Below are 55023 nucleotides of genomic sequence, written 5' to 3' on the forward strand. Positions count from 1 at the left end.
TTTCCCGCCTTGACAAGCACCCACCGCCCGTCAGCACAATCAAGCTTCGGGGTGCCCCACGCCACCCCTCAAAAGCAATGTCGCCCGCCAGGGCGACGAGCCGCCCCCGACACGGACCCCCTACCGACCCTCAGCGAACCACCGAACCCACCACCGCTGCCAAGGCGTCTCCACCGCCCGCGGATGATGCTCCTTCCGCACCCACCCCACGGCCTCCCGGACCCCCACCCCGCCCAACGTCACCAAACAAGCCAGCACAGTCCCAGTCCGCCCCACCCCGCCGAGACAAGCCACCTCCACGGCCTCCCCGGCAACGGCCCGCTCATGCAACCCCACGATCTCCCGCCGAGCCCCCTCCCAATCCCGCGGCAGGAGAAAGTCCGGCCACACCACCCACCGCCGCTCCCATCCCAGCGAACCGTCGTACTTCGCCCGCATCCGCCGCGACCCCAGATACAACCCGAACTCCGGCTCCGGCCCTTCCGGCTTCGGCTTCCCCAGCCCGCGCCCCCGCACCACCGCACCGTCCGGAAGCACGAGCGTCCCCGCCAACGCAGAATCCATCACCCCATGATCCCCCTATCCACCGTTCGATGGACCCGAGGCGGACCCGACAGGGCTAGGCTGCCCCAGGTGAGTGAAGACCCAGCCACGCCGGGCCCGGACCAGATGCGCGTGTCGGACGCTGACCGGGAGCAGGTCGCGCAGGTCCTGCACCAGGCCCTGTCCGAAGGCCGCATCACGATCAACGAGCTGGAGGAACGGCTCTCCAGCGTCTACTCCGCGAAAACGTTCGCCGACCTGAAGCCGGTGACCGCCGACCTTCCCGGTAGCGCCGCGGTCGCCACCACCGCGTCGGCCCCGGTGCAGCCCGCTCCCTCGCGCGCGCTCGGGCTGCCGGACAGCCGCATCGGCGGGCATCCCGGTTCCGCCGTTTCGATCGGCGTGATGTCCGGGGCGGTGCGCAAGGGCAGCTGGGTCCTGCCGCAGCAGCACACGACTTTCGCGTTCTGGGGCGGTGCCGAGATCGACCTGCGCAGCGCCCGGTTCGCGGAGAAGTCGTGCACGATCACCGCCGTCGCGATCATGGGCGGGATCGAGATCACCGTCCCCGACGACATCAACGTGAACGTCACCGGCATCGGCTTCATGGGTGCGTTCCTGCTGGAGGACAAGTCCGGTGCGCCGCCCGCGCCGCCGACCGCTCCGACCGTGACGATCAACGGTCTCGGCTTCTGGGGCGGCGTCGTGGTCTACCGCAAGCCGGCCAAGGACCCCAACGCTCCGCAGATCGAGTCCTGAACCCGACTGCACACCCCACCGACAAAAACCGCCGCCAGCGCCGCGCGGCTGTGGACAACCGCGCGGCCGTGACCAGCAGTCCACAGATTCGAGTGAGCGCTCCGGCGCCTGCTGTCGCGCACCTACACTCAGCGGTATGACAGCTACCACCAGCCCGGCAGCGGCGCCGGAAACCCCGTCGCCGCTGACGGACGTCACTCGCGACGAAGCGAGCCTGCGGCGGTTCCTGCACGGGCTGCCCGGTGTCGACCAGGTCGGCGTCGAGCAGCGCGCGGCGGGACTCGCGACCCGGAGCATCAAAAAGGAAGCCAAGCGGTGGGCGATCGACACCGCGGTGTCGATGGTCGACCTGACCACGCTCGAAGGAGCCGACACGCGCGGCAAGGTCCGCGGCCTCGCCGCCAAGGCGATGCGGCCGGACCCCGAACGGCAGGACTGCCCGCGCGTCGCGGCCGTGTGCGTGTACCCGGACTTGGTGGCAACAGCCGTCGAAGCGCTCGCGGGCAGCGGAGTGCGGGTGGCGAGCGTCGCCACCGGTTTCCCGGCGGGCCGCACGAGCCGCGAGGTGAAACTGGCCGACACGCGACTCGCCGTCGAGGCCGGCGCGGACGAGGTCGACATGGTGATCGACCGAGGGGCCTTCCTCGAAGGCCGCTACCTCGAGGTGTTCGAGGAGATCCGCGCCGTGAAGGAGGCCTGCGGGTCCGCGCACCTGAAGGTGATCCTCGAAACGGGCGAACTGGCGACGTACGACAACGTGCGGCGCGCGTCCTGGCTCGCCCTGCTGGCGGGCGGCGACTTCATCAAGACGTCCACTGGCAAGGTGTCGCCCGCCGCGACGCTGCCGGTCACGCACGTGATGCTGCAGGCGGTGCACGACTGGCACGAGCGCACCGGCGAACTGCGCGGAGTCAAGCCCGCGGGCGGGATCCGGACGACGAAGGACGCGATCAAGTACCTCGTCGCCGTGCACGAGGTCGCGGGCGAGCAGTGGCTCACGCCGGAGCTGTTCCGGTTCGGCGCGTCGAGCCTGCTCAACGACCTGCTGCTGCAGCGGCGCACCCAGGTGGACGGCCACTACAGCGGCCCCGACTACGTGACGGTGGACTGACATGGGCATCTTCGAATACGCGCCCGCGCCGGAATCGCGCGCCCTGGCCAACCTGAAAGAGCAGTACAAGCCGTTCGTCAACGGCGAATTCGTCGACGGTTCGGGCGAGCCGCTGAAGACGGTCAACCCGGCCACCGAGGAGGTCCTCGCCGAGGTCGGCACCGCGTCGGAGTCCGATGTGGACACCGCGGTGAAGGCCGCGCGCAAGGCGTACACGTCGGTCTGGGCGAAAATGCCGGGCACCGAGCGGGCGAAGTACCTCTTCCGCATCGCGCGGCTGATCCAGGAACGCTCGCGCGAACTGGCGGTGCTGGAGACGCTGGACAACGGGAAGCCGATCAAGGAGTCGCGCGATTCCGACGTGCCCACCGCGGCCGCGCATTTCTTCTACCACGCGGGCTGGGCGGACAAGCTCGGTTACGCCGGATACGGCCCGGACCCGAAGCCGCTCGGCGTCGCGGGCCAGGTGATCCCGTGGAACTTCCCGCTGCTGATGCTGGCGTGGAAGATCGCCCCGGCGCTGGCCACCGGCAACACCGTGGTGCTCAAGCCCGCCGAAACCACGCCGCTGACCGCGCTGGTCTTCGCCGAGATCTGCCAGCAGGCGGAACTGCCGCCGGGCGTGGTGAACATCCTGCCCGGCGCGGGCGACATCGGAGCGTCCATTGTGGAGCATCCGGACGTCGACAAGATCGCGTTCACCGGCTCCACCGAGGTCGGCAAGCTGATCCAGCGCACCGTCGCGGGCACCCGCAAGAAGCTGACCCTGGAACTCGGCGGCAAGGCGGCGAACGTGGTGTTCGACGACGCCCCGCTGGACCAGGCGGTGGAGGGGATCGTCAACGGGATCTTCTTCAACCAGGGCCACGTCTGCTGTGCGGGCTCGCGGCTGCTGGTGCAGGAATCGGTGGCCGAGGAGGTGTTGGAGAAGCTCCGCTACCGGGTGTCGACGCTGCGGCTGGGCGACCCGCTGGACAAGAACACCGACATCGGCGCGATCAACTCGGCCGAGCAGCTGGCGAAGATCCGCGGCCTGGTCGAATCCGGCGACGCGGAAGGCGCGCAACGGTGGACCAGCCCGTGCCCGGTGCCGGACCGCGGATTCTTCTTCGCGCCGACGGTGTTCTCCGAAGTCCACCAGTCGATGCGGATCGCTCGCGAGGAGATCTTCGGCCCGGTGCTGTCGGTGCTCACCTTCCGCACCCCGGAAGAGGCCGTGGCGAAGGCGAACAACACGCCGTACGGACTGTCCGCGGGCATCTGGACCGAGAAGGGCTCGCGCATTCTGTGGATGGCGAACCAGCTCCGGGCCGGCGTGGTCTGGGCCAACACGTTCAACCGCTTCGACCCCGCCGCCCCCTTCGGCGGCTACCAGGAGTCCGGTTTCGGCCGCGAAGGCGGACGCACCGGTTTGGAGGCCTACCTCAATGTCTGACCGGATTTCCGTCGCCAAAACCTACAAGCTCTACCTCGGCGGCAAATTCCCGCGTTCGGAATCGGGCCGGGTCTACCCCGTCACCGATGCCAAAGGCACTTTCCTGGCCAACGCTGCCCACGCGTCCCGCAAAGACCTGCGCGACGCGGTGTCCGCCGCCCGCAAGGCGTTCCCCGGTTGGTCGTCGGCAACCGCATACAACCGCGGCCAGGTGCTCTACCGGGTCGCCGAGGTGATGGAAGGCCGCCGCGCGCAGTTCGCCGGCGAGGTGGCCGCCTGTGAAGGAGTCCCGGCGAAGAAGGCCGAGTCCCTGGTGGACGCCGCCATCGACCGCTGGGTCTGGTACGCCGGCTGGACCGACAAGATCGCCTCGGTCCTGGGCGCCGCCAACCCGGTCGCCGGCCCGTACTTCTCCTTCACCACGCCCGAGCCGACCGGCGTCGTCGGGGTCCTCGCGCCGCAAGAGTCGTCCTTGCTCGGTCTGGTGACCGTCCTGGCCCCCGTGCTGGCCACCGGCTCCACGGCAGTCCTGGTATCCAGCGCGGACCGTCCGCTGCCCGCCATCACGCTCTCCGAGGTCCTGGCCACGTCCGACGTCCCCGCCGGGGTCGTCAACATCCTCACCGGCCGCGCTGCGGAACTGGGCCCGTGGCTGGCCTCCCACGGAGACGTCAACGCCCTGGACCCGACCGGCGCCACCCCCGAGGATCGCGTCGCCCTAGCGCAGGAAGCCGCCGGCACGGTGAAACGCGTCCTGTCCGTCCCGGACACCGAACCGGACTGGACGGCCGAGCCGGACCTGTCCCGCCTCCGGCGGTACCTGGAAGCGAAAACCGTCTGGCACCCGATGGGCGTCTGACGTTCGAGTCCGCCCAGACCGCCGCTCCGGTTATCCCGGAGCGGCGGTTTTGTCCGCAGCGGTCCAGGAAATTGCGCGATGGGCAGGGGCATCTCGCGCCGGTTTCCCGCGCGACATCAGCGGCAGCCTGGTCGACTTGTTGCCTTGCCGCGAAGCTCCGGCCGCTCAAGGCGTAGGGCGGCGCCACCGCGAACCCGCTCGTGGAATTTCCGCCAGCGCAGACGAATTGCGGCACCTGAGGCGGGCCCGGCGCGACGCGGTGCACCTGATGCACGTCGCCGTCCGCAGGCCGGACGCACCGCACTCCGCAATCGACTCCGAGGCGGCGCTGCGGTATCCGAACGCGCCGCGGGAGGTGATGGTCGGCCAGGTGCACAAGCTGCTCGCGCTGCTCGGCACCCCCAACATCCGTTTCGGCATCATCCCCGCGGACGTCGTCCTGCCGTACCCGGTCACCGCGGACTTCCGGGTCGTCGACGACGTCGCGATGGTCGAAACCCCGGATGGCGAGCACATCGCGAGCGACGCCGACCCGTACCACGAGGTCGCGGATCTACTGTGGACAGTCGCGGCCGAGGGAGACGCGGCCCGGGCGGTGCTGCTGCGGGTACTCGAGGCACTCGCCCAGGACCACTGACTCCCCGGATCCCTTAGACCGCAGGCGCTTCGCCCGCGGTCAGCGCGCCGACGTCGAGGGTGTGACTGTCGGCGTTGGCGTCCACCGCACCGAAGGTCCAGTCCACCGTCACGTTCGGGTCGATCGGATCCCCGTGCGGGTTGGAATCGGCCGGAGCGGTCATGGTGACCGCGTTCGGCGTCTGCTGCTCGTCGTCGGAGCCGATCGCGGTCCAGTGCAGCGGCACGTACGCCGACGAACCGTTCGCGATCAGCACCGGCGGCGCGTCAGCCGGTGCCTCGTTGTTCACCAGGACATCGTGCGCACCAACGAGGTTGACGTCGGCCCGGCCGGACAGCACGCACCGCTCGCCCTCGTTCGCGGTGAACTGCAGGGCCGCGTTGCGCTGCCCCGCGCCGGCCCCGCCGTAAACGAGTTTGGTGCTGAACTGGTTCGCCGTGCACGGAAGCGCCGACGAGTCCGCGGTCGCGGCGCCGGCGGTGCCGGCGAAGAGCGCGGTCGCGCCTACGGCGACGGCGACCGCGACGGCGATTCGGCGGATGTGCTTCATGATTCGTCCCCTCTCGTGTTTTCCGGCGGCTCCGCACCGGCTTTCCCGAGATAAGACGTCCTCGCCCGGGACACGATGGCCCGTTGTGAGATCACCCCGCCGGAGCAACCCGAGACGGCTTGGCACGTCTTAAGAAACGCCTCAGAGCAAATCTTCTTTGCCGAGCGGCCGCCCCGGCAGCGTGGTGGCCGGGCCCGCGCGCAGGCCGTCGATCATGATGGCGATGTTGCGCGCCGTCGCCATTTCCGGCGATTTCAACCGTTGCGCCGGCAGCTGGCGGATGAGGCGGGCGAACAGCACCGCGACGTCCCCCGCGCCCACGTCCTCGCGCAACGTCCCCTCGGCCTGCGCCCGGACGACCAGCCCTTCGACTTCGAGCAGCACCGCCTCGCGGAGCTGGGCCACCTCGGGGTCTTCCTTGAGAATCTCGTGCGCCCGCTGCGACAACATGGCCAGCTGCATCGACAACTGCAGTTCCGCGCCGTGGTAGAGCAGCTGCACCAACGCTTCCCACGCGGTCGGCGCTTCGACCGCCAGCCGCCGGGCGTGGTCCAGCACGCCCGCGAAGTTGTCCACCGCCACCGCTCGGATGAGCGCGTCGCGGTCCGGAAAACGCCGGTAGAGGGTGCCCACGCCGACGCCGGCCGCGCGCGCGATCTCCTCCATCGGGACCTCGGGACCGTGGCTGGCGAAGATCACGCGAGCCGCGGCGATGATCTGGTCGCGGTTGCGTTGCGCGTCCGCCCGCAGCGGCGTCTCGGGGTCTGCACTCATACCCGGCCTTCCCTCTTCCCGGTTGGCGCGCATTCTCGCATGCCCGGCCAGCTGCGCAAACGTGCCGGCAACCGGGAGGAGACAGTAATTGTCACCCCGATGCTAGTGGACGACGATCCTCCACTTCGGTACCTTGGGCAGTGAACCGGAATGTAATCCTCCACATTCATTCCGTAACGGGGCAAACCCACCACAGGGGGTTCAGATGACCGAAGTCGCCCAGCCCAGCCGCGTCCAGCCGGAGAAGGCGGCGTTCCCGATGAAGCGGACCTGCCCGTTCGCGCCGCCGCCGGACTACGACCGGTTCCGCGACGCTCGCGCGCACTACGTCGAGCTCGAACGCAGCGGCCAGCACGCCTGGGTGCTGCACCGGCACGAGGACCTGCGGGCGATGCTGACCGACCCGCGCTTCAGCTCGGACCGCTTCAACCCCGGCTTCCCGGTCCTGTTCAAGGACGGCCAGCAGCGCCGTCCGAGGCTGCGCCCGTCGCTGATCGCGATGGCCGCGCCGGAACACGGCCCGGCGCGGCGCGGCGTCGTCGGCGAGTTCACCGTCAAGCGGATGAAGGCCCTGCAGCCGCGCATCCAGGATGTCGTGGACCAGCACCTCGACGCGATGCTGGCCGGCGACCAGCCCGCCGACCTGGTGTCCGCGCTCTCGCTTCCGGTGCCGTCGCTGGTGATCTGCGAGCTGCTCGGCGTCCCGTACTCCGACCACGACTTCTTCCAGAAGCACAGCTCCCGGCTCCTCAACCGCGAGGTGCCCGCGGACGAGCGCGGCGCGTCGGTCGAAGCGATGCAGAAGTATCTGTCCGACCTCGTGTCCGCGAAGGAAACCGCGTCGGCGGACGACCTGCTCAGCCGGCAGATCGAGAAGAAGCGCGAGGAGGGCGAGTACGACCACGACGACCTCGTGTCGCTGGCGTTCCTGCTGCTCATCGCCGGGCACGAGACCACCGCGAACATGATTTCGCTCGGCACCGTCGCGCTGCTGGAGAACCCGGACGCGCTCGCCGCGATCAAGGAGGACCCGGGCAAAACCCTCGACGCCGTCGAGGAATTGCTGCGCTACTTCACCATCGCGGAGTTCGCCACCACCCGCGTCGCGCTCGAAGACGTGGACATCGCCGGCGTCACCATCAAGGCCGGCGAGGGCGTGCTCGGCCTGAGCTACGCGGCCAACTTCGACCCCGAGGTCTTCCCCGAGCCCGAGCAGTTCGACATCTCCCGCGGCGGCAGGCACCACGTCGCGTTCGGCTTCGGCGCGCACCAGTGCCTCGGCCAGAACCTCGCGCGGATGGAACTGCAGATCGTGTTCGACACCCTTTTCCGCCGCATCCCGACGCTGCGTCTCGCCGCGCCGGTCGACCAGTTGCCGTTCAAACACGACTCCGGCGTCTTCGGGCTGTACTGCCTCCCGGTGACCTGGTGAAGGGGAAACGATGACTGCCACTGAAGAACTCCGCATGCCGGTCGCCCGCACCTGCCCGTTCGCCCAGCCGGAGCAGTACGTCCGGATGCGCGAGCACAGCGCGCTCACCCGCGTGCGGATCCCCGGGGGCAAAGAGGCCTGGGTCGCCACGCGGCACGAGGAAGCCCGGCAGATCCTCGGCGACCGGCGGTTCTCCTCCGACCGGTTCCTGCCCAACTTCCCGTTCCTGGCCGAGGGCGGGGCCGCGATCCTCACCAACGTCAAGCAGAAAGCCATGATCGGGATGGACGCGCCCGAGCACGGCGAGGCCCGCCGGGAGGTGCTCGGCGAGTTCACCGTGAAGCGGGTCGAGGCGATGCGGCCGCGGATCCAGGAGATCGTCGACGGCCTGATCGACGAATTGCTCGCCGGGCCGAAACCGGCGGACCTGGTGGAAAAGCTGTCGCTTCCGGTGCCGTCGCTGGTGATCTGCGAGCTGCTCGGCGTCCCGTACGCCGACCACGACTACTTCCAGCAGCGCACGATGGCGCTCATCCGGCGCAGCACCACCGTCGAGGACCGCAAGAAAGCGTCCGAGGAACTGCGCGAGTACCTCAGCGGCCTCGTCGCGGCGAAGGAGAAGGACCCGGCCGACGACCTGCTCGGCAGGCAAATCGTCAAGCGCCGCGAACAAGGCAACTACGACCACGACGCGATGATCGGGCTGGCGTTCCTGCTGCTGGTCGCCGGGCACGAGACCACCGCGAACATGATCTCCCTCGGCACCATCGGGCTGCTGGAAAACCCCGGGCAGCGCGCGACGATCGAGGCCGATCCGGGCAAGACGCTGCTCGCGGTCGAGGAACTGTTGCGCTACTTCACGATCGTCGAGGGCGCCACCGCGCGGGTGGCGACCGAGGACGTGGCAATCGGCGGCGTCACGATCAAGGCCGGCGAGGGCGTGCTCGTGCTGGGCTACGCCGCGAACTGGGACCCGGACGTGTTCGAGAGCCCGGAAAAGCTCGACCTCGAACGCGGCGCGCGCCACCACGTCGCGTTCGGTTTCGGGCCGCACCAGTGCCTCGGCCAGAACCTGGCGCGGATGGAGCTGCAGATCGTGTTCGACACGCTGTTCCGCCGGATCCCGACGCTGAAGAGCGTGCTGCCGGTCGACGAGATTCCGGTGAAGGAAGACGCCACGATCTTCGGCCTGTACCAGTTGCCAGTGACCTGGTAGAGATCAGAGTGCTCCCACCACAAGCCAGGAAGAGGCCATCATGAAGATCATCGCGGACACCGGCAAGTGCGTCGGCGCGGGCCAGTGCGTGCTCACCGAGCCCGCGCTGTTCGACCAGAGCGAGGACGACGGCACGGTCATCGTCCTCAACGACACCCCGGACGGCGAGCTGGTCGAGAAGGCGCGCGAGGCCGTGAACATCTGCCCGAGCCAGGCGCTTTCGCTGGAGGAGTGACCGGCGGTCAGGACGAGCGGACGGCGGTCACCGCGGCGGTCGCGTAACGCGTCGTCAGGTGGCCGCCGCGCGCGTCGATCGCCGCGCCGACCTCGGCGAGGATCTGGTCGCGTTGTTCCGGCGTCGCCACGGTGACACCGCCCTGGGTGGCGAGCAGGTCCAGCCATTCGTCGCGGCGGTAGTCCTGCGCCCATTCGTAGCGCCAGTTCTCCGCTTCGCCGAACGCGCCGGTGCCGGCTAGGCCGGCCGTGGCTTTGTCGAGCATCGGCTGGTACGAGTCGGCGCTGGGGCTTTTCAGATAGTTGCCGCTGAACGGCCAGTCCGGCATCGCCCGGCGCAGCGCGTCCGCCAGTGCGTGCGAGATTTCTTCCGGCGGCATGAACACGTGCCAGAACGCGACGAACCGGCCTCCCGGGCGCAGCACCCGCGCGGCCTTCGCTGCCCCCGCCGCCGGGTCGACCCAGTGCCACGCCTGCCCGGACACGAGCGCGTCGAACGTCCGCCCGGCCGGATCCCAGTCCTCGAATTTCGCGACCTCAACGGGGAAATCGCGCCGGGCGAACTCCGCCATCCGAGCGTCCGGCTCCACGCCGAGCACGATCGCGCCGCGGGCACGGAATTGCCGGCCCTCGATGCCGGTTCCGCAGCCGACGTCGAGCACGTCCTTCCCGGGGCTGGCCTCGAGGACGGCGGTCACCAGTTCGTCCGGGTAACGGGGGCGGGCCCGGTCGTATCGCTCGGGATCGACGCCGAACGACTCCGCCATGGTCCGGTGCTGATGCGGTTCGGGACGGGGTAAAGTGGGCATGCGCCCACCATAGTGGGCAAGCGCCCACTATGGCTAGGAAGGACCGTCGAAGTGCCCACCGGGATCCATCTCCGCGACGTGCGCGCTCAGCTTTTCGACGCCGCGGAACGGGTTTTGCTGCGCGAAGGCCCGAGCGGTCTCACCAGCCGCGCCGTCACCACCGAGGCGGATTGCGCGAAGGGCGTGCTGCACCGGCATTTCGAGGATTTCGACGCGTTTCTCGCCGCACTGGTGCTCGACCGGATCCACCGCCTCGAAGCCCGAGCGGACGATCTGCAGGCGGGAACCGGCGACGTAGTCGAGACGGTGGCCGAGCTGCTCACCGAAGTCTTCTCGTCGGTCGCGGTGTCGATCGTCGCCCTGATCACCTTCCGCGACGAACTGCGGCATCGGCTCCGCGCCGCCCGGCCCGGTCCGGGGATCCCGCTGGCAACGGACGCGGCGAACCTGCTCGCGGATTACCTTGCCGCGGAACAAAAACTCGGTCGGCTCACTCCGGACGCCGACGTGTATACCCTGGCACCGACGCTCATCGGGGCCGGTCACCTGCTCTTCGCCGATCGGACCGGGGAGCCGCCCAGCGAGGAAGCGGTCCGGCAGATGGCGGCCACCGTCCTCGCCGGAGCCCTCCGCTGATTCACCCGATGCCTGTCGCGACCGCGGCCACCGACAGCGCCAGTGCACCCAGCGCGCCCACCACTCCGCAGCGCGTCAACGCGCGTCGGTCCGCGCAGCGGCGGAGGTACTCCGCGACCGCCCCGGCGAAGGCCAGCCCACCAGCGATAAACCACGGTCCCCAGAGGTAGAGGTACCAGTTGACTAGCTCAGCTGGTGCAACGGCTCCGGCCTTGACCAGGACACCCTGCACGACGAACAGCCCGCCGTGCCAGGTCAGCAGGATCGCCGCGGCACTGCCGCAGAACACCATTGTCCGGCCGAGCCGTCGACCGCGCGGCCGCGTCAGACCAACGCCGATCACCGCGCCGAAAGCCTTCAGCAGCCCGGTGCCCACCAAGACGGCGACGAACCACGGCACCCGGTCCTGCGCCAGTTCGACCAGCGACGGTGACACCGTCGATTGCGCGCCGAAGGTGCAGCCGGTCGCCCACCCGAAGCTGGGGATCGCGAACAGCACTCCCCAGACCGCAGCGGCGTAACCCGGCCATTTGCTCAGCTCCGTTTGCTTCGACGACATGCGTCAAGCGTCGCCGGAACCGCGGCGGAACGGATCGAGCGCGAGGGGGATGCGCCTCCCCCGGGAGAGCTAGGCGCCGGTGCCGGAGAGGCCCGGCACCGACACCTCCGTTCAGCCCAGCCGCAGCGTCGTCTTCGGATCGAACGCGTGCGTCTCGCCTTCGCCGCGCAACGCCACCCGGACGTTGTCGCCGATCCGCGGCGGCGTCCGTCCGTCGACCCGGACCACGAACCGGTCGTCGCCGACCTTGCCGTGCAAGTACGCGTCCGCGCCCAGTTCCTCGACCAGCTCCACGACGAGTTCGAATCCTTCGTCCGCGTCGCCGACCAGGCGCAGCGACTCCGGCCGGATCCCGAACACGATCTCGGACAACCCGGCCGCCGCCGTCCGCACCTCAGTGGGCAGCGGCACCACGAGGTCGCCGAGTCGCACGCCGCCGTCGGACAGCGGCAACGTCGCCAGGTTCATCGCCGGCGAACCGATGAATCCGGCTACGAACGAGTTCGCCGGCTTCTCGTACAGCGACCGAGGCGAAGCGCATTGCTGCAGCACGCCATCCTTCAGCACGGCTACCCGGTCGCCCATCGTCATGGCCTCGACCTGGTCGTGGGTCACGTAGATGGTCGTCGTGCCGAGCCGTTGCTGCAGTTTCGCGATGTTGGCCCGGGTTTCCACGCGCAATTTCGCGTCCAGATTGGACAGCGGCTCGTCCATCAGGAACACGCTCGGCTCGCGCACGATCGCCCGGCCCATCGCGACCCGCTGCCGCTGCCCGCCGGACAACGCCTTCGGCTTGCGGTCCAGGAAGCGCGTGAGATCCAGCATCGCGGCGGCCTCGGCGACCCGCTTCTTGATGTCGGCCGACGAGAAACCGCGCAATTTCAACGCGAAACCCATGTTGTCGGCGACCGTCATGTGCGGGTACAGCGCGTAGGACTGGAACACCATCGCGATGTCCCGGTCCTTCGGCGGCAGGTCGGTCACGTCGCGGTCGCCGATCCGGATCGAGCCCTCGTTGACGTCCTCCAGCCCGGCGAGCATCCGCAGCGCGGTGGACTTGCCCGATCCGGACGGGCCGACCAGCACGAGAAATTCGCCGTCCGGCACCTCGAGGCTCAACTGGTCGACCGCGCGGACGCCCGGGTTTCCGGGGTAGACCCGCGACGCCTGGTCGTAAATCACTTCAGCGGACATCTGCCTTCTCCCTTACTTCACCGCGCCCATGGACAGCCCGCGCACCAGGTGGTTCTGCGCGATCCAGCCCACGATCATCACCGGCAGCGAGGCCAGCAGAGCGGCGGCGGACAGCTGAGCCCAGTACAGGCCCTCGCTGGTGATGAAGCCGACCAGGAACACCGGCACCGTGCCGGCCCGGGCGGCGGTGAGGTTGACCGCGTAGAAGAACTCCGTCCAGGAGAAGATCACGCAGATCAACGCGGTCGCGGCGATCCCGGGAGCGACCACCGGCATGACGATCTTGCGCAGCAGCGTCGGCAGGTTCGCCCCGTCGATCCGCGCCGCCTCGATCATCTCGCCGGGCACTTCCAGGAAGAACGACCGCATCATCCAGATCGCCAGCGGCAGGTTCATCGCGGTGTAGAGGATGATCAGCGCCCACACCGTGTCCAGCAGATTCGTGTTCTGCGAGATCACGTACAGCGGGATGATCGCGGCCACGATCGGCAGCATCTTGGTCGACAGGAAGAAGCCCAGCGCGTTCTTCGTGCCCTTGACCGGGGCCAGCGACAGCGCGTACGCGGCCGGAATTCCCAGCACCAGCACGAGCAGCGTCGAAATCACCGTGACGAACGCCGAATTTCCCAGGTACGGCAGGAAACCGCTGTTGAGGACGTTCGAGATCTGGTCGAACGTCGGGCTGAAGAACAGCTTCGGCGGATCGGTGTAGGCGTCGTTCTCCTGCTTGAACGCGGTGAGAATCATCCACAGCAGCGGGAAAACGAACAGGATCGCGATGGCCCAGGTGGCGACGGTCAGCGTGCCCGGCCCGTAGCGGCGTTTGGTCCTGCGCCGCGGCGGCGCGGTGTCGGCGGCGGGCGAGGCGGTGGCGGTTGCGGTGCTCACTTGACTCCTCCGTCCACGGAGAACGCGCGGAACATCAGCCGCAGCGCGAACGTCGCGACGATCATCGTCAGGATGACCACCACCACGCCCATCGCGGACGACTGCCCGATGTCGAAGCCCTCGAACGCGCGCTGGTAGATGTAGAACGGCAGGTTCGTGCTGGCCGTGCCCGGACCGCCTTGCGTCATCAGGAAAATCGCGTCGAAGCTGTTCACGATGTAGATCGCGCCGAGCAGCGTGGCCAGCTGCAGGAACCGCGACAGGTGCGGCAGCGTGATCGACACGAAGGTGCGCCAGCGGCTCGCGCCGTCCACCGACGCCGCCTCCAGCACCTCCTTCGACTGGCTCTGCAGCCCGGCGAGGATCAGCAGCGTCATGAACGGCGTCCACTGCCAGACGATCTGCGCCATCACCGCGGCCAGCGGGAATTGCGACAGCCAGTCCGTGTCGGTGCCGAACACGAAGTGCAGAAGACCGTACGTCGGGTCGAACATCGTCGTCTTCCACAGCAGCGCGCCGGCCGCGGGAAGGATGAGGAACGGCGTGATCAGCAGCGTCCGGACGAAACCGCGGCCGAGGAACTTGCGGTCGAGCAGCACCGCGAGCCCGAGCCCGAGCAGCAGCGAGAGGAACACGCAGACCACGGTGAGCACGACGGTGTTCAGCAGTGCGCCGAGGAACGTCGTGTCGGTGAAAACGTCGACGTAGTTGCGGAATCCGACGAAATGCCGAGACCCCGGGCGCACCAGGTTCCACGACTGGAACGAGTAGAACACGGTGAGCAGGAAGGGAATCTGCGTCACGGCGATCACGAAGATCAACGCGGGCAGCAGCGGCATCCGCCGTTTCCCGGCCGAGCCGGTCACCTTCTTCGCAGCGGACTTCGCGGTCGCCGGCGCGGTTCCGGCGGGGACGGAGAGGGTGCTCATCGCTGCACCTCCTGATACGACTTTCCGACGGATTCCGCGTATTTCTGCGATTGCGCGAGCGCGTCGGCGACGGAGGTCTGGCCGGCGATCGCGGCGGACAGCTGCTGGCTCACCCGCGTGCCGAGGTCCTGGAACTCCGGGATCCCGACGAACTGGATGCCCGGGTACGGCACCGGGTTCACCATCGTCTTCTGCTGGTTGGCCGCCGCGATCCCGTCCAGCGTCGGCTGGGCGTAGGCCTTCGCGGCTTCCTTGTACTGCGGGATCTCATAGGTCGACTTGCGCGTGCCCGGCGGCACCCGGTTCCACCCGTAGGTCTCGCCGACCTTCTTCGCGTACTCCTTGTCCGTCATCCACGCCATGAACTTCCAGGCGTCGTCCTTGTTCTTGCCGACCTTCGGAATGCCCAGCGCCCAGGTGTAGAGCCAGCCGCTCGCCTGGGTCTTCTCCACCGGCGCGGCGACGTAGCCGTTCTTGCCGACGACGTGGCTGGTCTTCGGGTCTTCCGTGGTGCCGGTCATCGAGGTGGCGTCGTACCACATCGCGGCGTTGCCCTGGGCGTACTTCGTGCCGCATTCGGTGAACCCGGCACTGGAAGCGCCGACTTCGCCGTGTTCGCGCAGCAGGTTCACGTAGAAGTTCGCCGCCTGGGTGAACTCCGGGCTGGTGAGCTTCGCGTTCCAGCCCTGGTCGAACCATTGTGCGCCGAACGTGTTCGCGACCGTGGTGAACGGCGCGAGGCTTTCGCCCCAGCCCGGCTTGCCGCGCAGGCAGATCCCGGAGACGCCGGCCTGCTTGTCGTCGAGTTTCGCGGCGAAGTCGGCGATCTGCTGCCACGTCGGGTGCGCCGGCATGGTCAGGCCGGCCTTCTGGAACAGGTCCTTGCGATAGACCACAAAGGACGATTCGCCGTAGAACGGCACCGCGTACATCTGGTTCTGATACGACAGCGACTGCCGGATGCTCGGGATGAAGTCGGCCTCGTCGTAGCCCGGCGTCGCCTTCATGTGCGGTTCGAGGTTCTCCAGCCAGCCGTTGGCCGCCCATTGCGGAGCCTCGTAATTGCTGATCATCACCACGTCGAACTCGCCGCCCTGGGTGGCGGTGGACGCGGTGATCTTCGCCCTGGCCTCGTTTTCCGGCAGGGAAACGAACTTGAGCTTGATCCCGGGGTTGGCCTGCTCGAACTCGCCCTCGAGCGAGATGGCGTCCTTCATCTGCGGATTGGACACGATCGCGACGACCAGTGTCCGCCCGCCGGTGCCGAGCGCCCCGGCTCCGGCGCATCCCGTCACCAACAACGCTGTCGCGGCAAGGAGGCACAGGAGTTTACGCACCGCCACCACCTCCGGGCAGCACCTGGATCTTGAGGCCGGACCCGCTGCGCATCTTCGCCAGCGCCTCGGGGTACTGCTCGAGCGGAAGGGTGTCGGTGATCAGCGCTTCGGTGTCGAGGTACCCGTTCGCGACGAGGTCGAGTGCGTTGCCGTAGCTGTTCAGCACGGCCATCGAACCGACGATGGTGATCTCGTCGTTGTAGATGCGGAACGGCGAAAGCGCGACGCGGGCTTCGGCCGGGGCCACGCCGAACACGAGCAACCGGCCACCGCGGTGCAGCGCGTTGAAGGCCGCTTCGATGGCGGGTGCCGCGCCAGTACAGTCCACCGCGGCGTCGAACCGCTCATCGTCCAATTCGGACACATCGGCGGCGACCGCGGCCGCGCCGAGGTCGGTCGCCCGAGGCAGCCGGGCGGCGTTGCGGTCGACCATCGTCACGTGCGCACCCGCCCGGATCAGCAGCTGCTGCATGATCAGGCCCATCGTGCCCGCGCCGACCACGAGGAAGCGTTCGCCCGCCTCCACGCCGATCCGGCGCACGCCGTGCACCGCGCACGAAACGGGTTCGACCAGCGCGCCCTGTTCCCAGGTCATCGAGTCGGGCATCTGGTAGCAGGTGTCCGCGGGCACCGCGACGTACTCGGCGAACGCGCCGTTGACCGTGTCGCCGGTGGCGTTCCAGTTCGCGCACAGGTTGCCGTGCCCGGACCGGCACGGCGTGCAGTATCCGCAGTAGATCGACGGGTCGACCGCGACCCGGTCGCCGACCTTCCACTCGGCGGGCACGTCCGCGCCGAGTTCGACGATCTCCCCGGAGAACTCGTGGCCGGGAACGATGGGATACGGGGTCGGCGGGAAATGCCCGTCGGCGATGTGCAGGTCCGTGCCGCAGATCCCGCAGGCACCCACCTTCACGACGACCTGGCGCTCCCCGGGCTTCGGATCGGGAACCTCGCCGACCCGGATCTCCCCGGGCCGGTCCACGATCGCGGCGCGCATGCGTCATCACCTTCCAAGGTGCTCATTTGAGCGATATTGACTTATGCCGTAGGTAACATGCGTAGGCATTAGAGGCCCCAACCTGCGGATCCGTCAACCAGCAGAGCTCATTTTTGCGCTATCCTGCTCATGTGAGCAGGAAAAAGGGGCCACTACCGCTGACCGAGACTCTGCTGCTGGCCACCATGGCCAGGCGGTTCTACGTGCAGGGCGCCTCGAAACTCGAGATCGCCGACGAGTTCGGCATGAGCCGGTTCAAGGTCGCGCGGATGCTGGACACCGCGCTCGAGTCCGGGTTGGTCCGGATCGAGTTCGACCTGCCGGCGCCGATCGACGTGCACCTGTCCGACGACATCCGCCGCGCCTACCGGCTGGACCGCGTGCTCGTGCTCGAACGAGCATCGGAAAAGGAGCCGAGGGAGGTCGTCCGCAAACGGGTCGGCGCGCTGGCCGCCCGGCTGCTGGAGGAGATCGCCACCCCGGACGACGTCATCGGGCTGGCCTGGGCGCGGTCGGTCAACGCGATGACCGAGGCCATCCGGACCCTGCCGCGCTGCCCGATCGTGCAGTTGTGCGGGGTGCAGGCCGGGATGGACATGCGCGGCCGTTCGGTGGAGACGGTCAGCCGCGTGACGTCGGTGTCCGGCGGCGATTCGTACCCGATTTTCGGCCCGCTCGTCCTGCCCGACCGGCGGACCACCGAGATCCTGCGGCACCAGCCGGGCATCGCGGAAACGTTCGCGCAGTTCGGGAAACTCACCAAGGCTGTGGTCAGCATCGGTTCGTGGGAAGCCGGGGAGTCCACTGTGTACGACGCGCTGGACGAGGCCGAACGCGCCGCCATCGCGGCCCGGGGCGCGACCGCCGAGGTCGCCGCGCGGCTGTTCGACGCGGACGGCAACTCGCTCGGGACCGGGCTGGCGCACCACGTGCTGGCGATCAGCCACGAGGAGCTGATGGCGGTCCCCGAGGTGATCGCGATCGGCTACAGCCGGCCGAAAGCCGAGGCCGTGGACGCGGTGCTGCGCTCCGGACTGGTGTCGACGCTGGTCACCGACGCCGCGGCGGCCGTTCCGCTGCTGGAACTGGCGCGGGCCAGGCCGTTGCCCTCGTGAGCGAGCTGCGCCTCGAGCACCTGATCGCCGTACTCGGCGGCCCAGCGTCCGAAGCCCTCGATCGGCCCGAGGAAACTCACCCCTAGCTCGGTCAGCCGATAGGCCCGGTCCGCACGCTCGACGAGGCCGTCGCGCTCCAGCTTGCGCAGCGCTTCGGTGAGCACCTTCGCGCTGATTCCGCCGATGCGCGTGCGCAGTTCGCCGTGCCGCAGCGGGCCGTTCTTCAACGCCCACAGCACGACCGGATGCCAGGTGTTCGCCACCAGGTCGAACGCGAGCCGGGTGCGGCAGTCGGCGATGAAGTCCATGGTTACCTTTCGGTTCCTGCCGGGGTCCATAACGTCGCTTCCGTACAACCACGCGACGACAGGAGACCTTCCCATGCGCATCGCTCTTTTCGGCACCGGCGGCATGGCCTCCGCGCTCGGCGGCCAATGGACCCGGCACGAGCTGACCGTGTCCGGCCGCTCCCCCGCTCGCGCGGCCGCGTTGGCCGCCGAACTGGGTGCCGAGGTTCTGGACTGGGCCGACGCCGCCGCCCGAGCGGACGTCATCCTGCTGGCCGTCCCCACCACCGCGCTCGAAGCCCTGCTCACCCCGCTCGACCTGACCGGCAAGGTCCTGATCGACTGCACCAACACCCCCGGCGCGACCGGCGAACCCGTGGCCGCCCGGATCGCCGAATACGCTCCCGGCGCGTTGGCGGTGAAGGCGTTCAACCTCGCCCACGTGGACGTCTGGCGAATGACCCCGCCGCTGTTCGAGGGCCGCCCGCTCGGCGTCCCGCTGTGCGGTGCCCCAGAGGCCGTCGCGGTGGCAACCGAGCTGGTCCGGGATGTCGGCTGCACGCCCCTGCCCGCTGGCGGCTTGGACCGAGCCGCCCTGCTGGAAGCCGCGGCCGGGCTGGCGATCGGCCTGTGGTTCGACGGGCTGGACGCGCGATCCATGCTGATGAGCGCCTGAATCGACATCTGCGCAAGCGTTTCTCGCGCGCCCTGCTTGGTCGGTCTAAAGTGGATTGACGACTCGCCGGACTCCCCGCCGACCCTGATCGGCCGGGCCGGCCTCAGGGTCGAATTGGGTGGTTCACCGGATGCCCGGGTCGCCGAATGGCCGCGAAACTGGCCCGGTGACTCGGGTTTCCCCGCGATGGCGGCAGACACTGGTGTGACTCCACGTAATTTCTTCAGTTGCGTGGATGAGCCAAGCACTCGCTCTCTTCATGCTGACTTTGGTCGCGCTTTCCGGAGAGCAGCCGGGCCCGGCGATGACCATGGCCAAGCGTCTCGACACCGTGCTGCTCGCCCCCATGGCGAACACAGCCGCGTTCACCGGCCTGCTGCTCGCCGGAGCCACTGCCTGGGGCTTCTTCCGGCATTGGTGGGTGCTGGTGAAATTCGGCCTGACGCTCGTCCAGCTGTACGCCGGGATTTTCCTGCTCTCGCCCGCGCTCACCAAGGCCGCGGCGACCGGCAGCCCAGTCTGGCCGCAGGCTGCGGGCGCCGCGTTGATGGCGAGCGGGCTGGCGTTCCAGGTGTGGATCTCGGTGGCCAAACCATGGTCGCGCACCCCCTGGTCCGCCGCGGCCAAACCGCGGCCCGCGCCCACGTGGGTCTTCACCGCCGGGCTGGCCGCGCCGATCGCGGACACCGCCGCCGGGCTCGCGGTCGGCTACCCGATGCCCGCGCTGTCGCTGCTCATGCTCGTCGTGCTGCTCGTCCGGCGGCCGGAAACCCGGCTGCTCAGAGCTGGTTGACGGCCACGATCCGGACCACGGCACTGCCTACCTCGTCCGAGGCGCGCAGATCGACCTCCGCGCTGATTCCCCAGTCATGGTCGCCGGCCGGGTCGTCAAAAATCTGCCGGACCCGCCACAGGTCCGGTTCCTTTTCGATGAGCAGCAACGCCGGACCGCGGGCGTCCGGGCCGATGCCGAGCGAATCGTGCTCGTCGAAGTAGTCCTCGATCGCGTCTTCCCACGCGTCCGCGTCCCAGCCGGAGGCGGCGTCCAGTGCGCCGAGGTCCTCGTACGCCCGGCGCGAAGCCAGCTCCACCCGGCGGAACAACTCGTTGCGCACCAGCACCCGGAACGCCCGCTCGTTGCGCGTGACCGCGGGCGGCTCGGCCGGAGGCCGGTGCGACACCGGGCCTTCCTCGTCCGGGTGCCGCAACGCTTCCCATTCGTCCAGCAGGCTCGAGTCGACCTGGCGCACCAGTTCGCCGAGCCATTCGATCAGGTCCTGCAGCGATTCGGTCTTCGCCTCGTCCGGCACGGTGTGCCGCAGCGCGTCGTAGGTGTCGGCGAGGTAGCGCAGCACCAGCCCCTCGGAACGCGCGAGCTGATAAAAGCCCACGTATTCCACGAAGTTCATCGCGCGCTCGTACATGTCGCGCACCACCGATTTCGGCGACAGCTCGTAATCCGCCACCCACGGATGCCCGGCGCGATACGACTGGTAGGCCGCGTTGAGCAGTTCCTCCAACGGTTTCGGGTACGTGACGGATTCGAGCAGCTCCATCCGCTCGTCGTACTCGATCCCCTCGGCCTTCATCGCCTGCACGGCCTCGCCGCGCGCCTTGAACTGCTGCTGCGACAACACCGGCCGCGGATTGTCCACCGTGGATTCCACAATGGACACCACGTCCAGCGCGTACGACGGGGACTCCATGTCCAGCAGTTCGATAGCGGCCAACGCGAACGGTGAAAGCGGCTGGTTCAGCGCGAAATCGAACTGCAGGTCCACGGTCAGGCGGACGATGCGGCCCTCGGCGTCCGGCTCGGGCAGCTGCTCCACCACCCCGGCGGCGAGCAGCGAACGGTAGATCTCGATCGCCCGCAGGATCAGCTTCCGCTGCGTCGGCCGGTCCGAATGGTTGTCCTCCAGCAGGTGCCGCATCGCGTCGAACGCGTTGCCCGGCCGGGAAATCACGTTCAGCAGCATCGAGTGGCTGACCTGGAAGCTGGACGTGAGCGGTTCCGGCTCGGCCGCGATCAGCCGCTCGAACGTGCTCTCGGTCCAGTTGACGAAGCCCTCCGGCGCTTTCTTCCGGACGATCTTCTTTTTCTTCTTCGGGTCGTCGCCCGCCTTCTCCAGCGCCTTCGCGTTCTCCACCACGTGGTCCGGCGCCTGCACGACGACATACCCGTCGGTGTCGTATCCGGCCCGGCCGGCGCGTCCGGCGATCTGGTGGAACTCGCGCGCCTTCAAATGCCGCTGCCGCACGCCGTCGTACTTCGTGAGCGCCGAGAACACCACCGTCCGGATCGGCACGTTGATGCCGACGCCGAGGGTGTCCGTCCCGCAGATCACCTTCAGCAGCCCGGACTGCGCGAGCGTTTCGACCAGCCGCCGGTACTTCGGCAGCATGCCCGCGTGGTGCACGCCGATGCCGTGCCGCACGAGCCGCGAGAGCGTCTTGCCGAACCCGGCGGAGAACCGGAAGTCGCCGAGCAGGTCGGCGATCGCGTCTTTCTCGGCGCGAGTCGTGACGTTGATGCTCATCAGCGTCTGCGCCCGCTCGATGGCCGCGGCCTGCGAGAAATGCACGACATACACCGGCGCTTGGCCGCCGCCCAGCAACTCGGACATCGTCTCGTGCAGCGGCGTGAGCGCGTACCGGAAGGTGAGCGGTACCGGCCGCTGCGCCGAGGTGACCACCGCGGTCGGCCGTCCGGTCCGCCGGGTCAGGTCCTTTTCGAAGAACGAAACGTCGCCGAGCGTGGCCGACATGAGCACGAACTGTGCGTTCGGCAGTTCGATCAGCGGCACCTGCCACGCCCAGCCGCGGTCCGGTTCCGAATAGAAGTGGAACTCGTCCGCGACGACCTGGCCGACTGGCGCCTCGGCACCGTCGCGCAACGCGATGTTCGCCAAGATTTCCGCCGTGCAGCAGATGATCGGCGCGTCCGCGTTGACGCTCGAATCGCCGGTCATCATGCCGACGTTCTCGGCCCCGAAGATCTCGATCAGCTGGAAGAACTTCTCCGAGACCAGTGCCTTGATCGGCGCGGTGTAAAAACTGCGTTTGCCGTGCGCGAGCGCGGTGAAGTGCGCGCCGACCGCCACGAGGCTCTTGCCCGAGCCGGTCGGCGTGGACAGGATCACGTTGGCTCCGGAGACGACCTCGATCACCGCCTCCTCCTGCGCCGGGTACAGCTCGATGCCCCGTTCCGCCGTCCACGTCGTGAAGGCTGCGAACAGGGAATCTGCGTCGGGATCCGCTGGCAGGAGGTCGGTGAGAGTCATCGTGTCGCCCATCGTGCCATCCCGGCGGCGGCCGCGGGTGCAGGGGAGATCGCGGCTGCTTGCCCCAACCCGTAGGCTTCCGGTACCGCGCGCTGCCGGAGGGGACGGAAAGGCGGGCGCGCACACGGGCGGTACTCGCGGAGGATTCGGCAATGGCACAGGACATCATCCCGATCGAGCTCGGGCTGCCGCAGGGCGACGTGGTCACCCTCTGGGCCCCGCGGTGGCGGGAGGACGGCGAGGAGTGGGAAGCGTTCCTCGGCGACGAGGACGACCTGTACGCCTTCCCGGACGCCGCGCACCTGGCCGCCTTCGTGCGCACGGCCGAGCAGCACGACCTGCTCGACCACCCGGCGTGGGACGCGGTGCCCGCGCTGAACGTGCCCGAGCTGATCCCCGACGACGACCACTCCTACGACCTCGTCGGCGTGCCCGAGCTGGTCGCCGAGGAGCCGGACTCCTGGACGATCGGCGAGCTGGCCGAAATCGTCGGCATCGTCCGTTCGCTCGCCGACGTGTGCGAGCTGGACGAGGTGCACGAGGTGCTCGACGCGTACGAGGGCTTCTCGCTGCTGGAGCAGGGCCGGCTGCCGTTCACCGGGCGCGAGGGCGAAGCGCTGTGGAACGACCTGTCGAAGGCCGTCTCCGAGAAGTGGGACATCGTGCTCGACGCGATCGACAACCTGGTGACCGTGCCGGAGGTCGACGCCGCGGTGCTGGAGCAGACCGCCGAGGAGCTGGCCGCCTTCCACGAGGAGTCCGCCGAGGCGGAGGCCGGGGAAGAGGACGGCGGTCCGGAAGACCTCGAAGTGGTCGACACCGACGACGAGGACGCCGAGGACGAACCGGTCGGCTTCTGGGGCGAGGTCGGCATCGACCCGATCAAGATCGTCACTTCCGGCGCGGAGTACTACACGCTGCGCTGCTACCTCGACGACAAGCCGGTGTTCCTCGGCAGCGAGGGCGAGATCGACGTGTTCAGCTCGCCGAAGGCGCTGCTCAAGGCGATCAAGGCGGGCGACGAACTCGCCGACACCGACCTCGCCGGGGTGTCCACTTGGGACGAGGTGCGCGAGAAGGCGGCGGCCGGCGAGCTGGAGATCGAGGTCGACCAGGACAACACCTACGTGTTCCCCGGCCTCGACGAGGACATCGCCGAGGGCCCGGAGTCGATCGACCCGACCCAGCTGGAGCTGGCCGTCGAGCTGATCACCGACGCGGCCGAATGGGCGGGCGACGACACCGTCGAAACCGCGCTGGCGGGCGACGAAAGCCTCGGCTGGCTGGTGTCGTTCGTGCTGCGGCCGGACCCGAGCCGGCTCGAGCCGAGCGCTCCGTTCGACGCCGAACAGAGCGCCTGGCGCAAGCTGGTTGAGGACTTCGAGAACCGCCTCACGGTGGTCTGAACCTTCTAGAGCGCGTCGAACACGCTCTCGGCCGGGGCCCCGGCGGAGAACATCTTCCAGGCGGCGCCGGCGATCGCATCCGGATTCAGGGTGCGGCCGCCGGCGTCGCCGTATTTTTCCCGCTGGGCAACGACCATCCGGTGGATGTCGCCGCGTTCGATCAGGCCGCCGATGATGAGGCTGCCCGCGTACACGCCGGTCCCGGCCAGCCCCTCGTGCAGTGTCCGGGCGTAGTTCCGCAGCGCCGCCGACGACACCGCGAGCGCGCCGAGCGCGGGCATCGGCCGCACCGCGCTGAGCCCGCCGGCGAACAAGAACCCGCCGCGCCCCCGTGACAGCATGCCCGGCAGCAGCTTGCCGACGACTTCCACCGCGGGGTAGACCCAGCTCATCGCCTTCTGGACGGCATCGACGGTCGCCTCGGCGATGTCCGCGGGCATGCTGTCCGGCTCGATCGCGGCCGGGCCGTAGTAGGCGACGTCGATGGCACCGAACCGGTCGGCGATTTCGTCGAGTGTCGCTCCGATCCCGTTCCGGACGTCTCCCACGAACGCTTCCGCGTTTTCGAGTTCGGCCAGATAGGCCGGATGCCGCTCAGCGGTGCGCGAAACGAGCGCGACGCGGTACCCCTCGTCGGCGAACCGGCGGGCCATCGACATCCCGAGTCCGGGTCCGACGCCGAGTACGACAGCGGTCGGGCGAGTGGTCATGGCTGGCTTCCCTTCCCCAGAAGTAAATCGAGGGTACCCTCGACTTCGTTCGCCAAGCTACCACAAAACCCGAGGGTGCCCTCGACTTTGTACGATGGGCCCATGGCCACCGGATCGAAGCCGTTGCGCGCGGACGCCGCCCGCAACCGCGACAAGCTGCTGGCCGCCGCGACGCGGGCGTTCGGCGAGCAGGGCCTCGACGCACCCCTCGAGCAGATCGCCCGCAGCGCCGGAGTCAGCATCGGCACGCTGTACGCGCACTTCCCGACCCGGGAAGCCTTTGTCGACGCGATCCTGCCCGCACAATTAGCCGCGTTGGACGAGCTCGCGACAAAGGCGCTGGCGGAGCCGGACCCGTGGCAGGGCTTCACCGGTTTCCTTGACGGACTGTTCGCCTTGCAGGCCAAGGACCACGGCCTCAGCGACGCCCTCGCCCGGCGGCTGCCGCTGAGTCCTGCCGTCCTTGAGGCGTGCCGCACCGGTTTCGCGCATGCCGGACGGATCATCGACCGGGCAAAGGAATCCGGTCGGCTGCGGGCGGATTTCGAACCAGCGGATCTCGCTCCGCTGGTTTCCGCGATGTCGCAGCTGATCCATGAACCGGCGGAAACCTGGCGGCGGCATTTGGCGTTCTTTCTCGACGGGCTCAAGGTCTCGTGAGTGGCAATCCCGGTTCTAACCGGAATTGCCACTCACGTCCCCTGCTCCTCCCGGCTGTCCGCGCGCACCGGAACCAAACCTATGGCCAGCAGCGGGAAAATCGCCGCCACGCAATACGCCAGCGCATACCGGCTGTCGCCGATCACCAAGCCCAGCAACGGCGGCGTCGCCGACGCGGCGATGTTCTGCGCGGTGTTCTGCGTCCCCATCGCCCGCCCGGACCACGCGACCCCGGCCAGTTCCGCCGACGCGGTGAAGCCAAGACCGTTGTCCGCCACCGTGATCACCGCCGCCAGCACCAGCGCGGCGAGCACCAGCCACAGCCACGTCGCGTCCCCGAGCGCGACCAGCAGCATCACGACCGCGCTCGCGACGGCGAGCTGCCGCATCGGCCGCAACCGGCTGCCGACCCGGTCCGACCAATACCCGGACGCCAGCCGGCCGAGCGCGCCGAGCACCTGAGCCACCGCGACGAACACGCCGGCCTGCGCGGCGGTCCACTGATGCTGCGACACCAGGTACACCGGCGCGAAGGCGGACACCGCGAACTGCGGCACCACCAGCAGCGCGCTCGCCCCGTGCACTCGCCACAGCCACGGCTTGCGGTACGGCGACGGCGGCCGCTCCCCCTTCGCCGCGCGAGGCGGCCGCGGCGGGTCGACGACGAACACGGCGACCAGCAGCGCCACGCCGACCGCGAGCACCGCCGGCAGCAGCATGGCCGCCTGGAACCCCCACTGCGCGGCCAGCGGCGGCAGCCCGAGCGCGGCCACTCCGACTCCCAGCGGCTGCGCCGTCTGCCGGATCCCCATCGCGACGCCGCGCTCCGATTTCGCGAACCAGCCCATCACGACCCGGCCGCTCGCCGCGTTCACCGAAGCCGTGCACGCACCGGCTACGAGAAACACCCCAAAGAGAAGTCCGACCGGGTGGTGCCACAGGGCGGCGTACACGAGGAGTAACCCCGATACGCCCAGGCCCAGCGCCATGATGAGGCGCTCGCCGTAACGGTCCGCAGCCGCACCCCAGGCGATGAGCGTCAGCAGCAGACCGATGCTCGGCGCCGCGACGACCGTTCCCGCCTGTGCCAGCGTCAACTGGTCGGCCTCGCGCATCGCGGGCACGAGAAACGGCAACCCGTAAAGGAACGAGCAGCTGGCGGTCTGCGCGGCGAGGCCGAGCGCGAGGATCAGCCACCGTCGCGAACTGCCCTTCTGCCGCACCTGCTCCCCCGCCTCGACCTGCGTCATTCCGCCCACCGTCTCAATACTTGAGAAAATCTTCTTACATAGTGAACGATAGTTGGCATGGCTAACGAACGCAACCGGCTTTCCGCGGCGGTCGCGTACGTAGCCGGGATTCAGCCGAGTGCCGCGTACCCGGGTTTGACGACCTTCTCGATCAGCTCGAGCCGCTCGTCGAAATCGAGGAACGCGGATTTCATCGCGTTGATCGTGAACCAGCGGAAGTCGTCGAGACCGAAGCCGAACGTCTCGGCCAGCGCGGCGAATTCACTGGTCATCGTGCAGCCGCTCATCAGCCGGTTGTCGGTGTTGACCGTGACGCGGAAGCGCAGCCGGGCGAGCAGCCCGATGGGATGTTCGGCCAGCGACGGGACGGTTCCGGTCTGGACGTTCGACGAGGGGCAGATTTCCAGCGGGATCCGCCGGTCGCGGACGTAGGCGGCCAACCGTCCAAGATGGACATTTCCGTCGGCGCCGGTGCTGATGTCGTCGATGATCCGCACGCCGTGCCCGAGCCGTTCCGCGCCGCAGTACTGGATTGCCTCGCCGATCGACGGAAGCCCGAACGCTTCGCCGGCATGAATGGTGAAGTGCGCATTGTTCCGGCGCAAATAGTCGAATGCGTCCAGATTGCGGGTAGGCGGAAATCCTTCCTCCGGTCCGGCGATGTCGAATCCGGCCACCCCGGCGTCGCGGTAGCGCACCGCCAGTTCGGCGATCTCGAGCGCGCGGGCGTGCTGGCGCATCCCGCACAACAGCGTCCGCACCCGGATCCGGCCGCCGCCCGCGGCTACCCTCCGCGTTCCCTCGGCGAAGCCCGCTTGGACCGCCTCGACCACTGCATCGAGTGACAGCCCGCGTTCCACGAACAGCTCCGGCGCGTACCGCAGCTCGGCGTAGACCACCCCGTCCGCGGCCAGGTCTTCGACCGCTTCCGCGGCAACCCTGACCAGCGCTTCCTCCGTTTGCATCACGCCACACGTGTGGGCGAACGTTTCGAGGTAGGACACCAGCGAACCGGAGTCCGCCGCGGCGCGGAACCAGCGGCCCAGCTCGTCCGGATCCGTCGCGGGAAGGTCCCGGTAGCCGAGACTCTCGGCGAGTTCGGCGACCGTGCCCGGCCGCAAACCTCCGTCGAGGTGGTCGTGGAGCAGGACCTTGGGGGCGCGGCGCAGGATCTCCGCGCTCAGCGGGGTTACGTCCGACATGCTCCAACGGTAGCCTCGCTGTCATTCCCCTACCTGGCCGTAACCGAGCGCACCGGAACAACCCTCTGCTCAGCACTGTGCGCAAGGAATCGGCCATCCGGGTGGCACGGGTCTTATCCGCGTTCCCCGGGGGCCATACGCACAGCAATTTTCTTCATCGATAAGCTCGGGTCAGTCCCTTCCATTTTCCCCGCCGACGAAGGACACCGCAGTGACCACTGACAACCACATTGCCGCTCCGTCGTTCGACCGGATGCGCAACATGCTGGTGCGCGCGGCCGAGGTTCGTGAGAGCGAGCAGCAGCAGATCTTCGACGCGCTCGACGACATCTACGCCCGGCTCGCGCCGGTGGACTCCCTGGGCGCGGTGCGCAAGCGGCTGTCGGAACTGCCGGACCGGACCGAGGTCGGGGTGCTGGCGGAACGCCTCGACGAGGCGATGACGCGGCTGGAGTCGCAGGACAACGCGATCGCCGCGCTCACGCACGCGGTGGAGAGCATTGTCGACAAGCTGGCGAAGCCCTTCGCCCAGCTCGACGGACGCCTCGACGGCGTGGCGGCGCGGTTCGAGGGCGTCGCGGGCCGGATGGACGGGCTCGAGGACAAGCTGCAGAACATCCACCGCCGCCTCGACGAGCTGGGCGGGCACCTGGACAAGCAGGACGCGAAGCTCGAATCGCTGCCGCAGACGACGCAGGGCCCGATCCGCGACCGGATCGAGATGACCGAGACGTCGCTGCGCGAGCGGATCGAGACCACCGACCAGGAACTGCGCTCGCGCGTGGACGAACTGGACCGCGCGACGAAGGAACGCATCGCCACCGCGACCGACGCGCTGAAGAGCGCGGTCTCCGACACCGGCGAGATGATCGACCCGGCCGCCCGTCTCGACGCGGTGAGCACGAAACTCGAAACGATCACCCAGCGTCTCGACGACCTGTCCAGCCGCATCGACAAGGTCGAGGACGACGTCACCGGCCGCATCGGCGACCTGGACGGCTCGGTCCGCAGCGGCCTGTCGAAGGTCGAAGGCACGCTGTCGAAGCAGCCGGACACCGACGCGGTCGACTCGCTGGTGCGCCGCAGCAACGACGAATCGGTGCGCCGCATCGGCGGCCAGCTGGACGAGGCGATGGCGACCTTCGCGGAACTCATGCTGGGCGGCGGGCCCGCGGTGCAGCAGATCGCCCCGCCCCCGCCCGCCCCGCGGCAGCCGCGCCGCAGCTCGCGCAACGGTCGGTCGCCGAAGGCCGCCGACGCCAAGGCGAAGACCGGCGGGGACGCCGACGAGTCGACTGAATGAGCTGAATGACCGAAGCCCCCGCCCAGAGATTCTGGACGGGGGCTTCGTCGTTCCAAGGCCCGGGCGGCACTTCACCTCACGGCCAGCGAACACCATCCGAAGCCTGCCGCTCGCACCGCGGCCAGGCCTTCGAGAGGACCGACAGCTCACGACATCACCGGACGGGAAAGTGCTGGATAAACCCGAAGCTCCGCCACAAGCCCGGGCGGAGCTTCGCCGATTCACAGTCGCGGGCGGCATCCACCGCGCGCGGCAGCCGGTCCGCGAGCACCCCGCCGAAAAGCAATCCCCTACCGCACGGCCTCCCAGTGCGGCGCGCCTCCGCTTCCGAGCCGACGCCCACCCCCGCCCTCCTCTGGGGGGCTGCCCATGCCCATTCTACCGGCGTGACCCGACGAAACCGGCGCTCAGAGCGTGCAGAGGCCGACTACTCCACAACCGGCGGCGAGTGTGGACAACCTGGTCTGGCAAGCAATAACGAAGCCCCCGCCCAGAACTCTGGACGGGGGCTTCTCCGCAGAAGGGCAGTCAGGGCCGAACCGTCCCCAGCACGATCCCCGTCGCAGCAGGAGCCTCCGCCCCCACCGAAAACCCGCCCTCCAAAGCGGCAAGAGCAGCAGGCACCGCGTCGGGAGTGTCCGTGTGCAGTTCCAGCAACGGCTCCCCTGCCACCACCGCATCCCCGGGCTTCGCGTGGCACAAGATCCCCGCCGCAGCCTGCACCGGGTCTTCCTTCCGCGCCCGGCCCGCCCCGAGCCGCCAGGCCGCGACGCCGACCGCATAGGCGTCCAGCGAGGTCAGCACCCCCGAAGCAGGCGCCTCAACCACGTGCACATGAGCAGGACGCGGCAAGGAAGCCGAAGGGTCCCCGCCCTGTGCGGCGATCATCCGGGCCCACACCTCGTAAGCTTCACCGGACGCCAGCACCTCGGCCGGATCCACGGAAATCCCTGCCAACGCGAGCATTTCCCGAGCCAACGCCACCGTCAACGCGACCACATCCGCCGGGCCGCCGCCGCGGAGGACCTCGACCGCCTCGGCGACCTCGACCGCGTTCCCGACCGCGCGCCCGAGCGGCGTGCTCATGTCGGTAATCAACGCCGTGCAGGCCACGCCATGCGCGGTGCCGATGTCCACGAGCGTCCGCGCCAGCAACTGCGCCTCGGGCAAGGTCTTCATGAACGCCCCGGAGCCGGCCTTCACATCCAGCACCAGCCCCGAAGCGCCCTCGGCGATCTTCTTGCTCATGATCGAACTGGCGATCAACGGCACCGACTCGACCGTCGACGTGACATCCCGCAGCGCGTACAGCTTCTTGTCCGCCGGGGCCAACCCCTCGGTCGCCGCGCACACCACCGCGCCGACCGAGTTCAGCTGTGCCGCGATCTCGTCCAAGGACAATGCCGCGCGCCAGCCGGGGATCGACTCCAGTTTGTCCAGCGTCCCGCCGGTGTGGCCGAGTCCGCGACCGGACAGCTGCGGCACCGCGGCCCCGCACGCGGCGACCAGCGGAGCCAGCGGCAAGGTGATCTTGTCACCGACCCCGCCGGTCGAGTGCTTGTCCACAGTCGGGCGCGCGACGTCCAGCGACAGCCGCGAACCCGAGTCGATCATCGCGCCGGTCCAGCGCGCGATTTCGCCGTCGTCCATGCCCCGCAAGAAAATCGCCATGGCCAGCGCGGCCATCTGCTCTTCCGCGACCACCCCGCGGGTGTAGGCGTCGACGACCCAGTCGATCTGCTCGTCGCTCAGCCGTCCGCCGTCCCGCTTGGTCCGGATGACGTCCACCGCAACTGGATCTGATGCCGCCTCCGCGGGAGGAAGTGCGTCGGCAGGCGTCACGGCAGATCCTCCGGCCCGAACGCGTCCGGCAGCACCTCCGACATCGGCAGCACCCCGCGCGGAGTGTCGACCAGGCAAGAAGAACCGCCGAGTTCGAAAAGAATCTGCCGGCACCGTCCACACGGCATCAACAGTTCACCCGCGCCGCTTCGGCAAGCGACCGCGACCAACCGGCCGCCGCCGGACAGTCGCAATTGTCCGGCCATTGTGCACTCAGCGCACAAACCCAAGCCGTACGAAGCGTTTTCGACGTTGCACCCGGTCACCTGCCGCCCATCGTCCACAATGGCCGCCACGCCGACCTGCAATCCCGAATAAGGCGCGTACGCGTGCGAGGCAGCCGCGACCGCAGCCGCGCGCAACGTCTCCCAGTCCACTTCGGACATCAGTCGCCCTCACCTCGCCGATACTGCGCACCGTCCGCCTTGGGCGGGCGAAGTCGTTGCGACGCAACGGCCAGCACAATCAGCGTCACGAAGTGCGCGGTGTACGGAATCAAGTCGCTCGGCAGAGTGTCGTTGGTCCAGTAGATCGCGTACAGAATCCCGGCGCCGACGACACCGAGCGCGGCCGCGAGCCAGCGCTTCCGGATCAGCTGCACGATCACAATGATCGCCAGCAGAATCACCGCGCCGTAGAGCAACGCCAGCACCGCGTCGCCGCCGCCGGCGAGCTGCAGACCGTCGGAGTACCCGAACAGCGCGGCGCCGCCGAGCAGCCCGCCCGGCCGCCAGTTGCCGAAGATCATCGCGGCCAGACCGATGTACCCGCGGCCGTTGGTCTGGTTCTCCAGGTAGTCCGCGCCGCCCTTGAGCAGCACCAGCGACGCACCGCCCATGCCCGCGAAACCGCCGGAGATCAGCACGCCGACGTACTTGTAGCGGTACACGTTCACGCCGAGCGACTCCGCCGCGACCGGGTTCTCGCCGCACGAACGCAGCCGAAGCCCGAACCTCGTGCGCCAGAGGATCCAGTAGCTCACCGGGACCAGCACGATCGCGATCATGGTCAGCGGCGCGACCCCGGTCACCAGCCCGCGCAGAATGCCCGCGACGTCCGAAAGCCCGACGCGCTGCTGATTTTCCAGCGAACCCAGCCAGTCCGACAGTCCGGCCGCCGAGTAGGTGTCGAACTTCGGCACCGGCGGTGACTGGCGCGGATTGCCCGACAGCGGCTCGAAGATCAGGTTCGCCAGATATTTCGCGACCCCGAGCCCGAGGAGGTTGATCGCGACGCCGGAGACGATGTGGTTGACGTTGAACGTCACCGTCGCCACCGCGTGCAGCAGACCGCCCAGCGCGCCGAACCCGATCGCGGCCAGCAGGCCGACCCACGCGCCGCCGTAGTACGAACCCCAGGCCGCGCCCCAGGTGCCGAGGATCATCATGCCTTCGAGGCCGATGTTGATCACGCCCACGCGCTCGGCCCACAGCCCGCCCAGTGCACACAGCAGGATCGGCAGCGCCAGCCGCAGCGCGGTCGACGCGGTGTTGCTGGACGTCAGTGCCGAAACTCCGGTGGCGTACGACGCGGTCGACATGACCGCGATCGCGACCACGGCCCAGATCACCCCGCGCAGCCAGCCGGGAATCCGCGGCCGCTTGCGCTTGACCGGCATCGGCGTGCCGGACTCCGGTCCCGGCCGGGAGAACTCCGTCGTGGTGGTCACACCGCACCGCCTTCCGCGACCGAGGCGCCCTTGCGGCCGTTGCCGGCGAGCGCCCTGCCCACCCTGCGCTGTTCCGCGGCGAGGTCGGCCCGGCGCACGATCTCGTACGCCACGACGACCGAGAGCACGATGATGCCCTGCATGATCGTCGCGATTTCCTTGGACACGTTGATCTGCTCCAGCGACACCGCCGAGGTGTCCAGGAACGCCCACAGCAGCGCGCCGAACGCGATGCCGCCGGGGTGGTTGCGGCCGAGCAGCGCGACCGCGATGCCGGTGAAGCCGTACATCTGGGTCGCGGTGATGCCGTAGCTGTAGTCGCGGCCGAGCAGTTCCGGCATGGCGACCAGACCGGCCACCGCACCGGACAGCAGCATCGCGATGAGCGTCATCTTCTTCGCGCTCACGCCGCCGGCCGCCGCGGCGGTCGCGGACTCGCCGCTCGCCTTCAGCTCGAAGCCGAACCGGGTGCGGTTCAGCATGAACCAGTAGGCGACGCCGATCGCGATCGCGATGAACACGAACCCGAACAGCGTGCCCGACCCGACCGGGATGCCCGGGATCCGGCCGGACGGCGCGATCACCCTGGTCCCGATGTTGTTGCCGGTCTGCACGCCGAACTGGTCGGCGTTGATCAGGAACGCGATGATGCCGGCGACGATCGAGTTCAGCATGATCGTCGAGATGACCTCGCTGACGCCGCGGGTCACCTTGAGCACCGCCGGGATCGTCGCGTACAGCGCGCCGGAAACGATGGCCACCAGCAGGATCACGATGGTGTGGATGACCGGCGGCAGCTGCAGCGCCCCGCCGATGATCGCGGCGACCACCGCGGCGAACCGGTACTGGCCCTCGACGCCGATGTTGAAGAGGTTCATCTGGAACCCGATGGCCACGGCGAGACCGGACAGGTAGTAGACCGTCGCGAGGTTCACCGTGTCGACCGCGGTGGAACCCTTGAACAGCTGGCCGATCATCGTCCCGTACGCCTGCAACGGGTCGGCGCCGGAGATGACGAGCGCGATCGCGGACAGGATCACCGCGAACGCGATCGCGAGCAGAGGCGGCAGCAGCCGCGTGCGCCACGAACTCATGAGTCTTCACCTTCTTCGGCGCCGGTCATGGCGGAACCGAGTTCCTGCGGAGTGACGGTGGCCGGGTTCGCCTCGCTCACGAGCCGCCCGCGCAGCATCACGCGAATGGTGTCGGACAACCCGATCAGCTCGTCGAGGTCCGCGGAGATCAGCAGCACGGCGAGGCCGTCGGCACGGGCCTGCCGGATCTGTTCCCAGATCAGTGCCTGCGCGCCGACATCGACGCCGCGCGTCGGGTGCGACGCGATCAGCAGCACCGGGTTGCCGGACAGTTCGCGGCCGACGATCAGCTTCTGCTGGTTACCGCCGGACAACGCGGCGGCCGGCACGTCGATGCCCGGCGTGCGGACGTCGTACTCGCGCACGATGCGCTCGGTGTCCTCCCGCGCGCCCGCGATGTTGAGCAACTGCCCGCCGGACACCGGTTCCCGCGTCTGGTAACCGAGAATCCGGTTGACCCACAACGGTTGCGTGAGCAGCAGGCTGTGCCGCGTGCGGTCCTCGGCGATGTAGCCGATGCCCGCCTCGCGCCGCGCCAGCGTGCCCAGCTTGACCAGGTCGTGCGTCTCGCCGTCGGGCGGCGTCAGCTCGATGTGGCCGCCGCTCGCCTTGCGCATCCCCATGATCGTCTCGACCAGTTCGGTCTGGCCGTTGCCCTCGACGCCCGCGATGCCGAGCACCTCGCCCGCGTGCACAGTGAAGGAAATGTGGTCGAGCACGTTGCGTTCAGAGCCCTCGGCCGACAGCCGCAGCTCGCGCACCCGCAGCACCTCGCGGTCGGTCACCGTCGACTCGCGCGTCTCCGGGCTCGGCAGCTCCGACCCGACCATCATCTCGGCCAGTTCCCGGCTGGTGATCTTCTTCGGGTCCGCGGTGCCGACCGTGGTGCCGCGCCGGATCACGGTGACCGTGTCGGCGATCGCGCGCACCTCGTCGAGCTTGTGCGAGATGAAGAGGAACGTGTACCCGTCGGCCTGCATCTCGCGGACCGTCGCGAACAGCGCGTCCACTTCCTGCGGCACGAGGACCGCGGTCGGCTCGTCGAGGATGATGATTTTCGCGCCGCGGTAAAGGACTTTGACGATCTCGACACGCTGACGGTCGGCGACGCCGAGTTCCTCCAGCAGCGCGTCCGGCTTCGCGTGCAGCCCGGTGCGCTTGGACAGCTCCTGCAGCCGCGCCCGCGCCGCGCGGCCGATGCCGTGCAGCGACTCCGCGCCCAGGAACACGTTTTCCGCGACGGTCAGGTTGTCGGCGAGCATGAAGTGCTGGTGCACCATGCCGATCCCGGCGCGGATGGCGTCCTGCGGGTTGCGCAGTTTCACCTCGCCGCCGTTGATGGCGATGCTGCCCTCGTCGGGCTGCTGCATCCCGTACAGGATCTTCATCAGGGTCGACTTGCCCGCGCCGTTCTCGCCGCACAGCGCGTGCACCTCGCCCGCCGCGACGGTGAGGTTGACGTCGGAGTTCGCGACCACGCCGGGGAACCGCTTGGTGATCCCGGTCAGCTGGACGGCCGGCACGCCCCGGTCGGGGACGGCTTCGGCCTCGATCTCGGTCATCGGAGGGGACATCCCGTTCTGTCGGAAACGCGTGAGGGCCCGGAAGGAGGATCCTTCCGAGCCCTGCCGCGTCGTGAGCGTTACTTGGCCGGCTTGTCCGAGACCTTGATGGCGCCGGAAACGATCTGCGCCTTGTACCCGTCGAGCACGTCCTTGATGTCGTCGACCTTGCCGCCGGAGGTCGAGTAGCCGACCCCGTCGGACTTCAGGTCGAAGCGCTTGGGCAGCGTGCTCAGGTCGCCCTTCGCGACGGCCTGCAGGTATTCGAAGACCGCGACGTCGACGCGCTTGATCATCGAGGTGATGATGATGTCCTTGTCCGCGGCGACGGTCTTCTGGTTGTACTGGTCGGAGTCGACGCCGATGGCCAGCGCGTTGTTCTGCTTGGCCGCGTCGAACACGCCCTTGCCGGAGGCTCCGGCCGCGTGGTACACGACGTCCGCGCCGCGCGAGATCTCCGCGGCCGCCTTCGCGTTGCCCTTCGGCGGGTCCTGGAAACCGGAGAAGTCGCCGGCCGGCGTCAGGTACTCGTCCTCGATCTTGATCTTGTTCGAAACGGCGTGCGCGCCCTGCAGGAAGCCGGCCTCGAACTTCTGGATCAGCGGGGTGTTCACGCCGCCGACGAAGCCGATGTGGCATTTCTTGCTCTTGTACGCGGCGGCGACGCCGGCCAGGAACGAGCCCTGCTCCTCGGCGAAGACCAGCGGCGTGACGTTCGGCAGGGTGATCGAGTCGTCGTCGACGATCGCGAACTTGGTGTTCGGGTACTTGGCGGCGATCGCCTTCACCGACGGCGCGTACGCGAACCCGACCGCGATGATCGGGTTCAGGCCCGACTGCGCCATCTGCTCGAGCCGCTGCTGTTTGGCGGCTTCGCTCTCGCTCGCGCTCGCGGTGCTCTCGTTGACCGTCGGGACGCCGAGGTCGGACTTCGCCCGGTCGGTCCCCGCGGCGGCCGCGTCGTTGAAGGAAGCGTCACCGCGACCGCCGACGTCGAAGGCCAGGCCGACCTTGAGCTTGCTGCCGTCGACCTTGCCCGAGGCGGCGCTGCTGCTCGTGGCGGCGGCCGGCGCGGCGGGCGGCTTCGGCGCGGTGATGCAGTTGGAGCCCGAATTGCCGTCCGAACCGGACGCGTTGTTGTTGCTTCCCCCGGTGTCCTTCGCGCACCCGGCCAGTGCAAGCACCCCAGCCATGGTCGCGGCGGCCAGCGCGGTTCCACGCATGCGACGCAACGTGTGTCTCCCTCCCCGCTGATCCAGCGGACGATCCAGGAACGGCCCGGTCACGGTCGCCGGGCTCAACTGGCAGACCGTACCCAACCGCCGGGTAACCGCCATAGGAACGGCACGCTACGTAACACAAACGTTTACTCGGAGGTCCGATCCGCGACCAATCCGGCGCCGACTGTGATCAACTGCCCCTCGGTTGGCCCGCCCCTCACGCACCGTGCCCCCGCTCGCGGCCGGGGAAGGTCCGTGAAGGACTCCTTCCGGGAATCTGATTCCCGGAAGGAGTCCTTCACGGACAGCCAGACGTGCTCCAGACCACACGTCCGAGTGGTCTGCCGCGGTCGGCGGTGTCTGGTCTGTCACAGAGAGGAACCCGGAGGTGAGCCGGGCGTCGGGGTCGGGTCTAGCATCCATGCATCCACGCTCGATGGCCCCTGATCTCGGCACCGTCGCCGGAGTTGTCCCCAGTGGACCGACCCCGGCCGCGGGTGCGGACCTCACCGGTCACCCGGGCACGACAGTCATGACGTTGGAGGCCGTTCACCGATGTCCACCACGGCGAGCACTGCCACCGAAAGCGGGGCAGGAGCTAGCGATCGGGCGGGTGCCTCACGCCGGCAGGGAACCTTCTACCGGGGCGACCCCGGCATGTGGTCCTGGGTGCTTCACCGCATCACCGGCGTGCTGACCTTTTTCTTCCTGTTCGTGCACGTTCTCGACACCGCGCTCGTGCGCGTGTCGCCGAACACCTACGACCAGGTCATCGAGACGTACAAGACGCCGATCGTGAACCTGCTCGAGGTCGGCCTTGTCGGCGCGGTGCTGTACCACGCACTCAACGGGCTGCGCGTCCTGCTGGTCGACTTCTGGGCCAAGGGCCCGAAGTACCAGAAGACGATGCTCTGGGTCATCGGCGTCGTGTGGGTGGTCGTGATGGTTCCGGGTGCGTTCTTCATGCTGAAGCGCACCGTCGAGACGCTTTTCGGGGGTGCCTGATCCCATGGCCGACGCTCTGATCCTCGACAAGCCGCGCTCGCCGCGGCGCCCGGCCGCCCGGCGCAGCAACTTCGAGCTCTACAGCTGGCTGTTCATGCGCATCTCCGGCCTCGCGCTGATCATCCTGGTGCTGGGCCACCTGTTCATCATGAACATCCTCGACGGCGGCGTGCACCGCATCAACTGGGGCTTCGTCGCCGGCCGGTGGGCCTCGCCGTTCTGGCAGTTCTGGGACCTGGCCATGCTGTGGCTCGCCGAGATCCACGGCGGCAACGGCCTGCGCACGATCATCGACGACTACGCGCGCAAGGACTCCACCCGGTTCTGGCTGAAGATCCTGCTCTACGTCTCGATGGTGGTCATCCTGGCCGTCGGCACGATGGTGATCTTCACGTTCGACCCCGAGATGCCTGCCTCCTGAAGGCGCACCCACCACTAGCTAGCGGAGTCTTTCCCTATGCAGTTCCACAAGTACGACGTGGTGATCGTCGGCGCGGGCGGCGCCGGCATGCGCGCCGCCATCGAGTCCGGCCAGCGCGCCCGCACCGCGGTCCTCACCAAGCTTTACCCGACCCGGTCCCACACCGGCGCGGCACAGGGCGGCATGTGCGCCGCGCTGGCGAACGTCGAAGAGGACAACTGGGAATGGCACACCTTCGACACCGTCAAGGGCGGTGACTACCTGGTCGACCAGGACGCCGCGGAGATCATGGCCAAGGAGGCCATCGACGCCGTCCTCGACCTGGAGAAGATGGGTCTTCCGTTCAACCGGACGCCCGAGGGCAAGATCGACCAGCGCCGGTTCGGCGGGCACACCCGCGACCACGGCAAGGCCGCGGTGCGCCGCGCCTGCTACGCCGCGGACCGCACCGGCCACATGATTCTCCAGACGCTGTACCAAAACTGCGTCAAGCACGGCACCGAGTTCTTCAACGAGTTCTACGTGCTCGACCTGATCCTCTCCGAGGACGAGGACGGCAACCCGATCGCCTCCGGCGTGGTCGCCTACGAACTGGCCACCGGCGAGCTGCACGTGTTCCAGGCGAAGTCGATCGTGTTCGCCACCGGCGGCGCGGGCAAGATCTTCAAGACCACGTCGAACGCGCACACCCTCACCGGCGACGGCCTCGGCATCATCTTCCGCAAGGGTCTTCCGCTGGAGGACATGGAGTTCTTCCAGTTCCACCCGACCGGCCTGGCCGGCCTCGGCATCCTGATCTCCGAGGCGGTGCGCGGCGAGGGCGGCATCCTCCGCAACGCCGACGGCGAGCGGTTCATGGAGCGCTACGCCCCCACCATCAAGGACCTCGCGCCGCGCGACATCGTCGCCCGGTCGATGGTCCAGGAGGTGCTGCAGGGCCGCGGCTGCGGGCCGAACAAGGACTACGTGGTCCTGGACGTGACCCACCTGCCGGTCGAGGTCCTCGAGACCAAGCTGCCGGACATCACCGAGTTCTCCCGCACCTACCTCGGCGTCGACCCGGTCAAGGAGCCGGTGCCGGTGTTCCCGACGTGCCACTACGTCATGGGCGGCATCCCGACGAACGTCCACGGCGAGGCGCTGCGCGACAACGAGCACGTCATCCCGGGCCTGTACGCCGCGGGCGAGGTCGCCTGCGTGTCGGTGCACGGTTCGAACCGGCTGGGCACGAACTCGCTGCTGGACATCAACGTCTTCGGCCGCCGCGCGGGCATCGCCGCCGCGGAGTACGCGCTGGCGCACGACCACGTCGAGCTGCCGGAGAACCCGACTCAGCTGGTCGAGGACCAGCTGAAGCTGCTGCTGTCGGAGCACGGCGACGAGCGCGTCGCCGACATCCGCAAGGAAATGCAGCAGACGATGGACTCGCACGCTTCGGTGTACCGCACCGAGGACACGCTGAAGCAGGCGCTGACCGACATCCAGGCGCTCAAGGAGCGCTACCAGCGGATCACCGTGGCGGACAAGGGCAAGCGGTACAACACCGACCTGCTCGAGGCCGTCGAACTCGGCTTCCTGCTGGAGCTGGCCGAGGTCCTGGTCGTCGGCGCGATCGCGCGCAAGGAGTCCCGCGGCGGCCACGCCCGCGAGGACTACCCGAACCGCGACGACACGAACTTCATGCGGCACACCATGGCCTACAAGCAGGGCGAGGGGCTGTCGGCCGACATCCGGCTCGACTACAAGCCGGTCACCTTCACCCGCTACGAACCGATGGAGCGGAAGTACTGATGACGACGGCCACCCCAGAGGCGCCCTCCGCCAAGGCGTCCGACGAGCACACGCCGATCCAGGTCACGCTGAAGATCCTGCGGTTCAACCCGGAAGTCGACTCCGAGCCGCACTGGGAGACCTACGACGTCCCGGCGCAGCCGACCGACCGCGTGCTGAACCTGCTGTTCTACGTCAAGGACTACATCGACGGCACGTTCTCCTTCCGCCGCTCGTGCGCGCACGGCGTGTGCGGGTCGGACGCGATGCAGATCAACGGGATCAACCGCTTGGCCTGCAAGGTGCTGCTGAAGGACCTGCTGGAGAAAAACGGCAAGAAGACCGAGATCACCATCGCCCCGATCAAGGGCCTGACGACGTTGAAGGACCTCTACGTCGACATGGACCCGTTCTTCGAGGCGTACCGGGCGATCAAGCCGTACCTGATCACCTACGGCAACGAGCCGACCCGCGAGCGGATCCAGTCCCAGGCCGACCGCGACCGCTTCGACGACACCACCAAGTGCATCCTGTGCGCCTGCTGCACGTCGTCCTGCCCGGTCTACTGGAACGACGGCTCGTACTTCGGCCCGGCGGCGATCGTCAACGCCCACCGCTTCATCTTCGACTCCCGCGACGAGGGCGCCGAAGAGCGGCTGGACATCCTGAACGACGGCGAAGGCGTGTGGCGCTGCCGCACGACGTTCAACTGCACCGACGCCTGCCCGCGTGGCATCCAGGTGACGAAGGCGATCCAGGAAGTCAAACGCGCCCTCCTCTTCAAGCGCGTCTGACCTGCTGGCAACGAAACGGCCCTGGCCCCGAGCTTTCGGGACCAGGGCCGTTTTTGGTGCTGCGTCAGCGAACCGCGTCCAGCGCGTTCACCAAGCCATGCCCGTAAAACGAGTTGTTCTGCTTCGGCCCCGCACACGCCGATACATCGCAAGCCACCGGATCCGCCTCTGCGGTCAACAAAGCCGTCAAAGCCCGCGGCGGTGCGTTTCGATGTGTGGAGGCCAACAGCGCCGCAACCCCGGCCACGTGTGGTGAAGCCATCGAAGTGCCGCACTTGGTGCCATAAGCGCCGTTGAACACCGTCGACAACGTGCAGCCCTCGCCCTCGCCAGGAGGCGGCAGCTGCGCGAAATCCCCGCCCGGCGCGGTAACCGTGACAGCGCCGTAGTTGGAGTACGAGGACTTCGTCCCCGCGTAGCCAACCGCAGACACGGTCACCACTCCGTCGATCGCCTTCGGCAGGATGCCGCACGAAGAGTCAATCTTGTGTGGACGGTTCGGATCGACTGTCTGCGTACGCACGTCGAAGCCCGAGTTCCCCGCGGCAGCGACGTTGAGGGTCCCGCGCTGCGTCGAGTAGGTCACGGCGCGCCGTACGGCCTCGTACGCGGCGGCGTCACCAGCTTCGTTGCGGCAGTAGAACATCCCGGGGTCGATGTAGTAGCTGTTGTTCGTCACCTGGAAACCGTGCTGCGCGGCCCAGACAAAGCCGCAGACCGCCGCCTCCGGGAAGATGTAGCCCTCGTCGTTCACGACCTTCACCGATGCCAAGCGCACGCCCGGTGCGATGCCGGTGAAGCCGCGCTTCACGTCCTTGCCCGCGATGGTGCCCGCGACATGCGTGCCGTGGTCGGAGGTCGTCGGTGCCCACGCGGACGCGTCTGGCGCGCCGGTGACGCAGCCGGTCGAAGAGCGCGGGTCTACCGCGTGCGCGAGTGCGGGGTGCTTGGCGTCGATGCCGGAATCCAGCACGCCGACAGTGACCGACCGCGAGCCAGGGTTGATCTTGTTCGCTTCCGGAGCGTGGATGGCTCGCATGTCCCACTGCTGAGTCGACAAATCGTCCCCGGCGGCGACGTTCTCCGTCCGCTCCAGGGTCCCGATCGCCGAGCGCGCTCCGGCTCGGGCGGCGGCCTTCGCGGCGACGTCCCTGCCCCCCGAGTACGCCCGCTTCACGCCGATCCGATCGGCGAAATCCGCGTTGCGCGAGCTGGCGACCGCGACCCCGATCTCCGGGTAGTACGCGATCCGCTTGCCGCACTTGGCAGTCAGCTCCGCGTCGACCGAACGCTGGCTCTCGCCCGGCTGGTACAGCACGACGTAGCTGTACTGCTTGCTGGTGGTGTCACACGACGGCGCGGGCGCGGCGGAGGCCGGCACGGCCACCGCACCGGCAGCGACGCCGGCTACCGCGAGCGGGACGAGCAATCGACGTAAACGGGACATTTAGCCTCCATGGTCGGTTGCCCGAAACTAAGCCAGCCCGGACCCGCCCGCTACCGACCAAAGGACTCCTCAGGTGTTCGCGCGCTCCTTCGAGGTCGCCCGGATGCCGCGCCAGCCGAGCACCCCGATCGCGGTGCCGAGCACGAACGAAACCACCGTCAGAATCGCGTGCACGATGAAGTACCCGGTGGGCGAACCGTCGGCCGCCCACGACTGGTTGCTGGCCCAGAGATTCTTGGCGAACGTGATCCAGATGATCCAGGACCAGATGCCGAAAGCGAACAAGGCCATCGCTGTACCTCGTGAAATGCGCATGTCTCGAGTATGCCGCCGGACCATCGGCGCTAGATTGCGTGGGTGCACCCCGCTTTCGCCCGGTCGCTGCGAGCATTCGCCGCGCCACTCGCCGCAGCCCTCGTAGCCGTCGCCGCGCCTGTCGCCCTCGCCGCACCGGCGCTGGCGGAGCAATGCACCGAACACGCCGTGCCGCCGGCCCCGGTGGACACCTCGGAGAAGCCGAAGCCGGGCCAGGCCGTCCCGCCGCCGCTTCCGGTGCCCGCGCAGCCGGTCGGCGGCGCCCGGCTGGGCGGCTGCGGCCCGATCCTCCCGCCGGGCGCGCCGCCGCTGCCTCCGGGCGACACCTCGGCGTCGTGGGTTCTGCAGGATCTCGACACCGGCGCGGTCGTCGCGGCGAAGGACCCGCACGCGCGGGAGCGGCCGGCGTCGCTGATCAAGACCTTGCTGGCGCTGGTGGTGGTCACCGAGCTGAAGCCGGACCAGGTCATCGTCCCGACGAAGGAGGACGCCGAGCAGGAGTGCACCTGCGTCGGCATCACCGCGGGCGGGCACTACACGGTGGACCAGCTGCTGCACGGCCTGCTGATGCACTCCGGCAACGACGTCGCGCACGCCTTCGCGACCGCGCTCGGCGGCGTCGACACCGCGGTCGCGAAGATGAACGCGCTCGCCGCCCGCATCGGCGCGACCGACACCCGCGCGGCGACCCCGTCCGGTCTCGACGGACCGGGCATGTCGACCTCGGCGTACGACCTGAGCCTGGTCTTCCACTACGCGATGAAGCAGCCGGAGTTCGCCAAGACGGTCGCGACGAAGACGTACACGATCCCGGCCATCGACGGGAAACCGCCGATCCCGCTGATCAACGACAACAAACTGCTCGGCACGTACCCCGGCTTCCTTGGCGGGAAAACCGGCTTCACGGACGACGCGCGGCACACCTACGTCGGGGGCGCGGAGCGCGACGGGCACCGGCTCGCGATCGTGGTGATGCGGGCCGAGCAGCGTCCGACGCGAGTGGTCGACCAGGCGGCGAAGCTGCTCGACTACGGCTTCGCGCTGGAGAAGAGCGGTGCGCAGCCGGTCGGGCAGATCGCCTACCAGCCGCTGACCGCCGATTCCGCCCCGATGTCGGACAAGGAGATCACTCCCGCGGGCGCGACGACCGCGGCGACGCAGAAGCCGGACCCGTTCGGGACGACCGGCTGGATCCTGACGGTCATCGTGCTGGTGGTCATCGTGGCCGGGTTCGTCATCGGCTATCAGCGCAAGCGCAACGCCCGCGGGTAGCGACCACAAAAAAGGGCCTCCTCGAGCGAATCGAGGAGGCCCTTTTCCGTGGTCAGCCCTTCCGCCTGCCCAGCCAGGCCAGCAACGCGCCGGCGCTGAACGCCCCCGCCACCGAGCCGAGGCCCAGCCCGTGCTGCACCGTCACCCGAGGCTCCAGCAGCACCGGAGCGGGCGGCTGCACGACCCGTCGCTGGTTCTCCCGCGCGGTCGCGGTCCACGCGGTCACCAGCAGCAGGAACCGCGACACCAGGTTCGCGAACACCAGCAACCCGATCACCGGCCCGAACAACGCGAACGACGGCGACTTCGTGACGCTCGCCAGGTACACCGTCGCGACCTGCTGCAGGATCACGAAGCCGACAGACGCGATGAGCGCGCCCTTGACCGCGCTCCGCAGCGCGACGTGCTCTCGCGGCAGCCGGGCGATCACCCACAGGAAGACCAGCGCGTTGGCGATCAGGCTGAGCACGATCGTCCCGACGTGCAACAGGAACTTCGCCCACCCCTGGCCTTCCAGCCCGACCAGTTTCAGCAGCAGTTCGCCGAGCCCGCTGCCCGCCGCGGTGATCGCGAACGACACGACCAGCGCCAGCCCGAGCCCGATCAGCGACAGCAGGTCCTTGATCGTCTTGCTGACGAACGGTTCCGTCTTCTTCTCCTGGCCCCACTGCGCGGTGAGCGCGTCGCGGAGGTTGGCCATCCAGCCGACGCCGGAGTAGAGCGCCAGCAGCAGCCCGAAGATCCCGATGCCGCTGCCGGACTTCAGCGCCGCGTCGGTGATCTGTTTGACGAGGCCGCGCAAACCCTCCGGGACCGAAGTGTCGATCCCGTGCGTGATCTGGGCGATCACCGCGTCGTTGTGCCCGAGCACCATGCCGACGATCGCGAACCCCACCATGAAGATCGGGATCACCGACAGCACGCTGAAGTACGTGATCGCCGCCGCGTAGTGGTTGCCGTAGTTTTCGTTGAAGGAGTCGTTGGCGCGGATCAGGTGATCCAGCCACGGGTACTTCCGCCGCAGCCGGGGCAGCAGCTTTTCCTTGTCACCGGTCTCTTTCGCCACCGGAAAACGCTAACCACGGCAACCGGGCCCCGCAACGCGAGCGTGCCCGCCCGGTTACTGCTCGTGGAAGGCGGAGACCATCTTCTGCGCGGCCGGCACCAGCAGCCGGGTCGCGTCCGCCCCGCTGATGCCGTCCGGAGCGGCGTTGTGGTCGGCCAGGTAGAGCTTGAACACGAAGCGGCCCTTGCGGAACAGCACCTCGCCGTGGGTCTGGCCCTTGCTGCGCACCTGCCCCTCGTCCCCGACCTGGGCTGGCGCGGACTGGCCGTCGTTCGGCGCGGAGCCGAGGTAGCCCTTCGCCGCTTCTTCGCTGAGGAAGCTGATCGCGGTCAGGTGCAGCGCGCGCCGGTCGATGCCGTTGTCGTGCCCGGTGCCTCGCTCACAGTCGATCTGCACGTAGTTGTGCTCGGTGCTGTTGGCCATGATCATGTCGCCGACCGCGGTGCCGGGGGTTTCGGCGACCATCGGCGAAGCGTCGGTGCCGATCGCCGGGGTCACCGCGTCCGGCGTGAGCATCGGGCAGGGCTGCGCGACCGATTTCGGGAACGCCGCGCTCTCGTAGCCGATGACGTTCGCCCCGGCCGGCGCGTTCACCTCTTTCGCGAAGTTCTCCGCGAGCTTCTTGCCGAGGTCCTGCAGCTTTCCGGCGTTCTTGTCCGCTTTCAGGTCGAAGTCGAAGTCGACCAGCGTGTCTCCCAGCACCAGCACGGCGTCCCCGGAAGCGTCCGACGGGCTGTCCGTCTTGCGGCGCTTCGAGAAGATCTTCACCGGGCCGACAGTCAGGCTGGGGTCCCCGTCGTCGAGGTAAGGCTTGGTGTCCACGGTCGGCACGTACGCTGGCTGAGAAACCGCGACCGCCAGCTGCTCGTACGTTTGATTGCCCTGGCTGTCTTGCAGGCTGTAGTTGCAGTGGTTGACACCCGAGGTCAGTGCCTTGGCGTAGGTGATTTCGGACGACCGCAGCGGTCCCGAACCGTCGCCCACCAAGTAGCGGCGCTCGAAGGCGGCCCCGTTCGCGTCCGGCCGTGAGTCGAGCTGGATCCCGAGCGCGGTGAGATCCGCGACGGTCAGCAGATTGCAGGCCTGGATCACCGGCTTGCCGCCGATCCGCACCGCTTGCGGGTTCGCTTTTTCCTTGATCGGAGCGGGATCTGGATACTGCGAGTGCGCATAGCCCGGCCGCTGCACGGTCTGGCCGTCCCCGTTCGGGTCCTTCGCGTTCTCGCTGTCCGATCCGGACATGCCGCCGCACGACGCGACCAGCACCAGCGTCGCGACGCTGATCGGCCACAACCCAGCCTTGAACTTCATGCTGTTAGTCCCCCCGGACAGAAATTCGCTGACTACGTCCCGCTCAACTCGCGGGCAAGAATCCGATCCGCTCGTACACCAGCGCGAGCGTGGCCGACGCGACCTCGCGCGCCCGCCGCGCACCCGCGGCGAGGATCCGGTCCAGCTCCGCGACATCGTCCAAATAGGACTGGACGCGTTCCTGCAGCGGCGTGACCCAGTCGACCAGCACCTCGGCGAGGTCCTTCTTGAGGTCGCCGTACCCCTTGCCCTCGTACGCGGTTTCGAGGTCGGCGATGGTGCGGTCGGTCAGCGCGGAGTAGATCGTGAGCAGGTTCGAGACGCCGGCCTTCTCCTCGCGGTCGAACCGGACTTCGCGGCCGGTGTCGGTGACCGCGGAACGGATCTTCTTCGCCGAGCGCTTCGGGTCCTCGAGCAGTTCGATGAGCCCGTTGCCGGTCGCCGCCGACTTGCTCATCTTCGCCGTCGGTTCCTGCAGGTCGTAGATCTTCGCGGTGTCCTTGACGATGAACGGCTCCGGCATCACGAACGTCTTGCCGAACCGGCTGTTGAACCGCTGCGCGAGGTTGCGGGTCAGCTCGAGGTGCTGCCGCTGGTCCTCGCCGACCGGCACGGCGTTCGTCTGGTACAGCAGGATGTCCGCGGCCATCAGCACCGGGTAGGTGAACAGGCCGACGCTCGCGTGGTCGCTGCCCTGTTTGGCGGCCTTGTCCTTGAACTGGGTCATCCGCCCGGCCTCGCCGAAGCCGGTCAGGCATTCGAGCACCCAGCTCAGCTGGGCGTGCTCGGGCACGTGGCTCTGCACGAACAGCGCGCTGCGCGCCGGGTCGACCCCGATGGCGAGCAGCTGCGCGGCCGACCGCCGCGTCCGCTCCAGCAGCACCTTGGGGTCCTGCTCGACGGTGATCGCGTGCAGGTCGACGACGCAGTAGAAGGTCTCGTGGGTGTCCTGCAGCCGCACCCACTGGCGCAGCGCGCCGAGGTAGTTGCCGAGGTGGAAGGAGTCGGCAGTGGGCTGAATCCCGGAAAGCACCCGGAGGCGGCCGTTCTGTTCGTCAGACACGCCCGGGATTCTTTCAGGCTGCGGAGGAGGCGCTGCCGCGGGCCCGGCGGTTCGTCGGGCGGACACGTTTCGACGGGCTCCGCCCGGGTATCTGCTGCGGGGACGCAGCTGCCGACGGAGGGTTGCAGAGGTGCGGACAGCCAATGCCGCGGACAGACCCGCAGAGGATTTCTCGCGGCGAGGCCAGCCGGGGGCTAGGACCGGCGCAGGTTCAGCGCGGCCGGAGCGGGTTCCAGCGGCCGGGTCGGCTCCTCTTCGAGGGTTCCGGCGGGAGCCACCGCCTCGATCGCCTTCGCGCGCGCCTTGCGCCGCTGCCGGACGACGCCCAGCGCCATCCCGATGATGCCGAAGCCCACCGCGACCAGCCCGACCGGTCCGAGCATCCCGAACCCGGTCGACGTCGTCTCCGCCCGCACGACCTGGTCGTCCGCGAACGCCGTCGCGCTCGTCCCGGCAGCCGCGACCAGGATCGTCGCCAGCACTGCCAGGACCCGCCCGCCCGCGACCGCCAGGGAACGGCGGCCGGCCGCGAACCCCTCGCGCACCGGCGTCCGCTCGGCCGCCCCGGCCCCAGGCACCCCCGATGGAGTGACGGACGAGCGAACCGCTGGACGGCCAAGAGCCAGCGTGGACCGTGTCACGAACCGGCCTGCGTTGCGCACCGGAGTGCCTCCCGCGAGGTGACTGTTCTCCGCGAGCGTCTCACCCGTAAGGATGAGTTCTCGCCGTGCTACTGGTCAGAAAACTACCGAGCGTGTCAAGACCTGTCGGATCTGATCAACTCGGGTGCCGAGGCTAGCGCCCACTCGGGGAGTAACCGTGGGCACCCCTGCCGTCTGGGTGTCGTCGGTGGTCAGCGCAGTGCGCCGCTCGCGGAACCACGCACAGTGTCCTCGGCCCGGCCAAACCGGGCAGAATCCCCCTGGAGAACAAACCCGGACTACCCTCAGCAGGTCTTCACTCACTCGTCACCAGTAGGACAATCCCGGTCAGCCCGGGAAGGGCACGTCGTACGCGGCGGTGACCGGAGCGTGGTCCGACCAGCGCTGGTCGTAGGACTCCGCCCGTTCGACCACCACCGACTTGACCTTCTCCGCCAGGCCGGGGGTCGCCAGCTGGCAGTCGATGCGCCAGCCCGAGTCGTTGTCGAACGCCTTGCCCCGGTAGGACCACCACGTGTACGGGCCGGGGCCCTCGGGGTCGAGCCGACGCTGGACGTCGAGGTAGCCCGCCTCGTAGACCTTGCCCATCCACTCGCGTTCCTCCGGCAGGAATCCCGAGTTCTTCTGGTTGCCGCGCCAGTTCTTGAGGTCGACGGTGTCGTAGGCGATGTTCCAGTCGCCCACCACGACGACCTCCCGGCCCTCCGCGGCCGCCTTCGCGCGCAGCTCGGCCAGGTACGGCAGGAACGCGGCCATGAAGCGCTCCTTCTCGTCCTGGCGCTCGGTGCCCACGTCGCCGCTCGGCAGGTACAGGCTCGCCACCACCACGCCGGGCAGGTGCATTTCCAGGTACCGCCCGCTGTCCTCGAACTCGGGCTCGCCGAACCCGGTCCGCACCTCGTCCGGCTCGACACGGCTGTACAGCGAGACCCCGTTGCGCCCCTTCGCGGCCGAGGACGCGTGCGCGGCGAACCACCCCTCCGGCGCGACGACGGACGCGGGCAGCTGCGCGGCTTCGGCGCGCACTTCCTGACACGCGACGACATCCGCCTCGGTGGCGGCCAGCCACTCGACGAAGCCCTTCTTGACGGCGGCCCGAAGGCCATTGACGTTGACAGTGGAGACGATCAGCACCCCGCGCACGCTACCCGCCGGGTCCGACAATTTTCCGGGCACGGCGGGTCCGGCGAGGTCCAGAATGACCGCCATGCCTCGGTTGACCGTCCTCGGCAGCTGCGGCGCCCGGCCGGAGCCCGGCCGCGCCTGCGCCGGATTCCTGCTGTCCCACGAGGATTTCCACGTCGCGCTCGACCTCGGGTACGGAGCCGCCCCGCAGCTCTTCCGGCACGTCTCGGCCGACCGGCTCGACGCGGTCGTCGTGACGCACGAGCATCCGGATCATCTCGCGGACGTCAGCGCACTCGGGCGGGCGCGGCACTACACCACTGACCGCAAACTCCCGATGCACTGCACTCCCGGTGCCGTGCGCCGGCTCGCCGCGATGGAACCCAACCCGGCCCCCGGCGAGATCTTCGACCTCCACGACCTGGGCCTGGCGACCGATGTCGGCCCGTTCCGCCTCACCACCGCGCTCCTGCCGCACCACGTGCCGAATTACGGAGTCCGGCTCGCCACTGCCGGCTACACCCTCGCCTATACCAGCGACACCGGTCCCGCTCCGCAGCTGCGCGACCTGGCCCGCGACGCCGACGTCCTCGTCTGCGAAGCCACCCTCCAAGGCGAACCACCGGACGGTCCCCGCTACCTGATGACCGCTGCGGAAGCGGGCCGGCTAGCCGCCGCGGCGAATGTGCGGACGCTGATGCTCACGCATTTCTGGCCGGGTTCCGACCGGGCACTTTCCGTCGCCGAAGCCCGCGCCGAGTTCTCCGGGGAAGTGCTCGCCGCGGAAGAAGGACTCATGCTGAATCACGCATAATCGCCAGTACCGCCACAACGCGATCAACTCTCGCGTCGAACGCTTTCGGCCCGAGACAATCCCACGCAAAGAACAAACTCGAACCGGCACAGTAAAGACGTCCAGCGAACGTGAGAATCCGTACGGACGCATCCGTTCAACCAACCGGCGGCGCTCCGATTGGAACAACCCAAGCCGTCTCACCACCCGGGACGAAACAGCGAGCTGCGCTCGGAGCCGGCACACCGCTCCCGAACCCAGCTCAATCCCAGGCGAACCACGCGTCGCACCGAACCCAGCAAGCACGAAAACCCAAGCGCGCCAAGCCGCTGCGCAGACCACGCCGGACGCTCAGCACCCCAGCCGGGTGCCAGTACGAAGCGGGCTCAGCACTTGGCCCCGGCGACCGGTGTCACGAAGCTGTCCGCGACCCACTTGCCGTCGGCGATCTTCCGGAATCCGTTCTGCACCACGGGTTGCGCGTCGACTTCCGCGCCGTGCAAGTACTTTCCGACGACCTTCCCGTTGCCCGCGGCGGTTTCCCGCGCGTTGAGCACGTCCGCGGTCACCGAGACCTTGCAGCCGGTCGGGGATCCCTGCGCGTCGGCCTGGCCTTTCTGGCCCAACGCGTAGATGACCACGACCGCGGCGACGACTCCGATAATAATCAGTGCCTTCTTGGGCAAACCCAGAATCACGGCCGCTCCTCAGTCGCGAAAAACCCCTCGTCCAGAGTAGGGATTCCGCCCGCGCCCGGACAGCTTCCCGCCGCCATTCCACCCGGAGGTGCCAATCCGGTCACCGGCACAACACGAAGAGTGACAAAGAAAAGAGGGGCACCTCGGAAGACTCCTCCGAGGTGCCCCTCTCGCCAACGGCTAAAGAAAGATCAGCCCTGCGCGATCTTCTTGGCCAGGTTCTCGTCCAGCGTCGCGAGGAACTCCTCGGTCGTCTGCCATTCCTGGTCCTTGCCGACCAGCAGCGCGAGGTCCTTGGTCATCTTGCCGCCCTCGACGGTGTCGACGACGACCTGCTCCAGCTTGTTCGCGAAGCCGATCAGCTCGGAGTTGCCGTCCAGCTTGCCGCGGTGCTCGAGGCCGCGGGTCCACGCGTAGATCGAGGCGATCGGGTTCGTGGAGGTCGGCTTGCCCTGCTGGTGCTGGCGGTAGTGCCGGGTCACCGTGCCGTGCGCGGCCTCGGCCTCGACGGTCTTGCCGTCCGGCGTGCGCAGCACCGAGGTCATCAGGCCGAGCGAACCGAAGCCCTGCGCGACGGTGTCGGACTGGACGTCGCCGTCGTAGTTCTTGCACGCCCAGACGTAGCCGCCCTCCCACTTGAGCGACGCGGCGACCATGTCGTCGATCAGCCGGTGCTCGTAGGTGATGCCCTTGGCGTCGAAGTCGGCCTTGAACTCGGTCTCGAAGATCTCCTGGAACACGTCCTTGAACATGCCGTCGTAGGCCTTGAGGATCGTGTTCTTGGTCGACAGGTAGACCGGGTACTCGCGGTCGAGGCCGTACTGCAGCGACGCGCGCGCGAAGTCCTCGATCGACTTGCGGAAGTTGAACATCCCCATCGCGACGCCGCCGCCCTCGGGGAAGTTCGCGACCTGGAACTCCATCGGCTCGGAGCCGTCTTCCGGGGTGTAGGTCATCGTCAGGGTGCCCGGGCCGGGGACCTTGAAGTTGGTGGCCTTGTACTGGTCGCCGTGTGCGTGCCGGCCGATGATGATCGGCTTGGTCCAGCCGGGTACCAGCCGCGGCACGTTCCGCATGACGATCGGCTCGCGGAAGATCACGCCGCCGAGGATGTTGCGGATGGTGCCGTTCGGGGACACCCACATCTTCTTGAGGCCGAACTCCTCCACGCGCGCCTCGTCGGGCGTGATGGTGGCGCACTTGACGCCGACGCCGTGCCGCTTGATGGCGTTGGCGGCGTCGACCGTGATCTGGTCGTCGGTGCGGTCCCGCTCCTCGATGCCCAGGTCGTAGTAGTCCAGGTTGACGTCCAGGTACGGGTGGATCAGCTTGTCCTTGATGAACTGCCAGATGATGCGGGTCATCTCGTCGCCGTCGAGTTCGACGACGGTGCCCTGGACCTTGATCTTGGCCATGAGCAGCGGTGCTCCTTCCGCGGATCTTCGCGTTCGCTTCTTCGCTCTCCGATAGCGGTACAAGCGTACTGCTAAACAGAGCTGGATGGTTCCAGAAGTGGTCGGAATCAAGTCTCTCCCACCCTTGCCCGGCCCTGCCGACCGGGCACGACTGCGGAACCAGCCGAACGGGACGGCCGTCCCATCGCGGCAAGCGCCGCACTGGGCGGTCCCGCCATGGCATACCCCGAGCCGTACTCCGGTTATCCCCCGGCGGGCGGACCGATCGCCGCCCCGGCGGGCACCCGGGGCGCGGCCCGCGTGCTCAGCGGGCTGTGCGGACTGGCCGGCACCCCGGTCGCGCTCGGCCTGCTGGCCTACGGCAGCTACCGGCACCAGCGGCAGGTCGCTTCGTTCGCCGAGCACGGGGACGCCCTCGGCATCGCCTTGCTGGCGGCCGGCGCGGTGCTCCTGTTCGGGGTCGCCGTGCTCGGCGCGTGGTCGGGAACCGGACCGGCGGCCGGCGGACTGGTGTGGTGCCTGGTTCCCGGTGTGGTCACGCTGGTGTCGCCGCGCTCGGCGTTCGATCTGCTCGACTTGCTGCCGCGCGGCGAGATGACCGTGGGACTGGCCGGGTGGCTGTCCTCCGGCGCGCTTCTCGGCATCGGATTTCTGCTGCTCGGCGCGGGCCTGGCGGCACGGCTGGCGCGACGACGCAGGTAGCTTCGGGACAGCGCGGGCCCGGTGAGAGTATTTGCAGATGGGATTGTTCACCGTAGCCGAGGCCCGCACCGAACTCGCCCGGTTGCTTCCCGTGCTCGCCGAGCTGATCCGGGTCCGCGCCGACGCCGCCGAGCTCGCCGCGTCCCTGCGTCCGGGCGGGCGGGACACCAGTCTCGGCGGGCTGCCGGAGTGGAAGGCCGCGCAGGCCAGGCTGGACGACCTGATGACCGCGATCCAGGCGACCGGAGCCGAGCTGAAGGGGTTCGCCCCGCTGCTCGTGGACTTCCCGTCCTCGCTCGACGGCGACGACGTGCTGCTGTGCTGGCTCGAGGGCGACCGTGAACTGTCCTGGTACCACCGGGCCGACCTCGGCTTCGCCGGCCGTCGCCGCTTGCTCGGATAATCACTGGTCAGCCGCACTACGGTGACTGAGTGAGCACACTCTTCGACGCCGACGCGGCGGGATACGACGAGGACACCTTCCACCCCTACGTGGCCGAGCAGCTGATCGGCGGTCTGGCCCCGAAGCCCGGCCTGCTGGTCGACGTCGCCACCGGCACCGGTGCGGCAGCCTTCGCGGCGCTGCGGCTGGAACCGGACGCGGTGTTCGCCGTCGACCTTTCCCCCGCGATGATCGAGATCGCCCGCGCCAAGGCCGCCGACCGCGACCCGGACGGCCGGATCACCTGGCAGGTCGGCTCCGCGGTCCCGCTGCCCATCGGCGACGGCGAGGCCGACGCGGTCGTCTGCGCGTCCGCGCTGCACTTCCTGGGCCCGCGCGCGCTGGCCGACTGGCGGCGAGTGCTGCGCCCGGGCGGCAAGCTGGCGTTCAGCGTGGTGTCTGCGGATCGGTTCAAGCCGTCGGGCAAGTTCGCTGACGTGATCCCGCGAGACCTGCGTATCCCGGGCACCCTCGACGAAGCCGCCGCGCTGGCCACCGACGCCGGCTTCAGCTCGGCGAAGGCACAGCACGTGACGCTGGATCAGGGCGACCGGGTACGGCAGGTGTTCGCGGTGTTCGCGGAGGCTTAAGCCGCCCGGTGGTAGTGCGCCTCGCCGCGAGTTGCCGCGGCGGAGGTGCAGTGCAGGACGAAGGTGACGTCGAGGTCGGTCACCGCTCCGTCGGCGGCGCGGACCAGGCGGGAGACGGTGAAGTCAGCGGTCGCGTCCGGGGCGGCACAGGCGCCCGTGCCACCGGCCCGGGTTCCGCGAAACGCGATGAAGCCGGGTGTCGCGAGTTGCGGCGAGTTCTGCTGCCGGACAGCGGCGTTCGAGTAAGCCCCCTCGTGCAGCTGCTGTCCGGCAGGAGCGCTGAGTTCCAGCCGGGCCCAATCCCAGCCGTCGGGCGACTCGGCGTCCACCTTCACCGCGTCGCCGTACTCCCATGCTGTGACCTGGTCGGCGGTCCAGGAAGCACTGCCTTCAAACGGGTATGCGCCTTCGTCCGAGGTGTAACCGAACCCGGCCGCCGGGTCCGCGTGCGCGGCCGACGCCGTCCCGAACGCGATACCCGCGGCCGCGACGACCGCCAAGATTTTCCGCATGATGTCCCTCCCCTGGGCTGCTTCCGATCTTGGCAGGATTCCTGGCCCCGCGGGGAGAAATCCTCCATTCAGCCGTGCAGCCGAGCGCCCTTGAGGATCTTGTCCACCGCGTTCTTCGGCCCGTGCACGGCCATCCCCGCCAACGCGAGTTTCTCCCGCGGCACCGCCCGCACCGCCGCGCGATTGTCGACGTCATTGCCGGTCTGGAACAGTTCGTCGGTGAAGATCGAGAACCGCAGACCACGGGTGAGCGCCCGGCTGTGCGCCAGCGCGAGCGTCTCCGCGTTGCCCGCGAACACGAGTACCGGCTGGCGGAACATCGGCAGGTACTCGGTGTCGTCGGCGTCGAGGTAGGGCTCGCCGATCAGCTCGGGCGTCGTGTGGGCCACGCCGCTCACCAGGAACGCCGCGACGTTCAGCCGTTGCCACGAGGCCAGGTCGTCCCGCAGCAGCACGGCGATCTTCGTGTCGAATCGGTTCATGCGGGACAGCATCGGGTCGCGGCCGCCCGCGGGTCTTGTACGTTTTGAACATGACGGTGTCGGCCTGGCGCCCTCCGGTGCCTGGGATCGCCGAGGCGTTCCACGCCCGGTTCACCGATCACGCCTACCCCGCGCACACGCACGACACCTGGGCACTGCTGATCGTCGACGACGGCGCGATCAGCTACGACCTCGACCGGCACCACCACGGCGCACTCGGCACGGCTGTCACGCTGCTGCCGCCGAACGTCGCGCACGACGGCCGCGCCGCGACCAGCCACGGCTTCCGCAAGCGCGTGCTCTACCTCGATGCCGACGTGCTCGGCGACGACCTGATCGGCGCCGCCGTCGACCAGCCGAGCCTGCCGGATCCGTTGCTGCGCACCAGAATCCACCAGCTGCACCAGTCGCTCGCCGAGCCGCTGGAAGCGGAAAGCCGCCTCGCCCTCGTCGCCCAGCGGCTGCGCACCCACCTCGGCCGTCCGGCCAGCACGCCGCCCGACCGCACCCTCGCCGACGACCTGCGCGACCTCCTGGACGAACGCCTGCCCGGCTCGCTGACGCTGGCCGACGCGTCGGAGGTGCTCGGCGCGCACCCAGTCCACCTGGTCCGTGCCTTCGGCCGCCGCTTCGGACTGCCGCCGCACCGGTACGTCACCGGCCGCCGCGTCGACCACGCCCGCCGCCTGCTGCTCGACGGCACCCCGCCCGCGACCGTCGCCACCGCCTCCGGGTTCGCCGACCAGGCGCACCTGACCCGGCACTTCCGCCGCTACCTCGGCACCACCCCGGCCCGCTTCGCACGCGGCTGACCGGGCGGTTTGTGCGAAGATGACGCCATGCTGCGCGAACTGCACCTGACCGGCGACCTGGCGGCCGACAAGCTGCTCAACGACGACCCGTTCGCCCTGCTCACCGGGATGCTCCTGGACCAGCAGTACCCGATGGAGCACGCC

At 68.7% G+C, this 55023-nt stretch carries 57 protein-coding genes and 1 pseudogene (1 of these 58 only partly in view); 26 read left to right on the top strand and 32 right to left on the bottom strand.

Features of this window, described 5'->3' with window-relative positions; genetic code table 11:
- Positions 1 to 120: 120 nt before the first annotated feature.
- Positions 121 to 564: a protein-tyrosine phosphatase family protein gene (locus L942_RS45225; protein WP_037356487.1), complete on the bottom strand. Its 444-nt coding sequence runs from the start codon at positions 562 to 564 to the stop codon at positions 121 to 123.
- Positions 565 to 669: 105 nt separating this feature from the next.
- On the opposite strand from L942_RS45225, the gene L942_RS06650 reads away from it, so the two are divergent.
- The 5 genes from L942_RS06650 to L942_RS06670 all read left to right on the top strand — a co-directional run bounded on the left by L942_RS06650 (position 670) and on the right by L942_RS06670 (position 5344).
- A complete protein-coding gene (locus L942_RS06650) occupies positions 670 to 1302 on the top strand; it encodes a DUF1707 SHOCT-like domain-containing protein (RefSeq protein WP_037356292.1) in 633 nt (210 codons plus the stop codon).
- A 136-nt stretch (positions 1303 to 1438) separates the two neighbouring features.
- Positions 1439 to 2413, top strand: coding sequence for a deoxyribose-phosphate aldolase (gene deoC, locus L942_RS06655; RefSeq protein WP_037356296.1), 975 nt, complete (start codon positions 1439 to 1441; stop codon positions 2411 to 2413).
- Between the two features lies 1 nt (position 2414).
- Positions 2415 to 3848, top strand: a complete 1434-nt coding sequence (locus L942_RS06660) for an aldehyde dehydrogenase family protein (RefSeq protein ID WP_037356299.1) — start codon at positions 2415 to 2417, stop codon at positions 3846 to 3848.
- Positions 3841 to 4707, top strand: a complete 867-nt coding sequence (locus L942_RS06665) for an aldehyde dehydrogenase family protein (RefSeq protein WP_037356302.1) — start codon at positions 3841 to 3843, stop codon at positions 4705 to 4707. The genes L942_RS06660 and L942_RS06665 overlap by 8 nt, the downstream gene beginning before the upstream one ends.
- Before the next feature lie 226 nt (positions 4708 to 4933).
- The gene (locus L942_RS06670) at positions 4934 to 5344 is read left to right on the top strand and encodes a Scr1 family TA system antitoxin-like transcriptional regulator (protein WP_326929320.1); all 411 of its coding nucleotides are present in this window, start codon (positions 4934 to 4936) and stop codon (positions 5342 to 5344) included.
- Between the two features lie 13 nt (positions 5345 to 5357).
- Here the strand turns inward: L942_RS06670 and L942_RS06675 are convergent, their stop codons facing one another.
- Complete coding sequence (locus L942_RS06675; RefSeq protein ID WP_037356305.1) at positions 5358 to 5894, bottom strand: DUF4232 domain-containing protein; 537 nt, start codon at positions 5892 to 5894, stop codon at positions 5358 to 5360.
- Between the two features lie 141 nt (positions 5895 to 6035).
- On the bottom strand, positions 6036 to 6668 hold the full coding sequence (locus L942_RS06680; RefSeq protein WP_037356308.1) for a TetR/AcrR family transcriptional regulator: 633 nt from the start codon (positions 6666 to 6668) through the stop codon (positions 6036 to 6038).
- A 205-nt stretch (positions 6669 to 6873) separates the two neighbouring features.
- Here L942_RS06680 and L942_RS06685 point away from each other — a divergent pair, with 205 nt between their 5' ends.
- Genes L942_RS06685 through L942_RS06695 form a run of 3 tightly spaced genes read left to right on the top strand, consistent with a single transcriptional unit; the run spans position 6874 to position 9551 of the window.
- A complete protein-coding gene (locus tag L942_RS06685) occupies positions 6874 to 8100 on the top strand; it encodes a cytochrome P450 (protein ID WP_037356311.1) in 1227 nt (408 codons plus the stop codon).
- Between the two features lie 10 nt (positions 8101 to 8110).
- On the top strand, positions 8111 to 9316 hold the full coding sequence (locus L942_RS06690; RefSeq protein ID WP_037356314.1) for a cytochrome P450: 1206 nt from the start codon (positions 8111 to 8113) through the stop codon (positions 9314 to 9316).
- A 40-nt stretch (positions 9317 to 9356) separates the two neighbouring features.
- Positions 9357 to 9551, top strand: a complete 195-nt coding sequence (locus L942_RS06695) for a ferredoxin (RefSeq protein WP_037356317.1) — start codon at positions 9357 to 9359, stop codon at positions 9549 to 9551.
- Positions 9552 to 9558: 7 nt separating this feature from the next.
- On the opposite strand, the gene L942_RS06700 is transcribed toward L942_RS06695, so the two are convergent.
- On the bottom strand, positions 9559 to 10359 hold the full coding sequence (locus L942_RS06700) for a class I SAM-dependent methyltransferase (protein WP_037356321.1): 801 nt from the start codon (positions 10357 to 10359) through the stop codon (positions 9559 to 9561).
- 51 nt (positions 10360 to 10410) lie between these two features.
- Between L942_RS06700 and L942_RS06705 the strand changes: the two genes are divergently transcribed.
- On the top strand, positions 10411 to 10995 hold the full coding sequence (locus L942_RS06705) for a TetR/AcrR family transcriptional regulator (protein WP_037356324.1): 585 nt from the start codon (positions 10411 to 10413) through the stop codon (positions 10993 to 10995).
- 1 nt (position 10996) lies between these two features.
- Here the strand turns inward: L942_RS06705 and L942_RS06710 are convergent, their stop codons facing one another.
- The 6 genes from L942_RS06710 to L942_RS06735 form a co-directional block, all read right to left on the bottom strand.
- Entirely contained in the window at positions 10997 to 11554 is a 558-nt protein-coding gene (locus L942_RS06710) for a DUF3995 domain-containing protein (RefSeq protein WP_037356327.1), read from the bottom strand.
- A gap of 111 nt (positions 11555 to 11665) precedes the next feature.
- Positions 11666 to 12748, bottom strand: a complete 1083-nt coding sequence (locus L942_RS06715; RefSeq protein ID WP_037356330.1) for an ABC transporter ATP-binding protein — start codon at positions 12746 to 12748, stop codon at positions 11666 to 11668.
- A 12-nt stretch (positions 12749 to 12760) separates the two neighbouring features.
- Complete coding sequence (locus L942_RS06720) at positions 12761 to 13549, bottom strand: carbohydrate ABC transporter permease (protein WP_037356493.1); 789 nt, start codon at positions 13547 to 13549, stop codon at positions 12761 to 12763.
- Positions 13550 to 13632: 83 nt separating this feature from the next.
- The gene (locus L942_RS06725) at positions 13633 to 14565 is read right to left on the bottom strand and encodes a carbohydrate ABC transporter permease (protein WP_037356333.1); all 933 of its coding nucleotides are present in this window, start codon (positions 14563 to 14565) and stop codon (positions 13633 to 13635) included.
- A complete protein-coding gene (locus L942_RS06730) occupies positions 14562 to 15908 on the bottom strand; it encodes an ABC transporter substrate-binding protein (protein ID WP_037356336.1) in 1347 nt (448 codons plus the stop codon). The genes L942_RS06725 and L942_RS06730 overlap by 4 nt, the downstream gene beginning before the upstream one ends.
- Positions 15895 to 16902 (bottom strand): zinc-dependent alcohol dehydrogenase family protein, encoded by a 1008-nt coding sequence (locus L942_RS06735; RefSeq protein WP_037356339.1) that lies wholly within the window; start codon positions 16900 to 16902, stop codon positions 15895 to 15897. The genes L942_RS06730 and L942_RS06735 overlap by 14 nt, the downstream gene beginning before the upstream one ends.
- Before the next feature lie 185 nt (positions 16903 to 17087).
- On the opposite strand from L942_RS06735, the gene L942_RS06740 reads away from it, so the two are divergent.
- Positions 17088 to 18017, top strand: a complete 930-nt coding sequence (locus L942_RS06740) for a sugar-binding transcriptional regulator (protein WP_051165768.1) — start codon at positions 17088 to 17090, stop codon at positions 18015 to 18017.
- Positions 18018 to 18022: 5 nt separating this feature from the next.
- Here L942_RS06740 and L942_RS06745 read toward each other — a convergent pair.
- A pseudogene (locus L942_RS06745) lies at positions 18023 to 18325 on the bottom strand (winged helix-turn-helix transcriptional regulator); the annotation flags it as partial.
- A gap of 73 nt (positions 18326 to 18398) precedes the next feature.
- On the opposite strand from L942_RS06745, the gene L942_RS06750 reads away from it, so the two are divergent.
- Positions 18399 to 18980, top strand: a complete 582-nt coding sequence (locus L942_RS06750; RefSeq protein WP_037356345.1) for an NADPH-dependent F420 reductase — start codon at positions 18399 to 18401, stop codon at positions 18978 to 18980.
- 235 nt (positions 18981 to 19215) lie between these two features.
- On the top strand, positions 19216 to 19773 hold the full coding sequence (locus tag L942_RS06755; RefSeq protein WP_235078924.1) for a hypothetical protein: 558 nt from the start codon (positions 19216 to 19218) through the stop codon (positions 19771 to 19773).
- Here L942_RS06755 and L942_RS06760 read toward each other — a convergent pair.
- Complete coding sequence (locus L942_RS06760; RefSeq protein ID WP_037356498.1) at positions 19760 to 22264, bottom strand: DEAD/DEAH box helicase; 2505 nt, start codon at positions 22262 to 22264, stop codon at positions 19760 to 19762. The two genes, L942_RS06755 and L942_RS06760, sit on opposite strands and share 14 nt — an antisense overlap.
- A gap of 152 nt (positions 22265 to 22416) precedes the next feature.
- Between L942_RS06760 and L942_RS06765 the strand changes: the two genes are divergently transcribed.
- Positions 22417 to 23670 (top strand): hypothetical protein, encoded by a 1254-nt coding sequence (locus L942_RS06765; RefSeq protein ID WP_037356348.1) that lies wholly within the window; start codon positions 22417 to 22419, stop codon positions 23668 to 23670.
- A 5-nt stretch (positions 23671 to 23675) separates the two neighbouring features.
- On the opposite strand, the gene L942_RS06770 is transcribed toward L942_RS06765, so the two are convergent.
- Complete coding sequence (locus L942_RS06770; protein WP_037356351.1) at positions 23676 to 24380, bottom strand: SDR family NAD(P)-dependent oxidoreductase; 705 nt, start codon at positions 24378 to 24380, stop codon at positions 23676 to 23678.
- Between the two features lie 102 nt (positions 24381 to 24482).
- On the opposite strand from L942_RS06770, the gene L942_RS06775 reads away from it, so the two are divergent.
- Positions 24483 to 25040, top strand: a complete 558-nt coding sequence (locus L942_RS06775) for a TetR/AcrR family transcriptional regulator (protein WP_037356354.1) — start codon at positions 24483 to 24485, stop codon at positions 25038 to 25040.
- 32 nt (positions 25041 to 25072) lie between these two features.
- Here L942_RS06775 and L942_RS06780 read toward each other — a convergent pair whose 3' ends face one another.
- Both L942_RS06780 and L942_RS06785 read right to left on the bottom strand, forming a co-directional pair.
- A complete protein-coding gene (locus L942_RS06780; RefSeq protein WP_037356357.1) occupies positions 25073 to 26290 on the bottom strand; it encodes an MFS transporter in 1218 nt (405 codons plus the stop codon).
- 110 nt (positions 26291 to 26400) lie between these two features.
- Entirely contained in the window at positions 26401 to 27492 is a 1092-nt protein-coding gene (locus L942_RS06785; protein ID WP_037356360.1) for an adenosine deaminase, read from the bottom strand.
- 211 nt (positions 27493 to 27703) lie between these two features.
- Between L942_RS06785 and L942_RS06790 the strand changes: the two genes are divergently transcribed.
- A complete protein-coding gene (locus L942_RS06790) occupies positions 27704 to 28795 on the top strand; it encodes a PA containing protein (protein ID WP_037356363.1) in 1092 nt (363 codons plus the stop codon).
- 528 nt (positions 28796 to 29323) lie between these two features.
- Here the strand turns inward: L942_RS06790 and L942_RS06800 are convergent.
- From L942_RS06800 to L942_RS06825, 6 genes are all read right to left on the bottom strand, one after another.
- Positions 29324 to 30583: a thymidine phosphorylase gene (locus L942_RS06800; RefSeq protein WP_037356369.1), complete on the bottom strand. Its 1260-nt coding sequence runs from the start codon at positions 30581 to 30583 to the stop codon at positions 29324 to 29326.
- A 50-nt stretch (positions 30584 to 30633) separates the two neighbouring features.
- A complete protein-coding gene (locus tag L942_RS06805; protein WP_037356372.1) occupies positions 30634 to 31023 on the bottom strand; it encodes a cytidine deaminase in 390 nt (129 codons plus the stop codon).
- A complete protein-coding gene (locus tag L942_RS06810) occupies positions 31023 to 32255 on the bottom strand; it encodes an ABC transporter permease (RefSeq protein ID WP_051165772.1) in 1233 nt (410 codons plus the stop codon). Before L942_RS06810 ends, L942_RS06805 begins: the two co-directional genes overlap by 1 nt.
- 47 nt (positions 32256 to 32302) lie before the next feature.
- Positions 32303 to 33400: an ABC transporter permease gene (locus L942_RS06815; RefSeq protein WP_037356378.1), complete on the bottom strand. Its 1098-nt coding sequence runs from the start codon at positions 33398 to 33400 to the stop codon at positions 32303 to 32305.
- A complete protein-coding gene (locus tag L942_RS06820; protein WP_037356381.1) occupies positions 33397 to 34962 on the bottom strand; it encodes an ABC transporter ATP-binding protein in 1566 nt (521 codons plus the stop codon). The genes L942_RS06815 and L942_RS06820 overlap by 4 nt, the downstream gene beginning before the upstream one ends.
- Positions 34963 to 35042: 80 nt before the next feature.
- Positions 35043 to 36185: a BMP family lipoprotein gene (locus L942_RS06825; RefSeq protein WP_037356384.1), complete on the bottom strand. Its 1143-nt coding sequence runs from the start codon at positions 36183 to 36185 to the stop codon at positions 35043 to 35045.
- Between the two features lie 552 nt (positions 36186 to 36737).
- Between L942_RS06825 and sdhC the strand changes: the two genes are divergently transcribed.
- The 4 genes from sdhC to L942_RS06845 are packed head-to-tail and all read left to right on the top strand — an operon-like array spanning position 36738 to position 40172.
- A complete protein-coding gene (gene sdhC / locus L942_RS06830; RefSeq protein WP_009072553.1) occupies positions 36738 to 37187 on the top strand; it encodes a succinate dehydrogenase, cytochrome b556 subunit in 450 nt (149 codons plus the stop codon).
- Positions 37188 to 37191: 4 nt separating this feature from the next.
- Complete coding sequence (locus tag L942_RS06835; protein ID WP_037356391.1) at positions 37192 to 37608, top strand: succinate dehydrogenase hydrophobic membrane anchor subunit; 417 nt, start codon at positions 37192 to 37194, stop codon at positions 37606 to 37608.
- Positions 37609 to 37644: 36 nt separating this feature from the next.
- Positions 37645 to 39399, top strand: coding sequence for a succinate dehydrogenase flavoprotein subunit (sdhA, locus tag L942_RS06840; protein ID WP_037356394.1), 1755 nt, complete (start codon positions 37645 to 37647; stop codon positions 39397 to 39399).
- Positions 39399 to 40172, top strand: a complete 774-nt coding sequence (locus L942_RS06845; RefSeq protein WP_037356397.1) for a succinate dehydrogenase iron-sulfur subunit — start codon at positions 39399 to 39401, stop codon at positions 40170 to 40172. Before sdhA ends, L942_RS06845 begins: the two co-directional genes overlap by 1 nt.
- Positions 40173 to 40236: 64 nt before the next feature.
- Here L942_RS06845 and L942_RS06850 read toward each other — a convergent pair whose 3' ends face one another.
- Together L942_RS06850 and L942_RS06855 are read right to left on the bottom strand one after the other, a co-directional pair.
- Positions 40237 to 41619 (bottom strand): S8 family peptidase, encoded by a 1383-nt coding sequence (locus L942_RS06850; protein ID WP_037356399.1) that lies wholly within the window; start codon positions 41617 to 41619, stop codon positions 40237 to 40239.
- Between the two features lie 69 nt (positions 41620 to 41688).
- Positions 41689 to 41934: an SCO4848 family membrane protein gene (locus L942_RS06855; protein WP_081654961.1), complete on the bottom strand. Its 246-nt coding sequence runs from the start codon at positions 41932 to 41934 to the stop codon at positions 41689 to 41691.
- Between the two features lie 42 nt (positions 41935 to 41976).
- On the opposite strand from L942_RS06855, the gene L942_RS06860 reads away from it, so the two are divergent.
- Positions 41977 to 43206 (top strand): D-alanyl-D-alanine carboxypeptidase family protein, encoded by a 1230-nt coding sequence (locus L942_RS06860; RefSeq protein WP_037356405.1) that lies wholly within the window; start codon positions 41977 to 41979, stop codon positions 43204 to 43206.
- A 52-nt stretch (positions 43207 to 43258) separates the two neighbouring features.
- On the opposite strand, the gene yhjD is transcribed toward L942_RS06860, so the two are convergent.
- The 5 genes from yhjD to L942_RS06885 form a co-directional block, all read right to left on the bottom strand.
- Positions 43259 to 44272: an inner membrane protein YhjD gene (gene yhjD / locus L942_RS06865; protein ID WP_037356408.1), complete on the bottom strand. Its 1014-nt coding sequence runs from the start codon at positions 44270 to 44272 to the stop codon at positions 43259 to 43261.
- A 54-nt stretch (positions 44273 to 44326) separates the two neighbouring features.
- Positions 44327 to 45583: a hypothetical protein gene (locus L942_RS06870; protein WP_037356411.1), complete on the bottom strand. Its 1257-nt coding sequence runs from the start codon at positions 45581 to 45583 to the stop codon at positions 44327 to 44329.
- 43 nt (positions 45584 to 45626) lie between these two features.
- Positions 45627 to 46646 (bottom strand): tryptophan--tRNA ligase, encoded by a 1020-nt coding sequence (gene trpS, locus L942_RS06875; protein ID WP_037356414.1) that lies wholly within the window; start codon positions 46644 to 46646, stop codon positions 45627 to 45629.
- Between the two features lie 194 nt (positions 46647 to 46840).
- Positions 46841 to 47224: a hypothetical protein gene (locus L942_RS06880; protein ID WP_235078925.1), complete on the bottom strand. Its 384-nt coding sequence runs from the start codon at positions 47222 to 47224 to the stop codon at positions 46841 to 46843.
- 411 nt (positions 47225 to 47635) lie between these two features.
- Positions 47636 to 48451, bottom strand: coding sequence for an exodeoxyribonuclease III (locus L942_RS06885; protein ID WP_037356501.1), 816 nt, complete (start codon positions 48449 to 48451; stop codon positions 47636 to 47638).
- Between the two features lie 64 nt (positions 48452 to 48515).
- Between L942_RS06885 and L942_RS06890 the strand changes: the two genes are divergently transcribed.
- Positions 48516 to 49247 carry an MBL fold metallo-hydrolase gene (locus tag L942_RS06890; RefSeq protein WP_037356419.1) on the top strand — a complete coding sequence of 244 codons (732 nt, stop codon included), beginning with the start codon at positions 48516 to 48518 and terminating at the stop codon, positions 49245 to 49247.
- A gap of 365 nt (positions 49248 to 49612) precedes the next feature.
- On the opposite strand, the gene L942_RS06895 is transcribed toward L942_RS06890, so the two are convergent.
- Together L942_RS06895 and L942_RS06900 are read right to left on the bottom strand one after the other, a co-directional pair.
- Positions 49613 to 49924 carry a hypothetical protein gene (locus tag L942_RS06895; RefSeq protein WP_106964813.1) on the bottom strand — a complete coding sequence of 104 codons (312 nt, stop codon included), beginning with the start codon at positions 49922 to 49924 and terminating at the stop codon, positions 49613 to 49615.
- A gap of 191 nt (positions 49925 to 50115) precedes the next feature.
- Complete coding sequence (locus L942_RS06900) at positions 50116 to 51339, bottom strand: NADP-dependent isocitrate dehydrogenase (protein ID WP_037356422.1); 1224 nt, start codon at positions 51337 to 51339, stop codon at positions 50116 to 50118.
- A 216-nt stretch (positions 51340 to 51555) separates the two neighbouring features.
- On the opposite strand from L942_RS06900, the gene L942_RS06905 reads away from it, so the two are divergent.
- From L942_RS06905 to L942_RS06915, 3 genes are read left to right on the top strand one after another with little or no spacing between them, the layout of a single operon-like run.
- Positions 51556 to 52041 (top strand): hypothetical protein, encoded by a 486-nt coding sequence (locus tag L942_RS06905; protein ID WP_106964814.1) that lies wholly within the window; start codon positions 51556 to 51558, stop codon positions 52039 to 52041.
- A gap of 37 nt (positions 52042 to 52078) precedes the next feature.
- A complete protein-coding gene (locus L942_RS06910; protein WP_037356424.1) occupies positions 52079 to 52444 on the top strand; it encodes a DUF2203 domain-containing protein in 366 nt (121 codons plus the stop codon).
- 29 nt (positions 52445 to 52473) lie between these two features.
- Positions 52474 to 53073, top strand: coding sequence for a class I SAM-dependent methyltransferase (locus L942_RS06915; protein WP_037356426.1), 600 nt, complete (start codon positions 52474 to 52476; stop codon positions 53071 to 53073).
- Here L942_RS06915 and L942_RS06920 read toward each other — a convergent pair.
- Both L942_RS06920 and L942_RS06925 read right to left on the bottom strand, forming a co-directional pair.
- Complete coding sequence (locus L942_RS06920) at positions 53070 to 53585, bottom strand: hypothetical protein (RefSeq protein ID WP_037356430.1); 516 nt, start codon at positions 53583 to 53585, stop codon at positions 53070 to 53072. The genes L942_RS06915 and L942_RS06920 overlap by 4 nt on opposite strands.
- Positions 53586 to 53653: 68 nt before the next feature.
- Positions 53654 to 54067 carry a DUF2000 domain-containing protein gene (locus L942_RS06925; protein WP_037356512.1) on the bottom strand — a complete coding sequence of 138 codons (414 nt, stop codon included), beginning with the start codon at positions 54065 to 54067 and terminating at the stop codon, positions 53654 to 53656.
- Between the two features lie 50 nt (positions 54068 to 54117).
- On the opposite strand from L942_RS06925, the gene L942_RS06930 reads away from it, so the two are divergent.
- Positions 54118 to 54879, top strand: a complete 762-nt coding sequence (locus tag L942_RS06930) for an AraC family transcriptional regulator (protein WP_037356433.1) — start codon at positions 54118 to 54120, stop codon at positions 54877 to 54879.
- A 27-nt stretch (positions 54880 to 54906) separates the two neighbouring features.
- Positions 54907 to 55023, top strand: partial view of an HhH-GPD-type base excision DNA repair protein gene (locus L942_RS06935; protein WP_037356436.1) — the beginning only. 465 nt of this gene lie beyond the right edge of the window; only the first 117 of its 582 coding nucleotides appear in the window; it begins with the start codon at positions 54907 to 54909; its stop codon lies off the right edge, out of view.

Origin of the sequence: Amycolatopsis orientalis DSM 43388 (assembly GCF_000411975.1) — a bacterium.
Taxonomy (GTDB): Bacteria; Actinomycetota; Actinomycetes; order Mycobacteriales; family Pseudonocardiaceae; genus Amycolatopsis; species Amycolatopsis orientalis_D.

Excerpts from the sequence above, each read along its gene's own strand:
- L942_RS06850 (WP_037356399.1), bottom strand. The coding sequence starts at position 41,619 with ATGTCCCGTTTACGTCGATTGCTCGTCCCGCTCGCGGTAGCCGGCGTC.
- L942_RS06825 (WP_037356384.1), bottom strand. The coding sequence starts at position 36,185 with ATGCGTGGAACCGCGCTGGCCGCCGCGACCATGGCTGGGGTGCTTGCA.
- L942_RS06855 (WP_081654961.1), bottom strand. The coding sequence starts at position 41,934 with ATGCGCATTTCACGAGGTACAGCGATGGCCTTGTTCGCTTTCGGCATC.
- L942_RS06675 (WP_037356305.1), bottom strand. The coding sequence starts at position 5,894 with ATGAAGCACATCCGCCGAATCGCCGTCGCGGTCGCCGTCGCCGTAGGC.
- L942_RS06785 (WP_037356360.1), bottom strand. The coding sequence starts at position 27,492 with ATGTCGGACGTAACCCCGCTGAGCGCGGAGATCCTGCGCCGCGCCCCC.
- L942_RS06845 (WP_037356397.1), top strand. The coding sequence starts at position 39,399 with ATGACGACGGCCACCCCAGAGGCGCCCTCCGCCAAGGCGTCCGACGAG.
- L942_RS06650 (WP_037356292.1), top strand. The coding sequence starts at position 670 with ATGCGCGTGTCGGACGCTGACCGGGAGCAGGTCGCGCAGGTCCTGCAC.
- deoC (WP_037356296.1), top strand. The coding sequence starts at position 1,439 with ATGACAGCTACCACCAGCCCGGCAGCGGCGCCGGAAACCCCGTCGCCG.
- L942_RS06930 (WP_037356433.1), top strand. The coding sequence starts at position 54,118 with ATGACGGTGTCGGCCTGGCGCCCTCCGGTGCCTGGGATCGCCGAGGCG.
- L942_RS06660 (WP_037356299.1), top strand. The coding sequence starts at position 2,415 with ATGGGCATCTTCGAATACGCGCCCGCGCCGGAATCGCGCGCCCTGGCC.
- L942_RS06770 (WP_037356351.1), bottom strand. The coding sequence starts at position 24,380 with ATGACCACTCGCCCGACCGCTGTCGTACTCGGCGTCGGACCCGGACTC.
- L942_RS06890 (WP_037356419.1), top strand. The coding sequence starts at position 48,516 with ATGCCTCGGTTGACCGTCCTCGGCAGCTGCGGCGCCCGGCCGGAGCCC.
- sdhA (WP_037356394.1), top strand. The coding sequence starts at position 37,645 with ATGCAGTTCCACAAGTACGACGTGGTGATCGTCGGCGCGGGCGGCGCC.
- L942_RS06920 (WP_037356430.1), bottom strand. The coding sequence starts at position 53,585 with ATGCGGAAAATCTTGGCGGTCGTCGCGGCCGCGGGTATCGCGTTCGGG.
- L942_RS06690 (WP_037356314.1), top strand. The coding sequence starts at position 8,111 with ATGACTGCCACTGAAGAACTCCGCATGCCGGTCGCCCGCACCTGCCCG.
- L942_RS06750 (WP_037356345.1), top strand. The coding sequence starts at position 18,399 with ATGCGCATCGCTCTTTTCGGCACCGGCGGCATGGCCTCCGCGCTCGGC.
- L942_RS06810 (WP_051165772.1), bottom strand. The coding sequence starts at position 32,255 with ATGCCGGTCAAGCGCAAGCGGCCGCGGATTCCCGGCTGGCTGCGCGGG.
- L942_RS06780 (WP_037356357.1), bottom strand. The coding sequence starts at position 26,290 with ATGACGCAGGTCGAGGCGGGGGAGCAGGTGCGGCAGAAGGGCAGTTCG.
- L942_RS06905 (WP_106964814.1), top strand. The coding sequence starts at position 51,556 with ATGGCATACCCCGAGCCGTACTCCGGTTATCCCCCGGCGGGCGGACCG.
- L942_RS06680 (WP_037356308.1), bottom strand. The coding sequence starts at position 6,668 with ATGAGTGCAGACCCCGAGACGCCGCTGCGGGCGGACGCGCAACGCAAC.
- L942_RS06665 (WP_037356302.1), top strand. The coding sequence starts at position 3,841 with ATGTCTGACCGGATTTCCGTCGCCAAAACCTACAAGCTCTACCTCGGC.
- L942_RS06735 (WP_037356339.1), bottom strand. The coding sequence starts at position 16,902 with ATGCGCGCCGCGATCGTGGACCGGCCCGGGGAGATCCGGGTCGGCGAG.
- L942_RS06715 (WP_037356330.1), bottom strand. The coding sequence starts at position 12,748 with ATGTCCGCTGAAGTGATTTACGACCAGGCGTCGCGGGTCTACCCCGGA.
- L942_RS06925 (WP_037356512.1), bottom strand. The coding sequence starts at position 54,067 with ATGAACCGATTCGACACGAAGATCGCCGTGCTGCTGCGGGACGACCTG.
- L942_RS06820 (WP_037356381.1), bottom strand. The coding sequence starts at position 34,962 with ATGACCGAGATCGAGGCCGAAGCCGTCCCCGACCGGGGCGTGCCGGCC.
- L942_RS06695 (WP_037356317.1), top strand. The coding sequence starts at position 9,357 with ATGAAGATCATCGCGGACACCGGCAAGTGCGTCGGCGCGGGCCAGTGC.
- L942_RS06740 (WP_051165768.1), top strand. The coding sequence starts at position 17,088 with ATGGCCAGGCGGTTCTACGTGCAGGGCGCCTCGAAACTCGAGATCGCC.
- L942_RS06900 (WP_037356422.1), bottom strand. The coding sequence starts at position 51,339 with ATGGCCAAGATCAAGGTCCAGGGCACCGTCGTCGAACTCGACGGCGAC.
- L942_RS06685 (WP_037356311.1), top strand. The coding sequence starts at position 6,874 with ATGACCGAAGTCGCCCAGCCCAGCCGCGTCCAGCCGGAGAAGGCGGCG.
- L942_RS45225 (WP_037356487.1), bottom strand. The coding sequence starts at position 564 with ATGGATTCTGCGTTGGCGGGGACGCTCGTGCTTCCGGACGGTGCGGTG.
- L942_RS06710 (WP_037356327.1), bottom strand. The coding sequence starts at position 11,554 with ATGTCGTCGAAGCAAACGGAGCTGAGCAAATGGCCGGGTTACGCCGCT.
- L942_RS06815 (WP_037356378.1), bottom strand. The coding sequence starts at position 33,400 with ATGAGTTCGTGGCGCACGCGGCTGCTGCCGCCTCTGCTCGCGATCGCG.
- L942_RS06760 (WP_037356498.1), bottom strand. The coding sequence starts at position 22,264 with ATGACTCTCACCGACCTCCTGCCAGCGGATCCCGACGCAGATTCCCTG.
- L942_RS06775 (WP_037356354.1), top strand. The coding sequence starts at position 24,483 with ATGGCCACCGGATCGAAGCCGTTGCGCGCGGACGCCGCCCGCAACCGC.
- sdhC (WP_009072553.1), top strand. The coding sequence starts at position 36,738 with ATGTCCACCACGGCGAGCACTGCCACCGAAAGCGGGGCAGGAGCTAGC.
- L942_RS06870 (WP_037356411.1), bottom strand. The coding sequence starts at position 45,583 with ATGAAGTTCAAGGCTGGGTTGTGGCCGATCAGCGTCGCGACGCTGGTG.
- L942_RS06700 (WP_037356321.1), bottom strand. The coding sequence starts at position 10,359 with ATGCCCACTTTACCCCGTCCCGAACCGCATCAGCACCGGACCATGGCG.
- L942_RS06755 (WP_235078924.1), top strand. The coding sequence starts at position 19,216 with ATGAGCCAAGCACTCGCTCTCTTCATGCTGACTTTGGTCGCGCTTTCC.
- L942_RS06835 (WP_037356391.1), top strand. The coding sequence starts at position 37,192 with ATGGCCGACGCTCTGATCCTCGACAAGCCGCGCTCGCCGCGGCGCCCG.
- L942_RS06910 (WP_037356424.1), top strand. The coding sequence starts at position 52,079 with ATGGGATTGTTCACCGTAGCCGAGGCCCGCACCGAACTCGCCCGGTTG.
- L942_RS06725 (WP_037356333.1), bottom strand. The coding sequence starts at position 14,565 with ATGAGCACCCTCTCCGTCCCCGCCGGAACCGCGCCGGCGACCGCGAAG.
- L942_RS06805 (WP_037356372.1), bottom strand. The coding sequence starts at position 31,023 with ATGTCCGAAGTGGACTGGGAGACGTTGCGCGCGGCTGCGGTCGCGGCT.
- L942_RS06765 (WP_037356348.1), top strand. The coding sequence starts at position 22,417 with ATGGCACAGGACATCATCCCGATCGAGCTCGGGCTGCCGCAGGGCGAC.